Annotated in this window: 44 protein-coding genes and 1 pseudogene (1 of these 45 running past the window's edge); 31 read left to right on the top strand and 14 right to left on the bottom strand. The window is 65.3% G+C overall.

The window, feature by feature from the left end:
• The 13 genes and pseudogenes from G3N62_RS08185 to G3N62_RS08125 all read left to right on the top strand — a co-directional run.
• Nucleotides 1-1,403, top strand: partial view of an ABC-F family ATPase gene (locus tag G3N62_RS08185; protein WP_034186793.1) — the 3' portion only. Its footprint begins 190 nt before the window's first position; only the last 1,403 of its 1,593 coding nucleotides appear in the window; its start codon lies off the left edge, out of view; the stop codon is at nt 1,401-1,403.
• 791 nt (nt 1,404-2,194) lie between these two features.
• Nucleotides 2,195-11,242 (top strand): hemagglutinin repeat-containing protein, encoded by a 9,048-nt coding sequence (locus tag G3N62_RS08180; RefSeq protein ID WP_124671296.1) that lies wholly within the window; start codon nt 2,195-2,197, stop codon nt 11,240-11,242.
• Nucleotides 11,243-11,432: 190 nt separating this feature from the next.
• Nucleotides 11,433-13,193, top strand: coding sequence for a ShlB/FhaC/HecB family hemolysin secretion/activation protein (locus tag G3N62_RS08175; protein ID WP_206141222.1), 1,761 nt, complete (start codon nt 11,433-11,435; stop codon nt 13,191-13,193).
• 24 nt (nt 13,194-13,217) lie between these two features.
• Entirely contained in the window at nt 13,218-13,439 is a 222-nt protein-coding gene (locus G3N62_RS08170) for a hypothetical protein (protein WP_049036853.1), read from the top strand.
• 412 nt (nt 13,440-13,851) lie between these two features.
• Nucleotides 13,852-14,652: an HNH endonuclease gene (locus G3N62_RS08165; RefSeq protein ID WP_206141221.1), complete on the top strand. Its 801-nt coding sequence runs from the start codon at nt 13,852-13,854 to the stop codon at nt 14,650-14,652.
• A gap of 1 nt (nt 14,653) precedes the next feature.
• On the top strand, nt 14,654-15,154 hold the full coding sequence (locus G3N62_RS08160) for an SMI1/KNR4 family protein (RefSeq protein WP_185733031.1): 501 nt from the start codon (nt 14,654-14,656) through the stop codon (nt 15,152-15,154).
• An 88-nt stretch (nt 15,155-15,242) separates the two neighbouring features.
• A pseudogene (locus tag G3N62_RS08155) lies at nt 15,243-16,058 on the top strand (ShlB/FhaC/HecB family hemolysin secretion/activation protein); the annotation flags it as partial.
• Nucleotides 16,059-16,131: 73 nt separating this feature from the next.
• Nucleotides 16,132-16,767: a hypothetical protein gene (locus tag G3N62_RS08150; protein ID WP_124669006.1), complete on the top strand. Its 636-nt coding sequence runs from the start codon at nt 16,132-16,134 to the stop codon at nt 16,765-16,767.
• A gap of 330 nt (nt 16,768-17,097) precedes the next feature.
• Entirely contained in the window at nt 17,098-17,847 is a 750-nt protein-coding gene (locus tag G3N62_RS08145) for an FkbM family methyltransferase (protein WP_124669007.1), read from the top strand.
• A complete protein-coding gene (locus G3N62_RS08140; RefSeq protein WP_124669008.1) occupies nt 17,848-18,840 on the top strand; it encodes an aminoglycoside phosphotransferase in 993 nt (330 codons plus the stop codon).
• A gap of 1 nt (nt 18,841) precedes the next feature.
• The gene (locus G3N62_RS08135; protein ID WP_124669009.1) at nt 18,842-19,720 is read left to right on the top strand and encodes a 4Fe-4S cluster-binding domain-containing protein; all 879 of its coding nucleotides are present in this window, start codon (nt 18,842-18,844) and stop codon (nt 19,718-19,720) included.
• Nucleotides 19,717-20,784 (top strand): asparagine synthase-related protein, encoded by a 1,068-nt coding sequence (locus tag G3N62_RS08130; protein WP_124669010.1) that lies wholly within the window; start codon nt 19,717-19,719, stop codon nt 20,782-20,784. The genes G3N62_RS08135 and G3N62_RS08130 overlap by 4 nt, the downstream gene beginning before the upstream one ends.
• A 7-nt stretch (nt 20,785-20,791) precedes the next feature.
• Nucleotides 20,792-22,000 (top strand): glycosyltransferase, encoded by a 1,209-nt coding sequence (locus G3N62_RS08125; protein WP_034186799.1) that lies wholly within the window; start codon nt 20,792-20,794, stop codon nt 21,998-22,000.
• Here the strand turns inward: G3N62_RS08125 and G3N62_RS08120 are convergent.
• Nucleotides 21,957-22,646 (bottom strand): CmcI family methyltransferase, encoded by a 690-nt coding sequence (locus G3N62_RS08120; RefSeq protein WP_034186800.1) that lies wholly within the window; start codon nt 22,644-22,646, stop codon nt 21,957-21,959. The two genes, G3N62_RS08125 and G3N62_RS08120, sit on opposite strands and share 44 nt — an antisense overlap.
• Nucleotides 22,647-22,671: 25 nt before the next feature.
• Here G3N62_RS08120 and G3N62_RS08115 point away from each other — a divergent pair, with 25 nt between their 5' ends.
• Nucleotides 22,672-23,637 carry a phosphotransferase gene (locus G3N62_RS08115; RefSeq protein WP_124669178.1) on the top strand — a complete coding sequence of 322 codons (966 nt, stop codon included), beginning with the start codon at nt 22,672-22,674 and terminating at the stop codon, nt 23,635-23,637.
• A 12-nt stretch (nt 23,638-23,649) separates the two neighbouring features.
• Here the strand turns inward: G3N62_RS08115 and G3N62_RS08110 are convergent, their stop codons facing one another.
• Nucleotides 23,650-24,225, bottom strand: coding sequence for a polysaccharide deacetylase family protein (locus tag G3N62_RS08110; protein WP_034186802.1), 576 nt, complete (start codon nt 24,223-24,225; stop codon nt 23,650-23,652).
• A 58-nt stretch (nt 24,226-24,283) separates the two neighbouring features.
• On the bottom strand, nt 24,284-24,823 hold the full coding sequence (locus G3N62_RS08105) for a hypothetical protein (RefSeq protein ID WP_124669011.1): 540 nt from the start codon (nt 24,821-24,823) through the stop codon (nt 24,284-24,286).
• 280 nt (nt 24,824-25,103) lie between these two features.
• Between G3N62_RS08105 and G3N62_RS08100 the strand changes: the two genes are divergently transcribed.
• On the top strand, nt 25,104-25,583 hold the full coding sequence (locus G3N62_RS08100) for a DUF2501 domain-containing protein (RefSeq protein ID WP_034186804.1): 480 nt from the start codon (nt 25,104-25,106) through the stop codon (nt 25,581-25,583).
• A gap of 148 nt (nt 25,584-25,731) precedes the next feature.
• Here the strand turns inward: G3N62_RS08100 and G3N62_RS08095 are convergent, their stop codons facing one another.
• Nucleotides 25,732-26,097: a hypothetical protein gene (locus G3N62_RS08095; RefSeq protein WP_034186805.1), complete on the bottom strand. Its 366-nt coding sequence runs from the start codon at nt 26,095-26,097 to the stop codon at nt 25,732-25,734.
• A 421-nt stretch (nt 26,098-26,518) separates the two neighbouring features.
• Here G3N62_RS08095 and G3N62_RS08090 point away from each other — a divergent pair, with 421 nt between their 5' ends.
• From G3N62_RS08090 to G3N62_RS08080, 3 genes are all read left to right on the top strand, one after another.
• Nucleotides 26,519-27,955 carry an aldehyde dehydrogenase family protein gene (locus G3N62_RS08090; protein WP_034186806.1) on the top strand — a complete coding sequence of 479 codons (1,437 nt, stop codon included), beginning with the start codon at nt 26,519-26,521 and terminating at the stop codon, nt 27,953-27,955.
• A 123-nt stretch (nt 27,956-28,078) separates the two neighbouring features.
• Complete coding sequence (locus tag G3N62_RS08085) at nt 28,079-29,269, top strand: nitronate monooxygenase family protein (RefSeq protein ID WP_124669012.1); 1,191 nt, start codon at nt 28,079-28,081, stop codon at nt 29,267-29,269.
• 65 nt (nt 29,270-29,334) lie between these two features.
• Complete coding sequence (locus G3N62_RS08080; RefSeq protein WP_034186808.1) at nt 29,335-29,976, top strand: OmpW family outer membrane protein; 642 nt, start codon at nt 29,335-29,337, stop codon at nt 29,974-29,976.
• 74 nt (nt 29,977-30,050) lie between these two features.
• Here the strand turns inward: G3N62_RS08080 and G3N62_RS08075 are convergent, their stop codons facing one another.
• Nucleotides 30,051-30,254 (bottom strand): DUF1289 domain-containing protein, encoded by a 204-nt coding sequence (locus G3N62_RS08075; RefSeq protein ID WP_006493160.1) that lies wholly within the window; start codon nt 30,252-30,254, stop codon nt 30,051-30,053.
• Between the two features lie 394 nt (nt 30,255-30,648).
• Here G3N62_RS08075 and G3N62_RS08070 point away from each other — a divergent pair, with 394 nt between their 5' ends.
• The 4 genes from G3N62_RS08070 to G3N62_RS08055 all read left to right on the top strand — a co-directional run bounded on the left by G3N62_RS08070 (nt 30,649) and on the right by G3N62_RS08055 (nt 34,731).
• Entirely contained in the window at nt 30,649-31,743 is a 1,095-nt protein-coding gene (locus G3N62_RS08070; RefSeq protein ID WP_059557626.1) for a polyamine ABC transporter substrate-binding protein, read from the top strand.
• Between the two features lie 86 nt (nt 31,744-31,829).
• A complete protein-coding gene (gene potA, locus G3N62_RS08065) occupies nt 31,830-32,990 on the top strand; it encodes a polyamine ABC transporter ATP-binding protein (RefSeq protein WP_059557627.1) in 1,161 nt (386 codons plus the stop codon).
• Nucleotides 32,987-33,913, top strand: a complete 927-nt coding sequence (locus G3N62_RS08060; protein WP_059557628.1) for an ABC transporter permease subunit — start codon at nt 32,987-32,989, stop codon at nt 33,911-33,913. The genes potA and G3N62_RS08060 overlap by 4 nt, the downstream gene beginning before the upstream one ends.
• A complete protein-coding gene (locus G3N62_RS08055; protein ID WP_034186812.1) occupies nt 33,910-34,731 on the top strand; it encodes an ABC transporter permease subunit in 822 nt (273 codons plus the stop codon). The genes G3N62_RS08060 and G3N62_RS08055 overlap by 4 nt, the downstream gene beginning before the upstream one ends.
• A 96-nt stretch (nt 34,732-34,827) precedes the next feature.
• On the opposite strand, the gene G3N62_RS08050 is transcribed toward G3N62_RS08055, so the two are convergent.
• From G3N62_RS08050 to G3N62_RS08040, 3 genes are read right to left on the bottom strand one after another with little or no spacing between them, the layout of a single operon-like run.
• Nucleotides 34,828-35,634 (bottom strand): sulfite exporter TauE/SafE family protein, encoded by an 807-nt coding sequence (locus G3N62_RS08050; RefSeq protein WP_124669013.1) that lies wholly within the window; start codon nt 35,632-35,634, stop codon nt 34,828-34,830.
• A gap of 18 nt (nt 35,635-35,652) precedes the next feature.
• A complete protein-coding gene (locus G3N62_RS08045) occupies nt 35,653-37,326 on the bottom strand; it encodes a bifunctional protein tyrosine phosphatase family protein/NAD(P)/FAD-dependent oxidoreductase (RefSeq protein ID WP_124669014.1) in 1,674 nt (557 codons plus the stop codon).
• 32 nt (nt 37,327-37,358) lie between these two features.
• Nucleotides 37,359-38,243, bottom strand: a complete 885-nt coding sequence (locus G3N62_RS08040) for an MBL fold metallo-hydrolase (RefSeq protein ID WP_034186815.1) — start codon at nt 38,241-38,243, stop codon at nt 37,359-37,361.
• Between the two features lie 253 nt (nt 38,244-38,496).
• Here G3N62_RS08040 and G3N62_RS08035 point away from each other — a divergent pair, with 253 nt between their 5' ends.
• Together G3N62_RS08035 and G3N62_RS08030 are read left to right on the top strand one after the other, a co-directional pair.
• Entirely contained in the window at nt 38,497-39,879 is a 1,383-nt protein-coding gene (locus tag G3N62_RS08035; protein WP_034186816.1) for a sigma 54-interacting transcriptional regulator, read from the top strand.
• Nucleotides 39,880-39,956: 77 nt separating this feature from the next.
• Nucleotides 39,957-40,481, top strand: coding sequence for a DUF4124 domain-containing protein (locus tag G3N62_RS08030; protein WP_124669015.1), 525 nt, complete (start codon nt 39,957-39,959; stop codon nt 40,479-40,481).
• A gap of 72 nt (nt 40,482-40,553) precedes the next feature.
• Here the strand turns inward: G3N62_RS08030 and G3N62_RS08025 are convergent, their stop codons facing one another.
• The 4 genes from G3N62_RS08025 to G3N62_RS08010 form a co-directional block, all read right to left on the bottom strand.
• Complete coding sequence (locus tag G3N62_RS08025) at nt 40,554-41,582, bottom strand: MerR family transcriptional regulator (protein ID WP_124607904.1); 1,029 nt, start codon at nt 41,580-41,582, stop codon at nt 40,554-40,556.
• Nucleotides 41,583-41,709: 127 nt separating this feature from the next.
• Nucleotides 41,710-43,275, bottom strand: coding sequence for an efflux transporter outer membrane subunit (locus G3N62_RS08020; protein ID WP_059557633.1), 1,566 nt, complete (start codon nt 43,273-43,275; stop codon nt 41,710-41,712).
• A gap of 2 nt (nt 43,276-43,277) precedes the next feature.
• On the bottom strand, nt 43,278-46,427 hold the full coding sequence (locus G3N62_RS08015) for an efflux RND transporter permease subunit (RefSeq protein ID WP_034186820.1): 3,150 nt from the start codon (nt 46,425-46,427) through the stop codon (nt 43,278-43,280).
• Nucleotides 46,424-47,533: an efflux RND transporter periplasmic adaptor subunit gene (locus tag G3N62_RS08010; RefSeq protein ID WP_124669016.1), complete on the bottom strand. Its 1,110-nt coding sequence runs from the start codon at nt 47,531-47,533 to the stop codon at nt 46,424-46,426. The genes G3N62_RS08015 and G3N62_RS08010 overlap by 4 nt, the downstream gene beginning before the upstream one ends.
• A gap of 177 nt (nt 47,534-47,710) precedes the next feature.
• On the opposite strand from G3N62_RS08010, the gene G3N62_RS08005 reads away from it, so the two are divergent.
• A complete protein-coding gene (locus G3N62_RS08005) occupies nt 47,711-48,331 on the top strand; it encodes a TetR/AcrR family transcriptional regulator (RefSeq protein ID WP_034186822.1) in 621 nt (206 codons plus the stop codon).
• 27 nt (nt 48,332-48,358) lie between these two features.
• Here G3N62_RS08005 and G3N62_RS08000 read toward each other — a convergent pair whose 3' ends face one another.
• Both G3N62_RS08000 and G3N62_RS07995 read right to left on the bottom strand, forming a co-directional pair.
• Nucleotides 48,359-50,092: a ClcB-like voltage-gated chloride channel protein gene (locus G3N62_RS08000; protein WP_206141223.1), complete on the bottom strand. Its 1,734-nt coding sequence runs from the start codon at nt 50,090-50,092 to the stop codon at nt 48,359-48,361.
• A 103-nt stretch (nt 50,093-50,195) separates the two neighbouring features.
• Nucleotides 50,196-51,263, bottom strand: a complete 1,068-nt coding sequence (locus tag G3N62_RS07995; RefSeq protein WP_034186824.1) for a YeiH family protein — start codon at nt 51,261-51,263, stop codon at nt 50,196-50,198.
• Between the two features lie 112 nt (nt 51,264-51,375).
• Here G3N62_RS07995 and G3N62_RS07990 point away from each other — a divergent pair, with 112 nt between their 5' ends.
• The 6 genes from G3N62_RS07990 to G3N62_RS07965 all read left to right on the top strand — a co-directional run.
• Nucleotides 51,376-52,269, top strand: coding sequence for a LysR family transcriptional regulator (locus G3N62_RS07990; RefSeq protein ID WP_124669019.1), 894 nt, complete (start codon nt 51,376-51,378; stop codon nt 52,267-52,269).
• A 172-nt stretch (nt 52,270-52,441) separates the two neighbouring features.
• Nucleotides 52,442-53,206, top strand: a complete 765-nt coding sequence (locus G3N62_RS07985) for a sugar phosphate isomerase/epimerase (protein WP_124669020.1) — start codon at nt 52,442-52,444, stop codon at nt 53,204-53,206.
• 28 nt (nt 53,207-53,234) lie between these two features.
• A complete protein-coding gene (locus G3N62_RS07980) occupies nt 53,235-54,227 on the top strand; it encodes a sugar kinase (RefSeq protein WP_124669021.1) in 993 nt (330 codons plus the stop codon).
• 115 nt (nt 54,228-54,342) lie between these two features.
• Nucleotides 54,343-55,623 (top strand): MFS transporter, encoded by a 1,281-nt coding sequence (locus G3N62_RS07975; RefSeq protein ID WP_034186828.1) that lies wholly within the window; start codon nt 54,343-54,345, stop codon nt 55,621-55,623.
• 3 nt (nt 55,624-55,626) lie between these two features.
• Nucleotides 55,627-56,592 carry an NAD(P)-dependent oxidoreductase gene (locus tag G3N62_RS07970; RefSeq protein WP_059557636.1) on the top strand — a complete coding sequence of 322 codons (966 nt, stop codon included), beginning with the start codon at nt 55,627-55,629 and terminating at the stop codon, nt 56,590-56,592.
• 332 nt (nt 56,593-56,924) lie between these two features.
• On the top strand, nt 56,925-57,671 hold a 747-nt coding region (locus G3N62_RS07965), incomplete at its 3' end, for a LacI family DNA-binding transcriptional regulator (protein ID WP_206141220.1).

Below are 57,671 nucleotides of genomic sequence, written 5' to 3'. Positions count from 1 at the left end.
TCCGCCTGGGCAAGCTGCGCCAGGACCAGTTCGCGTATGAAGACGTGCGCGTGCTCGACGTCGTGATGATGGGCCACACCGAAATGTGGGCCGCCATGACCGAGCGTGACGCGATCTACGCGAACCCGGAAGCCACCGACGACGACTACATGCACGCGGCCGAACTCGAAGGCAAGTTCGCCGAATACGGCGGTTACGACGCCGAGGCGCGCGCGGGCGCGCTGCTGCTGGGCATCGGCATCGAGGAGAAATTCCACAACGGCACGATGGCCGACGTCGCGCCGGGCTGGAAGCTGCGCGTGCTGCTCGCGCAGGCGCTGTTCTCGAAGCCGGACGTGCTGCTGCTCGACGAACCGACCAACAACCTCGACATCAACTCGATCCGTTGGCTCGAGCACACGCTCAACGAGTACAACTCGACGATGATCATCATCTCGCACGATCGTCACTTCCTGAACTCGGTGTGCACGCACATGGCCGACATGGACTTCGGCACGCTGAAGGTCTGGCCGGGTAATTACGACGACTACATGCTCGCATCGGCACAGGCGCGCGAGCGCCAGGCCGCCGCGAACGCACGTGCGAAGGAGCGCGTGGCCGAACTGCAGGACTTCGTGCGCCGCTTCTCGGCGAACAAGTCGAAGGCCCGCCAGGCAACGAGCCGTGCGAAGCAGATCGACAAGATCAAGATCGAGGAATTCAAGCCGTCGTCGCGCCAGAACCCGTTCATCCGCTTCGAGTTCGAGAAGAAGCTGCACAACGTCGCGGTGGTCGCGGAAGACATCACGAAGAAGTACGAGCGCACGATCTTCCAGAACTTCAACCTGTCGGTGCAGCCGGGCGAACGCATCGCGATCATCGGCGAGAACGGCGCGGGCAAGACGACGCTGCTGCGCTCGCTGCTCGGCGCGCTCGAACTCGATCACGGCACGGTGAAGTGGTCCGAGAACGCGAATGTCGGCTACATGCCGCAGGACACGTACGAGGAATTCCCGAACGACATCACGCTGATGGACTGGATCGACCAGTACCGCAAGGACGGCGACGACGAAACGATGGTGCGCGGCACGCTGGGCCGCCTGCTGTTCTCGTCGGACGACATCAAGAAGTCGGTGAAGGTGCTGTCGGGCGGCGAGAAGGGCCGCATGATCTGGGGCAAGCTGATGCTCGGCCGCCACAACGTGCTGCTGATGGACGAGCCGACCAACCACATGGACATGGAGTCGATCGAGTCGCTGCAGATCGCGCTCGAGCAGTTCGAAGGCACGCTGATCTTCGTGTCGCACGACCGCGAGTTCGTGAGCGGGCTGGCGAACCGGATCATCGAAGTGCGTACGGACGGCACGCTGTTCGACTTCGGCGGGAATTATGAGGAATTCCTGACGAGTCAGGGGCAGGAGTAATTCTGCCGGGTTGTCCCAAGACCACCTTTCATGCGTCTCGGCTTGTCCCGCGGAATTGTCCCGTTGGGACGGCCGGCTTCCTGGTGCCCCTTCTTGGCGAGCGAACGCTAAAGCATCTCAGGGAAGTCTTGTAAAGCCTGAAGCCCGTACTGGCGGCATGCCTGTATGGGCTTTTTCATTTTGGGCGAGGCACTCGCCGTTGTTGCGGTATGTAGAAGCCGACCTTGTTGTACTCAACCCACCAATCAGCTTGGGATATTCATGATTCGAATCGTGATGGGTGTGACGAGGATAGGAGAGCGATGCCTTCGCTCGAAATTGACAGTGCTGGCATCGCGCTTTAGTTGCCGCTGCAAAAATGAGGAAAAAGAGGATGGGCGCCATCGACGTCAGGAAAAGGGCGCCGGCACGGCGTTTAAAACAACATCTCGCCTATCCCAATAAAGTCGGATCTTGCCTCGAATTGACAATCTGAAAGAATTATTAAAAATATTAAATCGAGCGTGTTTTTACAGAATACCCAAGTTTTAGAGCGGATGTAATCGATGCCCCCGTGCATCGCATTAATCATTCCTGACATTCAGCGGTGGTTGCTTCTGCTAGGATCGCTCAGTGGATAAGAGGGGACCAATTGCGAGCGCTGGCTCGCAATCGTGACAGCATGAGAGACGTTGTCGCGCTGACTATCCGTTGCAAGCACGTTCAAGACTAGACGACGAATTGCGTTTGGTCCTATCGGCGCTGAATTCAAACAAGATCGCAAGCAGGGACGCAGTTTGCGTCAACGAAGAATGAACAAGAAACGCTATCGGGTTGTGTTCAATCGCGCACGGGGCGCGATGATGGTCGTTCAGGAAAATGGCAGTTCGGCGCGCGCAGTAGGGAATTCACAAGGAGCGCGCGCACCATCGGGCTTGCCGGGGTTGCGAATCGTATGGCAGCCGATTGCGATGGCGGCCGCATTGTTGTTCGGTGTGCCGTTATTCAGCTTCGCGCAAATCGCGCCGACTCCTGGCACGAGCACACACGTGATCCAGACGCAGAACGGCATTCCGCAAGTGAATATCGCCGCGCCGTCTGGCGCAGGCGTCTCGGTGAACACGTACAACCAGTTCGATGTTCAAAAACCAGGCGCGATACTGAACAACTCGCCGACGATCGCGAACACGCAGCAGGCGGGGATGATCAATGGCAACCCGAATTTCGGTGTCGGCCAGTCCGCGCGGATCATCGTCAACCAGGTCAACAGCAATGCGCCTTCGCAACTCAGAGGTTACGTTGAGGTGGCGGGCAACCGTGCCGAAGTGATCTTGTCAAACAGTGCGGGTATTCAGGTCGACGGCGGCGGGTTTATCAATACGTCGCGAGCCGTCCTCACCACCGGTACGCCTTACTACGGCACCGACGGATCACTCGGTGGATTCAACGTATCGCGCGGCCTGATTTCCGTGAGCGGTGCTGGCCTGAACGCATCGAACGTCGATCAGGTTGACTTGATTTCGCGCGCGGTGCAGGCCAACGCAGCGATTTACGCCAAGAATCTGAACGTCGTCGCAGGTTCGAACCAAGTCAACCACGACACGCTCGCGGCGACACCGATCGCTGGCGATGGTGCGGCACCGGCGATCGCAATCGACGTGAGCCAACTCGGCGGCATGTACGCGAACAGGGTCTTTCTCGTATCGAACGAGTTTGGTGTCGGTGTCGCGAACGCCGGGACGATCGCGGCACAAGCAGGCGACCTGACGCTGCAATCCAACGGCCAGCTTGTACTAACGGGCAAGACGACTGCAAGCGGTAATCTTTCCGCAACGGCGAGCAGTATTCAAAACACCGGAACGACGTATGCGCAACAGAGCGCAAACGTTTCAGCAGCCGGTGTGTTGTCGAACAGCGGGACGCTCGCTGCGCAGCAAAATACGACGGTCGACGCAGGTAGCATCAACTCGACCGGAACGCTCGGTGCGGGCGTAAATAACGATGGCTCAGTCGGAAAAGGCGGCGACCTGAATCTGTCGAGCACGGGACAACTGACGGCGACCGGGCAGAACGTCGCGGGCGGGAGCGCGTCGATTTCCGGCGGCGGCGTCAATCTCGCAGGCAGCCAGACGGCCGCGAACGGCAATGTGTCGCTGAACGCGAACGCGGGCGACCTGAACCTTGCGAACGCGACGACGAGTGCGCAGGGGGCACTCAATGCGAAGGCAGCGGGTGCGTTGATCAACGATCAAGGCGCGCTGTCGAGCCAAGGCAACGCAACGTTGACCGCGGACAGCATTTCAAATCAAAGCGGCAAGATATCGGCGCAAGGTTCGTTGAACGTGCAATCGAACGGTGCGATCGCGAATCAGGGCGGTACGCTGGTTTCGGAAAATTCGGTACAGGTGCGCGGCGGTGCGATCGCAAACAACCAAGGTACGATCCAGAGCGCGGCCGGAATGAACATTTCGGGAAGCTCGTTGGACAACAGTGCCGGTCGCGTTACGTCTCTGAATTCGGATGGTTTGTCCATTACGACGACAGGGCAACTGACGAATGACGCCGGTACGACCGCACTTGGCGCACAAGGCGGTGTGATTGGCGGTAACGGCAGTGTGGCGATTCAATCGGGCAGCGTCGTGAACCACGGCACGGTCAGTGCACAAACGAATCTGAACGTCGGCACGCAATCACTCGACAATGGCAGCGGTGCGTTGTCAGCTGCGCAAAACGCGGTGATCGATGCAGGTGCGCGGTTGACGAATGGTTCGGGCAGTATCACCGCCGGACAATCTGCGACAGTGGATGCCGCGTCGCTGAATAATGATGCGGGTTCGGTACAGGCGGCACAGTTGTCGCTCGGGGCGACGAATTTGTCGAACCATGGCGGCACGATTACGCAAACCGGGACGGGCACAATGAATGTTGCCGTCTCGAACATCCTCGATAACTCAAGCAACGGCGTGATTCAGACCAACAGCACGGACCTGAACCTCACGCCCGCGACACTGATCAACGATCACGGAAAAATTGCTCATGCCGGGAGCGGTGCGCTGTCGATTTTTACTGGTGCATTGTCGAATCAAGGCGGCACGATCGCGACCAACGGGGCATTGAGCCTGAAAGCCTCAGCCGTATCGAATAGCGCAGGTACGCTGGCCGCGCAGCGTCACGCGGCGCTTGACGTGCAGTCGTTCGATAACCGTGCGGGCGGCTATGTCGGTGCGGACAGCATGACGCTGAAAGCTCAAGGCGGTGTCGATAACCGTACTGGCACGCTCGAAGCTAACAACGGCGTTTCAGTGACGGCTGACAGTCTCGCGAATGATGGAGGCTCACTTAAAAACGTGGGTGCAGACGCGCTGTCAGTCACGACAGTAAACGCGCTGACGAATACGGCGGGCGGCACCATCGGCGGCAACGGAGACGTTTCGGTATCAGCGGGCAGCATCGATAATTCCAGCGGCTCGCTGCTCGCGGGACAGGCGCTTTCAGTACAGTCGAACAGCACGATCACGAATGCTGCCGGTCTTGTCCAGGCGAATGGGAATCTGTCGCTGCGAGCACAAGGCGCGATCAACAACAGCGCAGGGCAAATCGAAGCGAACGGTACGAATGCGGCGCTCGCGCTGTCGGGGAGCAGTGTCGACAACAGCGACGGGCGCATCGTCAATATCGGTAGCGGAGCGACAACGATCGATGGCGGTACGTCGATCACAAACACGAACGCCTCCGGAAAAGCGGGGGCAGGCACGATTGGCGGAAACGGCGATGTTACGCTGACCGCGCAGACGCTCACGAATGCACAAGGTGGTCAGACGCTGTCCGGGCGAGATTTGACGCTGAATATTGCAAACGACGTAAGGAATGCGAGTGGCGTGCTGTCAGCCGCGAACAACCTCAAGTTGAGCGCGGTAAACGCAGCACTGTCGAATCAGGCTGGATCGATTCGTGCAAATGGCGCGCTGTCGCTCAACACTGCATCTATCGACAACGCGTTCGGAAAAATCGGCAACGACACTGGCACCGGCGGCAGTGTCTCAATTCAGACCGGCACGCTTACCAACCAGAATGGCGCGATCGGCAGCGATCAGGATCTGACGCTAACCGCGAGCACGTTGAGCGGTGATGGTTCGATTGTGGCGGGCCGAAACGGTGCGGTGGCACTCGGTAGCGATTACACGCAGACCACGGCGAACAAGTTGCACGCAAATGGGGACCTCACGTTTTCCACGTCGGGAAAACTGACGAACCAAGGCGTGCTGGATGCCAACGGCGCGCTGACCGTGAACGCTGCGAACGTGGAGAACCAAGCAGGCGCCGATCTGAATTCCAGTAAGACGACGGTCAACGCGAACGGCGGCGCGATCGATAACGCAGGTCGCATCGAAGGCGATACGGTTGCGACCAACAGCGCGACGCTGAACAACACCGCGACGATCATCGGCCGCGAAGTCAGCACCACTGCGAACACGATCAACAATACCGGTGCGGCAGCCGTGATTGCGGCAGCCGAACGGGTGAATTTGTTCGCGTCCAACCAGTTGTCGAACACGGGCGGCGCGAATATCTTCAGCGCGGGCGATATCAATATCGCCGCGAACGGTCAGCGCGACGCGAACGGGTTTCTCGCGAACCGTACGCAAAATGTCTTGAACGATCAGTCCACGATCGAAGCGCAAGGCAGCGTCGAACTCGCGGCTGGTACGTTCACGAACACACGTCCGGCTCCCGTAGTGACTACTGAAACCACGAGCACGACGAGCAAGCACGAAACCAAACGTCAGAAGTACATCGTGTGCGCGACGATGAATGCAGACCCGAACGGCGGGTGTTCGCAGGCGATGTGGGTCAACGGTTACAAGACGCCGCTCACTTCAACCTATAGTCCTTCGCAGGTTGTATCGGAAACGTCCGGACCAAACGCGACTGACAAGGTATTGGTCGTGAACGTGAACGGCAAGCAGCAGACGATTTATTACAACACGCTGACGACCAACGCGGACGGTACGGTTACGGTCAACTATTGGGATGCATACGATCCGCACGTCAACTACGTTCCGGATACGGAATACACGACGCGCAGCGATGGGCACAACGGCTATCAGCGTGTCGAAATCTGGCGCGACACGACAACCACGGTCCAGCAGGACAAGGTAACGAGCCAGGCGCAACAGGCGCAACTCGTGGCTGGCAACAACATCGTGATGAAGAACGTCGGGACGATCAACAACGAATACAGCTCAATTGCGGCGGGCGGGTCGATCAAAATAGGCGACTCGGATGTGTCCGGCAGTGCAGATTCAGGCAGCTACGGTGGCACGGTCGTGAACAACGTCGGGCGGACGCTGTATCAGTATCAGACCGACAGTATCGTATCGATGTACGCGTGGAACGAGGATACGACGCGGGATCGCGGAACGATCGTTCAGCCTTCGAAGGTCTATACACCCGTTGCCATCGGCGGCACGGGGGGCACGATTGTCGCCAACCAGTCGGTGATCATCGACGCGAAGGATGTCAACAACCAGAATGTCGCGGCGCAGAATTCTTCGACGGGCGCAACTGGCGGCACGCTTGGAAATAATTCGGCCAATGAGGGCGTGTCCGGTGGAAAGTTGACGCCGGTCGGTGCCGCAGGCGGGGCATCGACGCCTGTTGGTGCGCAGCAATCGGTGGCGAATGCGTCCGGCGCATTGCCGATCACGTTACCGACGAGCGGTCTTTATTCGATTCACGACGCGCCTGGCCAGCCGTATCTGATCGTCACCGATCCACGGTTGACGAGCTATACGAATTTCATTTCGAGCGACTACATGCTCGGCCAGTTGAACCTGAACCCGGCGAGCATCGAAAAGCGCTTGGGCGACGGGATGTATGAGCAGCAGATGGTGCGCAATCAGATTACGCAACTGACGGGGCGCACTTTCTTGCCGGGTTACGCGAGCGCCGAAGATGAGTATCGCGCGTTGATGACGAACGGTGCGAATTACGCGAAGAACTTCGGATTGGTGCCCGGCATGGCGCTGACCGCTGCGCAAATGGACGCGCTGACGAGCGATATCGTTTGGCTCGTTGATCAGACCGTGACGCTGCCCGACGGCAGCACGACGCACGTGTTGGCTCCGGTCGTCTACATGGCGCAAACGCATGCGAACGATCTGCAACCGACCGGTGCGCTGATTGCGGCGGACGACGTTGAGATTCACACGACGGGCAGCACGACCAACACGGGCGTCATCAAGGGCGGCACGAAGACGGTTCTCACCGCGACCGATATCCTGAATCGCGGCGGCACGATTTCGAGCAGCAGCGCGAACGGCACGACGGTCGTATCGGCCAGCAACGACGTGGTGAACTCGTCGGGGATGATCACTGGCAATCGCGTTGCCGTTTCGGCCGGTCGCGATATCGTCAACACGACGCTGGTTGATGCGGTGGGTGCGACCGGTGCATCGGGCGCAAGTAAGGCCAATACAAGCTTGATCGGCCAGCAAGGCACGATCGCAGCAACGGGCGACCTTTCCGTGCAGGCTGGTCGCGACCTGACGCTTCACGGTGCAAATCTGTCGGCCGGCGGCGATGCGCTGGTCACGGCGGGCCGCGATATCAACGTCGATACGGTTCAGTCCACGACGAACCAATCGATGTATCTGAACGATCAACATCATTGGGAAGAATCCACGACGAAGAACGTAACGAGCGGCATCACCGCAGGCGGCAGCGTGGGGATGCAAAGCGGCAACGATACGACGCTCAAAGGCGTGACGGTAACCGCCGGTAAGGATTTGTCGGTGCTTGCGGGCGGCAACCTGACGGCGACGACGGTCACGGATACCGCGAAGCTCGATAACGTTGCGGCGGACAGCAAGACGCGTAAAGAAGTCGATCACAACTACGACGAACACGCCGTCGGCACGCAGTTCACGGCAGGCGGCAATGCGTCGCTCGGGGCGGCGAGCACCGACGCGTCGAAAGGCAACGTGACGCTCACGGGTTCGTCCCTCACCGCTGGCATGACGAACGGCGTTGAGAATGCCACCGGTTCGGCGAACATCGTTGCAACGGGCAACATCACGGTGAACGAAGCCCGTGAGGAACACGACAAGTACCAATCGGTGCAGGTTCAACGCGGCAGCTTCGTCAGCAGCACCAAGACCGATGGCATGACGGACACGCATGCGAACGTCGGTGTCGGCAGTACGGTCTCGGGCAATACCGTCAACATTCAATCGGGCCACGACCTGACTGTCCAAGGCAGTACCGTCGTTGGTACGAACGATGTGAGTCTTGCGGCAACGCACAACGTCAATATCACGACCTCCAAGGATACGGTCACGCAGGACAGCTACTATCGCGAAACGCATTCGGGCATCGGTACAAGCGGCCTGAGCGTGAGTATCGGCACGCAGAAGAAGGCGGATACGGATCATGCTTCATCCGTCACGAACAACGCGAGCACGGTTGGTTCGATTAATGGCAACCTGACTGTCAAGGCCGGCGACACCCTGCACGTGACGGGTAGCGACCTGATTGCCGGAAAGAACCTGACGGGCAGCGCCGCGAACGTCGTGATCGATTCCGCAACGGATACGAGCAACAAGACCCATAGCGAGACGACCAGCAGCAGCGGGGTCACGCTCGGTCTGTCGGGCAGCATCGGCGACGCGATCAACGGTGCGTATCAACAGGCGCAGGCAGCAAAGAGCGGTGCCGGCGACAGCCGTGCAACGGCGCTGCACGCAATTGCTGCGGCCGGCAATGCCGCGATGGGCGTAGCTGGCTTGACCGGCGGCGCGCTGGCTGGCGGCGGTACGCCGAGCATCGGCGTTCAAGTCAGCGTGGGATCGAGCCATAGCAGACTCGACACGTCGGAAAACCAGACGACACAGCGTGGATCGAGCCTGTCGGCCGGCGGCACCACGTCGCTGATTGCGACCGGCAATGGCACGCCGGGCAGCGGCAACATCACGGTGGCGGGTTCGAACGTGTCTGGCAACGATGTGTTGCTCGCCGCGAAGAATCAGATTGATCTGCAGAACACGATGAACACCGATTCGACGCGCAGCTCGAATTCGTCGTCAAGCGCAAGCGTCGGCGTGTCGATCGGCACGAATGGCATCGGGGTGTCGGCCGCCATGTCGCGCGCGCACGGCGACGGCAACAGCGATGCCGTGATGCAGAACAATACGCACGTGACCGGTGCGAACAGCGTCACCATGATCAGCGGCGGCGATACGAACATCATTGGTTCGGACGTGGCGGGCCGTGCTGTGACGGCCGATGTCGGCGGCAACCTGAACGTGCAGAGCGTGCAGGACACGACGTACAGCACGGCACATCAAAGCAGCGCGGGCGGCGGTATTAGCGTCAGCACGATGGGCGGCGGAAGCGCGAGTTTCAGCGCGCAGAACGGCCATGCGGATGGCAGCTATGCGGGCGTGAACGAACAGGCCGGTATTCAAGCCAGCGACGGCGGTTTCAATATCAACGTCAAGGGCAATACCGACCTGAAGGGTGCATATATCGGCAGCACGGCCGATGCGTCGAAGAACACATTGACGACGGGTTCGTTGACTTACAGCGATATCGAAAATCACTCGCACTACGCGGCGGACAGCAATGGGTTTAGTGCTGGCGTAGGCGTGAGCAATACCGGCAAGGCTATCGGACCCGGTTCGGTAAGTGGTTCGGGCGGCGTGACGCCGATGATTTCGCAATCGGACAGCGGAAATGAGAACGCAACCACGCGTAGTGATGTTAGCGCCGGCACGATCAATGTCACGAATCCGGCAGGCCAGACACAGGACCTGGCTAACCTGAATCGCGACACGTCGAACCTGAACGGAACGGTGTCGAAGACGCCGGACGTGCAGAATCTGCTGGATAAGCAGGCCGACACGATGAATGCCGCGCAAGCGGCCGGCCAGGTGGTATCGCAAGGTATCGGCGCTTACGCAGATGCCAAGCGCGACGAAGCCCAGCGCGCAGCCGATACGGCCGGGCTCGCAGGTGACAAGACGGCACAAGCCGCCTATCAAGCCGAAGCTAACTCGTGGGATGAAGGAGGCTCAAATCGCGCTGCACTGCACGTTGCGGGTGGTGCGCTTATCGGTGGCTTAGGCGGCGGCGCATTCGGTGCGATCGGTGGTGCTGCTGGTGCGGGGTTGTCGTCTGCGATGGCTGGCGAACTTGAAAGCATTTCAAAGGGCGTAGCATCGACAACGGGTTCCGAACTACTTGGCAACATCTCTGCGAACATTGTCGCGGGGCTTGGCGGTGCCATTGTAGGGGGCGCAGCGGGAGCTGCAACTGCATCCGGCGTACAGTTGTATAACCAAGGTAACGATCTGCGGAAGTACAGCATGCTCTCGAAGGTGTGTAATGCTTCTGCACCGTGCAACCCGTCTCTGGTTGTTGCGGCAATCAACGCTGACTCAGCAAATGCTGATGCGTCACCGATAAATGCCATTGGCCCCAACTACGCGACTGTAGGATCTGGCTCTCTTTCTGCTAGCGGGGGTATTGCAATGAACCTGTATGACGGCACAACATACGTATCTGGAGGGGTCACCCAAGCTAATCCTCGTTCGATTACGACGATGCCTGGTATTGTCGGGACGTTGGGATGGATATGGGGCGCCCATGACGCTACCTCAACTAATTCGTTTATGACCGGCGACGCAACTCAGGCATATTTGTCCGTACCGACGCCGTTTGATGTGAATGCATTTATTGCGATAACACATTCCTATGGCGGAAGCACTGCGCTTGAGCTTGGAATCGCGTCGCCGGGGAAAATCTCCTTTGGCGTCTCGCCATTTAGTCATGCCGTCCCTTTGAATAACCCGAAGAAATAGGAATTTATATGGTCGCGCCAGGTGGTCCGGACGAAGAGACATGGTCCAAAATGAGCAAGAGTTCCCGTAGAAATTACTGGATTGTTGTGGCTGCATTTTGGATGATTTTCGCTGGATTGTTGATTAAGAAATATATATTTGACTGATCGGCAATCAAGATTGCCGATCAAATATAAGTGATTTAATAACAATGACAATTGTTAAGCGGCTGACGGTGTTACAGATCACGGCCTTGTTATCGCTCGGGGTTCACGCACAGCAGGCACCCACCGCAGAAGATCGAGCTGCCGCCGCACGTGTGAACGCGGAACAGGATCGACAGGCGCAGCAGCAACGCGACGCGCAGCAGCGCGACGCCGCGCTTCGTGTCCGTTCCGTGCGCTCGGAAGTGCCGCGCGTCGAAACTTATCCGACGTTGCCGAGCGAACAGCCGTGTTTCCGTATTGACCGCTTTGCGCTCGACGTGCCGGATTCGTTGCCGGCCTTTGCGAAGTCAGCCGGCGCATCCGCGCTGCCGATGGATCGCTTCGCCTTTGCGCGCGAATGGCTCGCCCACTACGCGGGCGAATGCGTCGGTAAACAAGGCGTCGATACGATCGTCAAGGGGCTGTCGCGTGCGATCTTGGCGCGGGGCTACATCACGACGCGTGTCCTACTGTCGGAACAGGATTTGTCGTCCGGTACGTTGAAAGTCTCGCTAATTCCCGGCGTGATCCGACACGTTCGCTTTGCCGACGAAAAGTTGCGCGGCACGTGGAAAACCGCGTTCCCGACCGGCGACGGTGAAGTGCTGAACCTGCGCGACCTTGAGCAAGGTCTGGAGCAAATGAAGCGCGTCACCAGTCAGGACGTTTCGATGCAGATTGTCCCCGCTGACCAGCCCGGCGAAAGCGATATTGTGTTGGACGTGAAGCGTGGCAAGCCGTGGACCGTCGTCGCATCGATCGACAATTCGGGCACGCGCGCAACGGGCAAGCTACAGGGCAACCTGTCGATCGGCATCGATAACCCGCTCGGCTTGAACGACGTGTTCAACGTCGGCGTCAGTCAAGACCTTGAATTCGGCGACAAGCGCCTTGGGTCACACGGCTGGAACGGCTTCTATTCGATTCCGTGGGGCTACTGGACCGCTACGGTTGCGGCCTATACGAACACCTACTATCAACAGATTGCCGGTGTGAACCAGACGTTCGTCGCGAGCGGCAATTCGAAGACGATCGATTTCAAGCTTGCCCGAGTGCTTGCCCGCAGTCAGAACGACGTGTTCAGCGGCTATGTCCGCTTGTCCCGTCGCTTCGGTCAGAGCTTCATCGAAGATACGGAAATCCCGCAGCAGCGTCGAAACAACACGTTCTTTGAATTCGGTCTGACCGACCGTCACTATTTCGACGGGGCGCAGTTCGACGGTACGCTTGCGTACCGACAGGGCGTCGGGGGCTTGGGTGCGCAGGACGACATTCTTGCTGCCGGTGGTGGTCCGACTTACCGCTTCAAGATGGCGGTACTCGACGCGAACCTCTCGGTGCCGTTCGCGATCGCGAAGCAGCCGTTCCGGTACGTGACGAGCATCCACGGCCAATATACCGGGAACTCGCTGTACTACATCGATGACTTGACGATCGGCAGTCGCTACACAGTTCGCGGTTTCGACGGCGAAACGATGCTGGCGGCGGCGCGCGGCTTCTACTGGCGCAACGAACTGCAGATGCCGATCGGACAGACCGGACAGGCGATTTATGCGGGACTGGATTACGGTCGCGTTTGGGGGCCGCAACCGGTTGCGTTGGTCGGTACGCAACTGGCCGGTGCCGTAATCGGCATCAAGGGCAGCGTCGCGACGCGCTTCGGTGGCTACGGCTATGACCTGTTCGCCGGTACGCCGGTCTACAAGCCATCCGGATTTCCGACAGCACGTGTGACGGTCGGATTTCAGGTGACGGCGCAATTCTAGAGCATCGATACAAGGACGGACACGATGGCACAGACCTACGGGAGCCAGATATTTGGACCGCTTTACGACGTGGTGGGTTGGGTCGCGGCGGTAGGCATTTTTTTCTACTTCGCCCTTGGCGCTCAGGGACTGAGTATCGCGCAACGTGAGCGGGTGCCGCGTTGGCTGCTCAACAAGAAAATTTGTTTTTCGTTGGCTTTGTTCAGTGGAGTGATGGCCGTAGCGAAATTCGCTCGCTGGATTTGACGAGTGTTGACGAGAGGCCGTCCGGATTTCCGACAGCACGTTGGACGGTCGGATTTCAGGTCACGGTGCAGATTTGAGCGGTCGCTGCGAGCAATGCAATTTGTATGTTGACAAAGAAGAACTCTCGGCAACATTCAACGCAGGAAGATCGTGAACTGACCGCATTTCTGCAGCGGCATATCGATGCGTTGGTGTCGTCAAATTCGGAGCCGCGTCCGCCGTGTTTCCATTGCGGCTCTGTACGTGTCGGCGTTCAAGGATATCGGAACGCGCTGAGTGGTCATCGAATTCCGCGCTTCTTGTGCGGGACGTGCAATCGCGAATTCACGCGGCTGCACGGTACGCCGTTGTACGGGCGTCATGCACAGAAGATGGAGGTGTTGATCCCGCTTCTATCCAGACCGCACGCTCGTTGGCGAAAATCAGTTGTTCGACGGCAGCCGATCCGTCGGTGTGTAACCAGAAGGTCAAGCAGCAGTATGGCAAGCTCTGGGAAGCGAACGAAGCCAAGGTAAAGGACTGCGCCAGTGCCGATGCATGTAAGGCCGTGCTTACCGATCTTCGGCAGCAGCAAGTCGAATACGGTGCTCGCGAAAACGAACTGCAACAGAAGCTTCGGAATACCGGGAGCCTGTCTGCCGCCGAGATGGACGAGCTGCTGAATCTCAAGTCGTCCGACACGAATTTAATGTCGCTCCGTACAGCAGCGCTTCAGAGCTACACGCGCTATGCTGGCATGGATGCGCTCAAGTCGTTGCAGGGGGCGGAGCTGATTGCGGAGCTTGGAATCGGAGCATCACCGGGTGCCGGCTTCGGCGTGGCGGCAGCCATAACTGGCGTTGGACGCGATGGGTTACCCCTGGTTAACGGGCGCTACCCAATTAACAGCAAATACGCCGATCAGCAGTTTCCGATGGACAAGCTGTCGCCTGAGATTCAGCAGAAGTATCCCCAAGGAATTAAATTTAATTCGCAGGGGTTCCCTGATTTCTTGCCCTACGCGAAGGCTAAAACAGACATCAGCAACTTGACTGGCAACTATCGAACTGATGAAGCTCTTGCCAATAAGAAGGTCGGACTATCGGAAACTCCCGAAGGCTGTGTTTGGCACCACGTCGAAAATGGTCAGACTATGCTTTTGATACCGCAAGACCTTCATAATGCGGTGCGCCACACAGGTGGGTCCGCTGTCCTTCAACCGCCGGGAGATTGACGTGAAAATTGAGGCTCGCAAAGCATTGCCGGCGCCATCGTCGGATGCAATCAAAAATCTTGAAGCAACCATAAAGGTGAGTTTACCTCAAGAATATATTGACCTGCTTGGGACAATGAATGGTGCTTACATCCAAGAGAATATATTTGATATTCCTGGGGGCAACAACGCGGGGGTAAGTCAATTTATTCCTTTTGATAAAATCATCTATTGCAAATCGCTCATTGAAAAAACCGGGCCGAAGAAATTTCTACCATTTGCTTACGCGTCTGGAGGGAATTATGTTTGCTTGTCGATCAAGGAACGCGAATTTGGGGTGGTGTATTTCTTTGACCATGAAGTGCCGGGAGTGAAGGCTCTTACAAAGATCGCCCCCTCTTTATCCAAATTTCTTGACGTACTTCGCCCATTCTCTGTGGGCGACGTTGAGCTTGATCCAAATGATGTTGGTGAGGTCTGGATTGATCCTGACTTCCTTAAGCAAATAAGAGGCGAGCGTTAATTGAGAGGTATTGATATTTTTCGTTGAAAACGATTGCCGATGAGATAGCAGGATCGAGGGTTAGGTGAAGATGAAATCAACGAAACGATTATCGGCCTACACAAACACGTACTACCAGCAAATCGCTGGCGTTAATCAAACATTCGTTGCAAGCGGCAATTCAAAAACAATCGATTTTAAGCTTGCCCGAGTGCTTGCTCGAAGCCAGAACGACGTATTCGGCGGCTATGTCCGCTTGTCCCGTCGCTTCGGCCAGAGCTTCATCGAAGACACGGAAATCCCGCAGCAGCGTCGCAACAACACGTTCGTTGAATTCGGCCTGACCGATCGTCACTACTTCGACGGGGCGCAGTTCGACGGCACGCTGGCGTACCGACAGGGCGTCGGGGGCTTGGGTGCGCAGGACGACATTCTTGCTGCCGGTGGCGGTCCGACTTACCGTTTCAAGATGGCGGTACTCGATGCGAACCTGTCGGTGCCGTTTGCGATCGCGAAGCAGCCGTTCCGATACGTGACGAGCATCCACGGCCAATATACCGGGAACTCGCTGTACTACATCGATGACTTGACGATCGGCAGTCGCTACACAGTTCGCGGTTTCGACGGCGAAACGATGCTGGCGGCGGCGCGCGGCTTCTACTGGCGCAACGAACTGCAGATGCCGATCGGACAGACCGGACAGGCGATTTATGCGGGACTGGATTACGGTCGCGTTTGGGGGCCGCAACCGGTTGCGTTGGTCGGTACGCAGTTGGCCGGTGCCGTAATCGGGATCAAGGGCAGCGTCGCGACGCGCTTCGGCGGCTACGGTTACGACCTGTTCGCCGGTACGCCGGTCTACAAGCCGTCTGGATTTCCGACCGCGCGCGTCACGCTCGGGTTTCAAGTGACGGCTCAATTCTGACCATTTTTCCCGACCGCGATGACATGAAGTCTAGCGTGCAGATTTTCAGTGCAGTACAAAAGGGGACAAAACCTTGAAATCGATAAAACAAAATTCTGCGCTGATTCTCATGGCAGCATCGGCGACACTTGCCGGCTGTGCTTCGAACATGGCGGACATCCCGCGCGAGCAAAAACTCGCACCGGTTGTTGTGTACGTCGAGTCGTGCGGCAATTACCAGCTTGACGGCACGCTATCGAAATACGTTTGGGATACGGTTGAAATCAAGTATGAGAACCGTCGTCGGAGGATGAATCAGTTGCTCAATATGTGCAACAAATTCAACGCGTCGATTGCGTCGGCGATCTCTGCGGAAGGCATCAATGCAAGGATCGTGTCCGTGACGACCGAAGAGCCGCCGACGCAGGAAGTTCGCGACCGGGATGCCGTCGCCTTGGGGGCAACGTATGCGCTCTACGTTGGAAAGCCGATCTTCAAATCGATTCTTCAATCATCAGGACAACGGCCGCTTACGATTGTCGCCTACGACCTGAACCTTTACCGGGTAGGAAGAAACAAGCCGATCGGGACGGGGGAAGCGAACGATTCGGAGGCGAGCATCGCCGCAAATCGTGTTGCGCATACGCTTGTTGAGCGCTGTAACCCGAGTTTCGTATATGGCTGCGCCAATGACCCAAGTTACGGGATTACTGGAACAGTTGGCGGTTGAACTTCGAGCAGCCCGTGGATAGAAGACTTACAAGGCATGTCCGGCGAACCGGATCATCGAAGTGCGCACGGATGGCACGCTGTTTGACTTCGGCGGGAATTACGAGGAATTCCTGACGAGTCAGGGGCAGGAGTAAGTGTCCTGAATCGTACCTGATCCGTTGCACCCAAGAGGGCCGCCGAGTTGTACTTGGCGGCCCTTTTTGTTTCCGCCGGTTGCGACGCCCGCTGGCGTCGCCCATTCCGGTTTCCTCTGCTCAATCGACTTCGGGTAAATTACACTCCAAACGCACGTCGCCATTCCCCATTCCGACCCGGAGCCCGTTTCTCGATGCAGGACCATTCTCTCCCGCTCGACCTGTCCGGCCTTGCGCCAAGCCTGTACGCGCAGGGCACCGAGGAGGGCATCCTGTTGCGCATGATGGAGCGAATCGCGCCAGTCAATCGCTTCTGCGTCGATATCGGCGCGAGCGACGGCCTGCGCAACAGCAACACCGCGCGGCTGCTGCGTGAGGAAGATTGGGCCGGCGTACTGGTGGAGGGCAGCGCGTACCGGTTCGGCAAGCTTGCCGCTCACTACGCGGGTGCAGAGCGCGTCCGGCTGCATCACGACCGCGTCCAGCCGGACACGGTCGACCACCTGCTCGCCGATGCGGACACGCCTGAGGACTTCGACCTGCTGTCGATCGACATCGACGGCAACGACTACTGGGTCTGGCGTGGGCTGCAAGCGTTCAAGCCGCGCATCGTCGTGATCGAGTACAACCCGTACTACACGCCGCCCGAGCGCTGGGTCATGTGCTTCAACCCGGATCACGAATGGGACGGCTCGACCTATTACGGCGCAAGCCTCGAATCGCTCGTTCATCTCGGCAGGCAAAAGGGCTATGAACTCGTCTGCTGCGACGACATGGGCAACAACGCGTTCTTCGTGCGGCAGGACCTGTATCCGCTGCTGGGCATCGCGAACAACGATCCTTCGGTGCTGTTCCGGCCGGCGATGTACAAGCTGCGCTACGTCGGGCACAACACGTTCCTGACCGGTCATCCGTATCGGCACGGGCCGGCCGAGCATATCTGAATGGGGCCGCTCGCCGCCACCTTCGACGAGATTCGAGAGGCCTACGCGCTCGGCCGCGGTCCCGCGCCGCGCCGGGTCAGTGAACGCGTGTGGCATCTGCCGGCCGACGGCGGCGATATGGCCGTCAAGCTTTACGCGTCCGAGCACCATGCACGCGCGGCAAAGGAGGCTGCCATCCTCGCGCACCTCGAAACTCACGGCGATACCCGGTTCCATGTACAGACGCTGAAGCGCACGACGGACGGCGATCCGCTGTGGACGGGGCAACACTCGCACGCGATGCTGACGCGCTGGGAGGCCGCGCAGTTCAGGACCTACGACACGTTTTCACCGGCCGAATGGGATGCGCTCGGCGCGAGTCTGGCTGCGTTGCACCTGGGCCTCGAACGGCTTCATCTGCCGTCACTTGATACGATTCGCGCGCGCTTGGCTGCAATCGACGCGGATGCGGTGCGCCGCAGCCTGCTGGATGCATTGAATCGCTCGCGCTCGAACGGCAACGCCGCGAACTTGCGCCGTTACGTCGATCTCGCGCTGCGCATGCTCGATCGCTACTATCCCGGCAGTCTCGACGCGTTTCCCGCCGACGACCCGCAGTACCCGATCCACAACGACTACAACCAGTTCAACTATCTGTTCACGGGCCGGCTGCCGCCGCTGATCCTCGATTGGGAAGCGTCGATCGGCGCGCCGCGCGAATACGAACTGGTACGCTGCCTGAATCATCTGCCGCTGGAAGCGCCGCAACGGGCGGAAGCGTTCGTGCGTGCCTACCAGCGGGTGCGGCCGGTGAATCCGGCGCGTATCGCCTGGGCGGTCGATGCGGCGTGTCTGCAGCACGCACTCAAGCTGTGGATCGTGCAAGGCTGGCTGGACGATCCGTCGCGCTTCGCGTCGCACCTGAGCGGCGCGGTGACGATGGCATCCGCGATGGTGGACGCACGCGGCCATCTGGTCGATTTCTTTTCCCGTTGCGTGGAAGCAGGAAGCTGACGTGAGTGTGAATCCGAACGAGATCCCGAATCCGCCGCCGTCCGGCGAGCGCCAGCATGTGTTTCCGCCGCCGCTGGATCGCGATTACCGGGTCGAAAACGGCCGCATCCGGACGCGGTCGCTGGAAGCGCATATCGTCGACCACTGCAACCTGACCTGCGCGGAATGCTGCTCGCTGTCGCCGCTCCTGCCGGCGTGGCACGCGAGCCCCGATTCGATCGAGGCCGATCTGCGCATGGCCGCGAAGGTATTGAGCCCGCGCATGTTCAAGCTGGTCGGCGGCGAGCCGCTGTTGCATCCGGCGCTCGTCGAAATCGTCGAACGCGTGCGCGGCACGGGTATCGCGCCCGTGATCTCGGTCACGACCAACGGCCTGAAACTCGGCGAGATGCCGGACGCGTTCTGGCAAGCGGTCGATGCGCTGACGATCTCGCGCTATCCGAGGCCGGCGCTTTCGCCCGAACTGATCGCGCACGTCGAGCGCCAGGCCGCGCGTTTCGGCGTACGCCTGAACTGGAAGGTGCAGGACGTGTTCACGACGATGAATCGCGCCCAGCCCGGCACGGACCGCGACGAAGCGCAGCGTCTCTATCACGATTGCTGGATTCGCGAGCGCTGCCACATGATTCGCGACGGCATGTTCTACACGTGCACGCGTCCCGCGCATTTCCATACGCTTTACCGGGGCGAGAAGGATTTCCAGGCCGACGGCCTGCCGTTGCGCGACGATGAGGACATGCTCGACGCAATGCTCGCCTATCTGCAGCGCGACGCGCCGCTCGAAGCGTGCCTGCATTGCCAGGGCGGCAGCGCGCCGGTGGCGCCGCATCGCATTCTGAAACGCATTGAAGTGGACATCCTGAAGGCTCGTTATCCATGATCGTCGGCACGCGCGACCCGTTCGGGTTCGATCGTCTTCACTACCATCCGCGCAGCGGCGTGTCGGCGTCCGGCATCCGCGCCGTCCTGCGCGCGTCGGCGCAGCCGGCCGGCGCGCCGGACGCGGCCGCGATCGAGGGTTACCTGAGCGGCGAGCGGCTCGTCGGCCGCACCGTGCTGCGCGACGTGCTCGCGGTGCCGCCGGGGCATGCGCTGATCCGTTCGCCGCAAGGATTGACGGTGCAGCCGTCGCCCGAGCGGCCGCGGCATGCCGATCTGGACACCGTGCTGCGCGCGTCGCTGCAACGCGCGCTCGACAGCGGCAAGCGCGTTGCACTGGCGCTGAGCGGCGGCCTCGATTCGGCGCTGCTGCTCGCGTTGTTGCGTGAACTCGGCGCGCTGCCGCACGTGACGGCCTACGTGCTCGCGACCGAGATGCCCGACTATTGCGAGCTCGACGCGGCGCTTGAACTCGCGACGCAGATGCAGGCGAACGTGAAGATCGTGCGGGCGAATGAAGCCGATTTCGTCGCGGCGCTGCCGAGAACGACCCATGCGGTCGAGGAGCCGATGTTCAATCTGCATCCGGTCGCGAAGCGGTTGCTGGCCGAGGCCATGGCGGCGGACGGCATCGAGGTTGCAATTACCGGCGACGGCGCGGATCAGGTGTTGCGCCGCGACCGGTCGGCCAATTACCTGCCGCTGTGCCACGCGTTGTTCGATGCGGCGGCGGTTGACCTGCATCCGCCGTTCGTCGATGCGGAGGTCGTCGCGCATCTGACGAGCATCGCGCCGGACCCGAACAAGCAATGCCTGCGCGATCTCGGTGCGCGCCTGAACCTGCCGGACCGTCTGGTGCACGGCCCCAAGCGCGGACGACTCGCGCCGGCGATGGACCTCGGCGCGCTGCTCGATCGCGAGCGCACGCATGCGCTGGCCGGTACGCTCGGCCTTGCCGCGCCCGCGCTGCGGGCCGATACCGAGCGCGTGCTGTGGGCGACGCTGACCCTGATCCTCGATCATCTCGAGCACCTTCATCTCGATGCCGCGCATCGTCCAACCTGAACCGCTCATGACACGCATCCTGTTCTGCGTCGTGCCCGAGAAGGGCCACGTCAATCCGTGCATCGGCCCGGCCCAGCATCTGCGCGCGGCCGGCTGCGACGTCGCGTTCTATGCGCCGGCCGATATCAGCGAACAGCTCGACGGCGCCGGCGACTTCGCGTTCGTCGGGCCGCGCGAGACGCCCGAGCGCCACGACCTGTCGCGCGGCGCGAGCTTCGCCGCGAACATCCGCGACGCCGACTGGCTGCGGCACTGGATCCGCACGCTGCTGATCGACCTGGCGCCGTCGCAGGTGGACGGCATCCGTGCGGTGCTGCGCGACTGGCGGCCCGATGTGGTCGTGATCGATCCGCTGCTTTACGCGGCCGCGATCGCCGCCGAGCTGGAAGGGCTGCCGTGGGTGTCGATGTCGAATTCGCTGAATCCGGTGCTGCCGGACGATCTCGATTCGGAACTGCTGCGCACGGTGCGATGGCTCGCGCCGGAACGTGCCGGGCTGTTTGCGCGCTACGGGCTCGATGCGCGTTTTCGCGGGTGCGATGTCCTGTCGCCGCACCTGACGCTCGCGTTCACGACCGACGCGCTGGTCGGTGCGCCGCCGCCGGGTGTCGAGCTGGTCGGCCCCGCGATGCCGTCGGGGCCGCGCGGCGACGAGACGGCGTTTCCGTGGGCGCGTATCGACGCCGGTCGCCCGCTCGTCTACATGTCGCTCGGCAGCCAGCTTTACTACCATCCGGACCTGTTCTCGAAGGTGATCGACGCGACGCGCGCGACGTCGGCGCAACTGGTGCTGTCGGTAGGCGAACTGGTCGATTCGGATCTGCTGCCGGCCGGTGACGAGCGCGTGATCGCGGTGCGCTATGCGCCGCAGCTGGCGCTGCTGCGGCGCACGCATGCGTTCGTCAGCCATGGCGGCGCCAATTCGGTGATGGAATCGCTCGCGTGCGGTGTGCCGATGCTGCTGTCGCCGTTCTGCAACGACCAGTTTCATTCGGCGCACTTCGTCGAGCGGGCCGGCGCGGCGTGCGTGCTCGATCTGCAGCGTGCCGGCGTCGCGGAGATTGCCGCTGCGCTCGAGCGCCTGTTGCGTCCGGGCCCGCTGCGCGAGCATGCGGCACGGATTCGCGACAGCTACGCCGCGCGCGACGGCTCCGCGCAAGCCGCTCGCCTGATCAGCGCACTCGCTTCAGGAAACCGCCTGGCGACAGCGTCATGAGCACGCGGTCCTCGATGTCGTGGTCGGCCTCGAAACGGTCGTCGCGGGCGAGAAATTCACGCGCGGCCGTGGCCGGGTTGTTGCCGCGGCCGTACGGCTTGCCGTCGAACATCGATGCGGGCAGATACTCCATGATGGTATCCATCACGATCGCATAGCTGCCGGGCGTCACGAGCGGCGCATAGCATTCGAGTTCGCGCAGCACGTGCGCATGGGTATGCGTGAGATCGAGGATCGCCATCACGCGCGCGCCGTCGCGGAGCTGCGCGTGCACCGCCGCGAGCGTGTCGGCCGCGCACGATTCGCCTTCGATCAGCACCATGCGATGGGCCAGCCGGTGCGATTGCAGGCGTTGCCTGACCTCGTCGCGCAGCCGCGGTTCGACCGCGACGACGCGGCCGTGCCCGCCGGCCAGTTCCAGCATCGACGCGGAGAACACGACACCGCCGCCCGCCGCGATGCCGGTCTGCACGATACAGTCGGGGCGTTCGCGCCAGATCAGTTCCTGAAGCGCGAGCATGTCGCCGGGCAGATGGAAGAAGCGCTCGCCGAGCCAGCGCGTCTGGAACAGATGGTCGAATTCGGCGGCGCGCGTCAGCCATTCGATATTGAGGTCCCGCATGCGGGCCGAAGGACGCTCTGACATGGTCAATGCAACGAGTAGGAGTGACGTGAAAACGCTGGAATCGTGGCTGCGCCGGTACTGGAACATCGTGCCGGCACGCGTGCAGGCGATGGCATCGGGCCATACTAACAAAACGTATCTCGTCGAGTATGACGCGGGGCGCGCGGTGCTGCGCGTGTCGTGGCCCGGCAAGCCGGCCGAGCAGGTGGGTCGCGAGGCGTCGATACTCGGTCATCTCGGCGAGACGCGTACGGTGCCGGCATTACCCGCGCTGCCGCGGCTGAGGCCGACCGTCGATGCGCAATCCGGCGTGCTCATCGACGATGGAAGCTGGCTGCACCTGTTCGAACCTGTCGACGGCGATCCCGGCCTGCCGCATGACGCGCAAGCGGGGGCGATCGATGCGATGCGCGCGCTCGCGCATCTGCATGCGGCACTGGCCGCGATACCCGTGAGCGAATCGGCGCCGCTGGCGTGGCTGTCGGCCCGTCTTGCGCGCGTGTCGGCGCGCGCGATGCCGTCGCTGCCGGCCGGTTTGAGCGGCGATTACGATGCGGTGATCCGGCGGATCGGCGCGCATCTCGACGCCGCCGCGCACTGGCTGGCGGGGCCGGTGCATTGGCTGCACGGCGACTATCACGCGGGCAACCTGCTGTATGTCGGCCACACGGTGAACGGCGTGCTGGATTTCGACGATGCCGGGCAGGGCGCGCAGTGGCTCGAGGCGGCCTTCGCACTGTTCGCGCTGTCGCGCGACGCGGGCAGGGACGATCGTTTCGTGTTCGATGCGCGGCGCTGGGAGGCCGGCTTGCACGCCTATGCGGCGACGCGGCGCGACGGTGTACCGGACTGGATGCGTGCCGAGCGCGATGCGTTGATGACGCTGTTCTGCGTGGACCAGACGCTGATCCATCTGGAGGCGGCACAGCGCGGCTTGTGGATGCCGGGGCCCGGCATCGGCTTTCTCGGCGGCTGGCGGCAGTTGCTGGACAGTGCAGCGCCGGGAAACTGACCGGCCGTTGCTTCAGCTTCGCCGATTCAGGAACAGGCGGACGGCTTCGACCGTGTTGGGCCGCGCGTCGCCATGTCGCGAGCCGTCGTGCATGCAGAACAGCACGTCGCGACGCTGCGTCGCGCGGGCGTCGGCATGCGCGCACATCGCGTCGAACAGCGCCTGCGGCGATGGCGCCGGCCGCTGCCAGTCGTCCAGTATCGCGGTCCAGCCCGTGTGTTCGCGCCGCAGGCGCGCCAGCACGCCGGCGCGATCGTCCCGCGGCATCAGCCCGTACGGCAGACGCAACGGGATCGCGTCCGGCGCGGCAATACCGGCCCGGCAATAGGCGTCGCGGATCAGTGCGTCGGTCGCCTCGATCTCGCCGATCAGCGCGTCGTCCGCCAGCGCGCCCGGTCTGGCATGCGAATGGGTGTGATTGCCGAGGCGATGGCCTTCGCGCGCCATTCTCGCGGCGACGTCGAGTGCGCCCGCCAGATGTTTACCGAGCAGGAAGAAGGTCGCCTGGCACGAGGCGTCGCGCAGGACGTCGAGCAGCGAAGGGGTCGACGGACCGGGGCCGTCGTCGAAGCTGAGGTGAATGGACATCGCGGGCGGGCGTGCCGTCTAGGGTGTACCGGACGAACGATAGCGCAATTCGCGCCGGCTACTGAATCGGCTCGACGTGCAGCGGACAGGTGCCGATCGGGCGCAAGCGCTTGCCGGTCCACGTATAGAAGAACCGGGCGGCCTTCGCGTGGTTGTCGTCGCAATCGCCGTTGAAGCAGCCGGCGACGATCAGCAGCGTACTGCCGGCACGGAAGTCGACGCGCTCGTCGTCGTTGCCCATCACGCCCGAAATGGCGGTGACGCCCGGCATCGTGTATGTCGCGCCCGTGTACTTGTCGACGATCGCGAAATTCCGGCAATCCGTGCCGCAACCCCAGATCGCGACGCGATAGTGACCGGCAAAATTGGCCGGTTGCGTGAATGCGTCGCGGATCACGGTGCGGTACAGGCGTGCTTCCTTGCCGGCCAAGCGGGGCGATGCGGCCGGCTGGCGCGGCGCGCGCGCGGCCGGTGCCGGATAGCGGTCGAACGACGGTGACGGGCATGCCGCCGCGGGCGCCGCACGGGCAGTGCCTGAACCGGTGATCAGCGCAGCCGCTGTGCCGGTGATCAGCAGCATTCGATGGGCGAGCGCCACGCGAGCATCCTTCAGGTTCGAGGTTGAAGGCCGGCCGGCGGCGACGATTCCACGACGTTTCATGCGCGCCGGCGAGACGGAATGCGATCGTCGGTACGCGCCTTCGGTCGCATGTCGAGCTTGCAGTGCCGGCCGGCACGCCGTCAAGCATTGTCAAATCGCCGCGATATCACGATGCCTGACGTTTCGGACCCGGCATGAAGGCTGTCATGCAGGGGGGGATTGAGTATGCTTGGATTCGATTCGCGGTACTCACGCCGTGACAACCGGGAGGCTTCACATGAATGCACGTCTATACCGCGCGACCATTGCCGGCGCGCTGATCGGATTGCTCGCGCCGTTTTCGGTGGCCCATGCGCAGCTGGGCGATGTCCTGAAACAGGTCGGCGGCGGCGATTCGGGCGGTAGCGCGGGTGGTGCGCTCGGCAACCTCGGCGGCCTCGGCGGCGCGCTGACGGGCGGCGGCGGGGCGTCGCTGACGCCGGGCAGCACCGGCAACGTCGCGGGCCTGCTGCAGTTCTGCATCCAGAACAACTATCTCGGCGGCGCGTCCGGCAGTGGCGCGTCGTCGGTGAAGGACGCGCTGCTGAGCAAGCTCGGCGGCAATGCGTCGTCGGACAGCGGTTATACGAGCGGCGCGAGCGGGATCCTCGACGCCGGCAACGGCGGCAAGCTCGACCTGAGCGGCGGCGGCCTGAAACAGCAGGTGACCAGGCAGATCTGCGACAAGGTACTGACGCAGGCGAAATCGCTGCTGTAAGCACCACAGCGGCACGCACGGCGCGTGCCGGCATCGAAGGGGGGGCGGTGCTCGTGCACCGTTCACCGTCAGCCATTCAGGCCGTTACTTCCGCAGCGGCGACAAGACCGTCGCGCCGGGCGACGCCGCGGCCCGCGCGCACCACGGCTCAGTCGGCCAGCCGCTTGTCCGCGAGGGCCTTGCAGCAGTCTTCGTACACCCATTGCACGAGTTTCGCGCGGTAATCGAGATCGTCGGTGTCGACGATTTCCTCGACCGCGTCGCGCGCCCACGACGCGTCGACGAACCCCGCATGCCGCTTCGCGATGTCCTGCGCGAGCGCCGCGAGCTTCGCGACCGCGAGCCAGTCGGCCTGACGGTGATGGCGGTCGAGCCAGCGGTGCGCGGCCTGGACCTGGAACGTGGCGTCCGGCCACGATTCGTTGAGGTAAAACGCGCCGAGGTTGCCGCAGGTGAGCCAGCAGAGCAGCTCAAGGCGGTCTTGCGAGCCGAGGGTATGGGATGCGTCGGTCATGGCAGCGCTCAAGAAATGCGTCGATTCCGGGCGGCGCCGGATGCAATGAGCCGGTGCCGATATTAAAAACATAGCACGATGCGGGCCTGCCCGCGCACCCGGGCCGATGCTGATGTGGCGGCGGTCGCGCACACGCCGCCGGCGGCATGCGCGGCCGGCGAGCGCTACGCGGCGCGACGGCTCCCCGATTCTTTCGAATAACTGTCAATCGTCATGCCGGCCGACCGAAACGCTCGCTAGAATGTCGGCTTTCCCGCGACGCATGGGACCGGAGCAAGCGCTGAAGCGCCAACTCGGGTCGACCGCGCAAGGGCATGGGACCAGAGTAAGCGCTGAAGCGCCAACTCTGGTCGACCGCACAAGGGCATGGGACCAGAGTAAGCGCTAAAGCGCCAACTCTGGTCGACAGGAGACGGAAGCGATGAAAATCTACGACCAGTTCTACATCGACGGCGCATGGCGCAAACCGGCCGGAACCGGCACGATCGACGTGATCGACTCGGCCACCGAGGCCGTGATCGGCCGGATTCCCGAAGGCGTCGCATCCGACGCGCAGGACGCGATCCGCGCGGCGCGCGCGGCCTTCGACGCATGGGCGGCCACGCCGGCCGCGACGCGCGCGGGCTACCTGCGCAAGATCGTCGAGCATCTGCAGGCGCGCAGCGAGGAACTCGCGCAATCGATCACCGGCGAAGTCGGGATGCCGATCAAGCTGTCGCGCGCGATCCAGGTCGGCGGCCCGATCTACAACTGGAAGGCGTACGCGAAGCTCGCCGAGTCGTTCGAATTCGAGGCGCAGGTCGGCAACTCGCTCGTGGTGCGCGAGCCGGTCGGCGTCGTCGCGGCGATCACGCCGTGGAACTACCCGCTGAACCAGGTCACGCTGAAGGTCGCGCCGGCGCTCGCGGCCGGCTGCACGGTCGTCCTGAAGCCGTCCGAAGTCGCACCGCTCAACGCGTTCATGCTCGCCGAAGCGATTCACGAAGCCGGGCTGCCGGCCGGCGTGTTCAACCTCGTGTGCGGTTATGGCCCGGTCGTCGGCGAGGTGCTGGCCACCGATCCGGACGTCGACATGGTGTCGTTTACGGGCTCGACGCGCGCGGGCAAGCGCGTGGCCGAGCTGGCGGCCGCGGGCGTCAAGCGCGTCGCGCTGGAGCTGGGCGGCAAGTCGGCATCGGTGATTCTCGACGACGCCGATTTCGCGACGGCCGTGAAGGGCACGGTGAACGCGTGCTACCTGAACGCGGGACAGACCTGCTCGGCGCACACGCGCATGCTGGTGCCGGAAGCGCGCTACGACGAAGCGCGCGCGCTGGCGAAGGCCGCGGCCGAAGCGTACGTCGCGGGCGACCCGCGGCAGGATACGACGCGCCTCGGCGCGCTGGCGTCGGCCGTGCAGCAGCAGCGCGTGCAGGCGTACATCCAGCGCGGCATCGACGAAGGCGCGGAACTCGTGACGGGCGGCACGGGCCTGCCGGACGGCCTCGCGAAGGGCTTCTTCGTGAAGCCGACGGTGTTCGGCCGCGTCGATCCGAAATCGACGATCGCGCAGGAAGAGATCTTCGGGCCGGTGCTGTCGATCATCACGTATCGCGATGAAGAGGAAGCCGTGCGCATCGCGAACGATTCGCCGTACGGGCTCGGCGGCGCGGTGTGGGCCGGCAGCGACGAACGCGCGATGCGCGTTGCGCGCCGCCTCCGTACGGGGCAGGTCGACATCAACGGCGGCATGTGGAACGCCGCCGCGCCGTTCGGCGGCTACAAGCAGTCGGGGCACGGCCGCGAGAACGGCGTGTACGGGCTCGAGGAGTATCTCGAGTACAAGTCGATGCAGCTGAAGCCGGCGAAGCCTGCCTGAGCGCCGCGCGCCGCATGGAACGGAAACGGCACGCTCGCGTGCCGTTTTTTTATTGACGGCCGTCAAGGTGCGCGTCGGTGGATCGTCGATCATCGCGGTTCCGATGTTCCGACGAGGTTTCAGATGACCGTACGCAGTTCCTTTCCGCCGCTGACGATTCGCGGCCGCACCTTGTTGCCCGTCGTGCAGGGCGGCATGGGCGTCGGCATCTCCGCACACCGGCTGGCCGGCAGCGTCGCGCGCGAAGGCGCGGTCGGCACGATCGCGAGCATCGACCTGCGCCACCATCATGCGGACCTGCTCGCACGCTGCCGCGCGCAACCCGATCGCGCGACGCTCGAGGCCGCGAACCGCGAGGCGCTCGCGCGCGAGATCCGTCTCGCTAAGACGTACAGCGAAGGGCGCGGGATGATCGCGGTCAACGTGATGAAGGCGGTGAGCGCGCACGCGGACTACGTGCGCGTCGCGTGCAACGAGGGCGCGGACGCGATCGTGATGGGCGCGGGCCTGCCGCTCGACCTGCCCGATCTCACGCAAGGGCACGACATCGCGCTGATCCCGATCCTGTCGGACAGCCGCGGGATCGCGCTGGTGCTGAAGAAGTGGATGAAGAAGGGACGCCTGCCCGATGCGATCGTGATCGAGCATCCGGCGCACGCGGGCGGCCACCTCGGCGTCACGCAGATCGACGACATGCACGACGCGCGTTTCGATTTCGCGCGGGTGCTCGACGAGACCGCGCAGGTGATGGCGTCGCTCGGTCTCGAACGCGAAACGATTCCGCTGATCGTGGCGGGCGGCGTAAACAGTCACGACACGGTGCGCGCGGCGTTCGCGGCCGGCGCGAATGGCGTGCAGGTCGGAACGCCGTTCGCGGTGACGGAAGAAGGGGATGCGCATCCGCACTTCAAGCGCGTGCTTGCCGATGCGACGCCCGACGACATCGTCGAATTCGTCAGCGTGACGGGGCTGCCCGCCCGCGCGGTGAAGACGCCGTGGCTCGATCGTTACCTGCGCAACGAGACGCGCATTCGCAACAAGCTCGGCGCGTTCAAGCAGCGTTGCCCGACCGCGCTCGAATGCCTGAGCGTATGCGGGCTGCGCGACGGCATCGAGAAATTCGGCCACTTCTGCATCGACACGCGGCTTGCGGCCGCGCTGCGCGGCGACGTCGCGAACGGGCTGTTCTTCCGCGGCCGCGAAGCGTTGCCGTTCGGCCGCGCGATCCGCAGCGTGCGCGATCTGCTCGACCTGCTGCTGACGGGCAGTGCGACCGAGCCTGCGGCAAACCGTCCCACGTTTACGCTGGCTTGACCAATATCAAGATGACGAAAAGACCCTACATGGAGAATGGAAACCATTCTTTGGGGGTCCGTACCATGCATAAAACGATTCGAACTTGTGTCACCGCAGCCGCCGTCGCGGCCACCTTCGTCGCGATGCCGTCGCTGTCGCACGCGGCGTCGCCCGGTGACGGCATCAACCAGGGTGACGTACTGGTCCGGCTTCGCGCGATCAGCATCCAGCCGAACGAGCGCGCGAGCGATACGCTCGGCGCGATCAACACGGGCGTGAACAACGCGATCGTGCCGGAGCTCGACTTCACGTACATGATCCGCGACTACCTCGGCGTCGAGCTGATCCTCGGCACGTCGCGGCACCAGATGACGTCGAGCCTCGGCAATCTCGGCGGCGTGGGCGTGCTGCCGCCGACGCTGCTGCTGCAGTATCACTTCAACCACGCGGGCAAGGTGCGGCCGTACGTCGGCGCCGGGTTGAACTACACGTACTTCTACAACAACGGGCTCAACGTCGGCGGGGAGGGCGTGTCGATCAACAAGAGCAGCTTCGGCCCCGCACTGCAGTTCGGCGTGGACGTGCAACTGACGAAGAAGGTGTTCATGAACGTCGACGTGAAGAAGATCTGGATGAGCACCGATGCGACGCTGGGCGACAAGGGCATCGGCACGCTGCACATCGATCCGCTGATCGTCGGCGTGGGCGTCGGGATGAAGTTCTGACGCGGCAGGAAAAGAACAGAGTTGGGGTTGGCGGCATGGCGGTCGGCATGCCGCTCTTTTTTTGTGCGGCGAATTTACAGCTTGTCGTACTGGAAGCGCATCGCGGTGCCTTCGCGCGTGATGCGCTCCCACACCGCGCGCTTTTCGTCGTCGCTCAGGAACACCCAGTTCGACACTTCGGCGGCCGTGCGGCCGCAACCCTTGCAGACTTCGTCGAAGAGGGTCGAGCACACGCCGATGCAGGGGCTGTCGGGCAGGTCGTGGAGATTGGAGGCCATCGGAAGGGTTCGCGCGGTTGAATCGTGAACCGCCATTTTAATGCATCGCGGCCGCCGGGTCGGCCGGCGCCGGCCGGCATGCGATCCCGGTGCGCCGGCGCGACCGTCCGGCCGCGCGCCCGGTATGCAACCGCGGTTTCGCCCCTGACCGTTTTTCCCGGTGGACAGATGCCGATTACCCGATAGAATTCCCCCGGAACGCCCCGCCGCGCGGGCAGCCTGGCTGGCTGGCGGCGGGAATCTGTTCCGTTTGCGCGACACCGGCATGTTTTTTTTGTGACGGCGCGCGAATGATGGTAGTTTTCGGGGTTTTCGAGGGGTGGCGCGCCAGAATGCGCCGCCATGACGAGGCAGACGACAGCCGGGCAACGTGTCCGGCCGGAGGGAGAACGGGATGAAAGCAAAGGTAGTGGGCCGGTTCGCAGCGCTCGCGCTGTGCGTGGGGGCGTCGGCGGCAGCGGCGAAGGATACGCAGCTCAATGTCTATAACTGGTCGGACTACATTGCGAAGGACACGATCCCGAACTTCGAGAAGCAGACGGGTGTCAAGGTCCGCTACGACAACTACGACAGCGACGACACGCTGCAGGCGAAGCTGCTGACCGGCAGCTCGGGCTACGACATCGTCGTGCCGACCAGCAACTACGCGGGCAAGCAGATCGCCGCCGGCATCTTCGCGCCGCTCGACAAGTCGAAGCTGCCGAACCTCAAGTACCTCGATCCGCAACTGATGGCGCTCGTCGCCGGCGCGGACCCGGGCAACAAGTACTCGGTGCCCTGGGCGTACGGCACGACCGGTCTCGCGTACAACCTGACGAAGGCGCAGCAGGCGCTCGGCAAGGTGCCGCTCGACAACTGGGACATCCTGTTCAAGCCGGAAAACCTGTCGAAGCTGAAGACCTGCGGCGTGTCGGTGCTCGACGCGCCCGATCAGATGTTCGCGGCGACGCTGCACTACATCGGCAAGGATCCGATGAGCACGAACCCGGCCGACTACAAGGCCGCGATGGACGTGCTGAAGAAGATCCGCCCGTACATCACGCAATTCAACTCGTCGGGCTACATCAACGACCTGGTCGGCGGCGACATCTGCTTCGCGTTCGGCTGGTCGGGCGACGTCGTGATCGCGAAGCATCGCGCGATCGAGGCGAAGAAGCCGTACAAGGTCGAGTACTACATTCCGAAGGGCGGTGCGCCGGTGTGGTTCGACGTGATGGCGATCCCGAAGGACGCGAAGAACAAGGAAGCGGCCCTCGCGTGGATCAACTACATCGAGGACCCGAAGGTACACGCGGCGATCACGAACGCGGTGTACTACCCGAGCGCCAACGCCGAGGCCCGCAAGTACGTGCGGCCCGACGTCGCGAACGACCCGGCCGTCTACCCGCCGGCCGACGTCGTGAAGACGCTGTTCCTGCTCAAGCCGCTGCCGCCTGAAATCCAGCGTCTGCAGACGCGTTTGTGGACCGAGCTGAAGTCGGGCCGCTGACGCGAGCCGAAGTGAACCCGCAGTCATGAAGCCCCTGGTGCCCCCGGGGGCTTTGTTCGTCTAACGCAGGAGAGAAGCAGCACATCATGAATAGCCAGTCGGGTGCGCCGGTCGCGGGCGCGCCGTTCTCCGTTTCCTCCTCCGGCGCCGATGCGCGCGCCGAGAACTTTGTCCAGATCGTCGACGTCGTCAAGAAATTCGGCGACACCGAGGCCGTGCGCAGCGTCAACCTGACCGTGCGCCAGGGCGAGCTGTTCGCGCTGCTCGGCAGCTCGGGCTGCGGCAAGTCGACGTTGCTGCGGATGCTCGCGGGCCTCGAGACGGTCACGTCGGGCAAGATCCTGATCGACGGCGAGGACCTCGCGCAGATGCCGCCGTACAAGCGGCCCGTGAACATGATGTTCCAGTCGTATGCGCTGTTCCCGCACATGTCGGTCGAGTCGAACGTCGCGTTCGGACTGAAGCAGGAAGGCACGCCGAAGGCCGAGCTGAAGGAACGCGTCGCGTCCGCGCTCGAACTCGTGCAGATGAGCAAGTACGCGAAGCGCAAGCCGCACCAGCTGTCCGGCGGCCAGCAGCAGCGCGTCGCGCTGGCCCGTTCGCTGGTCAAGCGCCCGAAGCTGCTGCTGCTCGACGAGCCGATGTCCGCGCTCGACAAGCAGATCCGCCAGCGCACGCAGATCGAGCTCGTCAACATCCTGAACAAGGTCGGCGTCACCTGCATCATGGTCACGCACGACCAGGAAGAAGCGATGACGATGGCGAACCGCCTCGCGGTGATGAGCGAAGGCCAGATCGTGCAGATCGGCTCGCCGAACGAAGTCTACGAATACCCGAACAGCCGCTTCTCGGCCGAATTCATCGGCTCGACGAACCTGTTCGACGGCGTGACCGTCGAGGACGAACCCGACCACGTGTACATCGAATCGCCGGAGCTGCCGAGCCGGCTGTACGTGAGCCACGGGATCTCGGGCCCGCTCGGGATGCCGGTCACGGTGTCGGTGCGCCCCGAGCGGATCGCGCTCACGCGCAAGCCGCCCGAAGGCGCGTTCAACTGGGCGCGCGGCCGCATCAGCAACGTCGCGTACATGGGCGGCTATTCGCTGTATCACGTGAAGCTCGACGCGGGCAAGACGGTGATCGCGAACGTGTCGAGCCTCGCGATTTCCGAGCTCGACACACCGGGGCTCGGCGACGAGATCTACGTGCGCTGGAGCGCGACGGCCGGCGTGGTGCTGACGTCATGAGCGCGTTCAAGTCCCTGCTCGAGTGGCCGGTGCGGCGCTTCAACCTGACGGGCGCGTCGGCGGTCGTCGCCGGGCCGTTCACGTGGCTCGTGCTGTTCTTCCTGGTGCCGTTCGTGCTGGTCGTCAAGATCAGCTTCGCGGAGCTGCAGCTCGGCATCCCGCCGTACACGGAACTCGCGTCGTATACCGACGGCGTCGTGCACATCGCGCTGAACCTGTCGCACTACGCGTTCCTGTTCACGGACAGCCTGTATTTCGCGACCTACGTGAACTCGGTGTGGGTGGCCGCGATCACGACGCTGCTGTGCCTGCTGGTCGGCTATCCGATGGCGTACTACATCGCGCGCTCGAATCCGGCGACCCGCAACCTGCTGATGATGGGCGTGATGCTGCCGTTCTGGACGTCGTTCCTGATTCGCGTGTACGCGTGGATCGGCATCCTGAAGAACAACGGGCTGCTGAACAACTTCCTGATGTGGATCGGCCTCACGCACACGCCGATCGAGCTGTACCGCACGAACTACGCGGTGTACATCGGGATGGTGTACTCGTACCTGCCGTTCCTCGTGATGCCGCTCTACGCGCACCTCGTGAAGATGGACCTGCGCCTGCTCGAGGCCGCGTACGACCTCGGCGCGAAGCCGTGGAAGGCGTTCGTGCAGATCACGCTGCCGCTGTCGAAGAACGGGATCATCGCGGGCTGCCTGCTGGTGTTCATCCCGGCGGTCGGCGAGTACGTGATTCCGGAGCTGCTCGGCGGCGCGAACACGCTGATGATCGGCCGCGTGATGTGGAACGAGTTCTTCAACAACGCGGACTGGCCGATGGCGTCGGCGGTGACCTGCGCGATGGTGCTGCTGCTGCTCGTGCCGATGGCGATGTTCCAGCACTTCCAGGCGAAGGAACAGGGAGGCCGTCGATGAAGCCGAACCGTTATTTGCAGTTCGCGGCGCTGTTTGCCGGCTTCGCGTTCCTGTACATCCCGATCCTCAGCCTGATCGTCTATTCGTTCAACGAGTCGAAGCTCGTCACCGTGTGGTCGGGCTTCTCGTTTCGCTGGTATGCGGCGCTCGTGCAGGACGACGAGCTGCTGACGGCCGCGTGGCTGTCTCTGAAGATCGGCGTGCTGACCGCGTTCGCGTCGGTGTTCATCGGCACGTGGGCCGGCTTCGTGCTCGCGCGGATGGGGCGCTTTCGCGGCTTCGCGCTGTTCAGCGGGATGATCAACGCGCCGCTCGTGATCCCCGAAGTCATTCAGGGGATCTCGCTGCTGCTGCTGTTCATCGAACTGGCGAAGTGGATCGGCTGGCCGGCCGAGCGCGGCGTGTTCACGATCTGGCTCGGCCACGTGATGCTGTGCATCTCGTACGTCGCGATCATCGTGCAGTCGCGCGTGCGCGAGCTGAACCCGTCGCTGGAAGAGGCCGCGCTCGATCTCGGCGCGACGCCGCTGAAGGTGTTCTTCACGATCACGTTGCCGCTGATCTCGCAGGCGCTGATCGCGGGCTGGCTGCTGTCGTTCACGCTGTCGATCGACGACCTCGTGCTGTCGGCGTTCCTGTCGGGCCCCGGCTCGACGACGCTGCCGCTCGTCGTGTTCTCGCGCGTGCGTCTCGGCCTGAATCCGGAGATGAACGCGCTCGCGACGCTGTTCATCGTCGCGGTGACGGCCGGTGTCGTGATCGCGAACTTCGTGATGCTGCGTCAGGAACGCAAGCGGATGGCGGGTTACGCGGGCTGACGGACAGGCCGCGGCCGCGATGAAAAACGCCCGGTGCCGACGACGAGTCGGGCCGGGCGTTTCGTTTGGCGGCGCGTGCGCGGCACCGCCGGTGGCTCATGCGCCGAACGCGGCTTTCGCCAGCAACCCGAGCGCAACGCACACGAGCACGGCCGCGAAGCCGGCCTGCACGTGCCGCGCGGCGAGGCGGCGCGACGCGCCGCGGCCGGCGGCCATGCCGAACGCGGTTGCGACGGTGAACCACAGCGTCACGTCGAGCGGCGCACGCGTGCCCGACACGAGCGTCGCGAGCACGCCGCCCGTGCCGACCAGCGCGATCACCATCAGCGACGTCGCGACCACGCCGTGCATCGATACATTCGTGAACTTGCGCAGCATCGGTACGATCACGAAGCCGCCGCCGACGCCGAGCAACCCCGTCATCAGTCCCGTCATCGCGCCGGTCGACGCCAGCGCCACGACGACCGGCCAGGACCACACCAGCCGGCCCGTATCGGGATTCACGCGGCCGACGCACAGCGGCGACGCGTCGGCGTCGCCGGCCGCCTGCCGCAGCGCCTGCCGCAACAGGCGGCCGGCGACGACCAGCATCGTCAGTGCGAACAGCGTGAGCAGCAGGCGCTGCGGCAACATGTGCGCGAGCCGTACGCCGAGCGTGGTCAGCGGCACGCCGGCCACGGCCATCAGCAGCGCCGCGCGATAGCGCACGAGCCCGCGGCGGAAGCCTTCGAGCGCACCGAGCGCGGCACTGCCTGCTACCGCGACGAGCGCGACGGGCGTGGCCTGCTGCATCGGCCAGCTCATTCCGACGACGAGCGCGGGCACCGCGAGAATGCCGCCGCCGGCGCCGGTCAGCCCGAGCACGGCGCCGACGAAGCCGCCCAGTACGAGGGAAATCAGCATGACGTCATCGCGCTCCGGTCAACGTGCGACGGCGGGCTTCGCGAGCCATTCGCGGCCCTTGAGCATCGCCTTCCAGTAGAGCGGCGGCAGCACGCGTTCCTTGAGCAGCCACGCGAGCCGCGACGGGCGCTTGCCGTCGATCAGCCACGCGGGGAAGGTCGGCGCGACCTTGCCGCCGTACAGGAATTCGGCGAGCACGATCTTGCCGCGCTCGACGGTGAGCGGGCATGAGCCGTAGCCGTCGTACGCGGCATCGCCGTGCGCGCGGCCGAGCGACGCGAGCAGGTTGTGCGCGACGACGGGCGCCTGCTTGCGGGCGGCGGCGGCCGTTTTCGCATTGGTCGTGTTGGTGACGTCGCCGAGCGCGTAGACGTCCGGAAACTGCCGGTGCCGCAGCGTCGCCGGATCGACGTCGATCCAGCCGGCCGCGTCGGCGAGCGGGCTCGAACGCACGAAGTCGGGCGCCTTTTGCGGCGGCACGACGTGGATCATGTCGAACCCACGCACGACGGTTTCCTTGCCGCCGTCCGGCAGCGTGCGCGCGAACGTCGCCTGGCGTGCCGGGCCGTCGATCGCGACGAGGTTGTGGCCGAACGACAGCGCGATGTCGTAGCTTTTCACGTATTCCATCAGCGCCGGTACGTAGTCGGCGACGCCGAACAGCGCCGCGCCCGCATTCAGGAATTCGACGTTCGCGGCGTCGAGCCGGCCCGCGCGCCGCCAGTGGTCGCACGACAGGTACATCGCCTTCTGCGGCGCGCCCGCGCACTTGATCGGCATCGGCGGCTGCGTGAACAGCGCATGGCCGCCGCGGAACGCGCGCACGAGTTCCCACGTGTACGGCGCGAGATCGTAGCGGTAGTTCGACGTGACGCCGTTGCGGCCGAGCGTGTCGGCGAGGCCGTCGATCGCGTGCCAGTCGAGCTTGAGTCCCGGGCACACGACGAGCTTGCGGTAGCCGATGCGGCGGCAGCCGTCGAGCACGACCGTGTGCGCGTCGGGCTCGAAGCCCGCGACGGCGGCCTGGATCCGGTGCACGCCGCGCGGCAGCACGTCGGTCATCCGGCGTGCGGTGGTTTCCGGCTGGAACACGCCCGCGCCGACCATCGTCCAGCCCGGCTGGTAGTAGTGGACGTCGGCCGGATCGATCACCGCGATGTCGAGCGATGCGTCGCGCGCGAGCAGGCTCGACGCGACCGCGATGCCGGCCGCGCCCGCGCCGACGATCACGATGTCGTGCCGTGCGTCGACGACGGGTGGCGCGGCTTGCCGCCCGCCCGGTGCGATGCGCGACGCGATTCCGCCCAGGTCGTAGCCGGCCGCGCCGGCCGTCGCGATGATGTCGTTCAGCGGCCGCAGACCCGCCTGCGACAGCGCCCACAGCGTGGCCGAACGCGTGCCGCTGCGGCAGTAGGCGAGCACCGGGCCGTCGAGCGACGCGAGCAGCGCGCCGAACTGCGCGGCCTGGTCGTCGGTGACCTTGCCGGTATCGACCGGCAGGTAAAGCACGTCGATGCCGAGCGGCGCGGCCGCCGCGCGGATTTCGGTGACGGTCGGCTGGTCGGCGCCTTCGCCGTCCGGCCGGTTGCAGACGATCGCGCGGATACCGGCCGCGTGAAGCGCGGGCAGGTCGGCCGTGGTGATTTGCGGCGAGACCGACAGCGTGTCGGTCAGCTTGCGGATGGAGGTCATGTCGGGGTCTCGGTTGGGGCAGCGCGTGCGGCTCAGATCGCGTCGAGCGGGATCTTCAGGTAGCGCACGCCATTGTTCTCGGGCTCGGGCAGGTGGCCGGCACGCATGTTGACCTGCACGGACGGCAGCATCAGCACGGGCATGTCGAGCGTCGCGTCGCGTGCGGTGCGCATCGCGACGAAATCGTCCTCGGTCACGCCGTCCTTCACGTGCACGTTCGCGCGGCGCTGCTCGGCCACCGTCGTCACGAACTGCACGTCGCGGCCGCCCGGCTGGTAATCGTGGCACAGGTACAGGCGCGTGTCGGGCGGCAGCGCGAGCACGCGCGCGATCGAGCGGTACAGCGTGCGTGCGTCGCCGCCGGGGAAGTCGCAGCGGGCCGTGCCGTAGTCGGGCATGAACAGCGTGTCGCCGACGAATGCCGCGCGCTGCGTCGCGTCGTCGACGCAGTAGGTCATGCACGCGGGCGTGTGGCCCGGCGTGTGCAGCGCGCGGATCGTTAGCGCGCCGAGCGCGAGCGTGTCGCCGTCGTCGACGAGCCGGTCGAACTGGCGGCCGTCTTCCGCGAAGCCGGGACCGGCGTTGAACAGCGTGCCGAACACGTGCTGCACGCGGCGCACGTGCGAACCGATCGCGATCCGGCCGCCGACCCGCGCTTTCAGGTACGGCGCGGCCGACAGGTGGTCGGCGTGCACGTGCGTTTCCAGCAGCCACTCGACGGTTGCGCCGAGTTCGGCGACGCGGGCGATCAGCCGGTCGGCGCTGGCCGTGCGCGTGCGGCCGGATGTCGGATCGTAGTCGAGCACGCTGTCGATCAGCGCGCACGCGCGGCTGTCGGTATCGAGCAGGAGATAGCTGACGGTGTGGGTCGCCGGGTCGAAAAAGCCTTCGACCGACAGGGCGGGGGCGTTGCTCACGGGGTGTCCTCGATCGGGTTCTGCATCTGCAATCGCGATCTTTACTTCAAGAAGCGTGCCAGCCAGCGGTGCGGCATCGGCCGATCAGGCAGGGGCTTGATTCGGCTCGGGTTTTCGGTGCGTCGGCGGCCTCGTGATGGTGGCAGCGACACCCGGTGGCGGACGAAGACTGCCACAACTGGCAGTGTCGTGGCAGAATTGGCAGTCCGCCTGGCAGTCCGCCCGGGCGCCTCTGCACCGAGCGAGCCTCCGCATGCATCCGCACGACACCATTCCGATCGTTCCCGCGCCGCGTCGCGACGCGCTGCCGGACGTGCGCGCGCTCGTCGCTTATCTCGAGCAGGACCCGCAGCCGATGATCGTGGTCGATCCCGACTACCGCATCCTCGCGGCGAACGAGGCGTACCGGCGCCAGTTCGGTGTAGCCGGCGTCGAGCACGTGGGCCGGCACTGTTTCCAGGTTTCGCATCACTACGACGTGCCGTGCGACCAGGCCGGCGAGCATTGCCCGATGAAGCAGGCGCTCGAATCGCGCGGGCTGAACCGCGTGCTGCACATCCATCACACGCCGCGCGGCCCCGAGCATGTCGACGTCGAGCTGCGGCCGATCTTCGATGCGGACGGCAACGTGATCGCCTATGTCGAGCGGCTGACGACGGTACGCAGCGCATCCGCGCAACCGAGCGCGGAGGGGCTCGTCGGCGGCTCCGACGCCTTCAATGCGGCGCTCGGCGCGCTGCAGCGCGTTGCGCCGTCGACGCTGCCGGTGCTGCTGCTCGGCGAATCGGGCACCGGCAAGGAACTGTTCGCCCGCGCCTTGCACGAGGCGAGCGATCGCGCGATGGGGCCGTTCGTCGTCGTCGATTGCTCGGGGATCGCCGAGACGCTGTTCGAGAGCGAACTGTTCGGTTACGAGAAAGGCGCGTTTACGGGCGCGAACCAGCGCAAGCCGGGCCTCGTCGAAACCGCGCAGGGCGGCACGCTGTTTCTCGACGAGATCGGCGACGTGCCGCTGCCGATGCAGGTGAAGCTGCTGCGGCTGATCGAGTCGGGCACGTTCCGGCGCGTCGGCGGCGTCGAGGCGCTGCGCGCCGATTTCCGGCTCGTCGCGGCCACGCACAAGCCGCTGCGCGAGATGATCGACGACGGCCGGTTCCGGCAGGATCTCTACTACCGGATCAACGCGTTTCCGATTCCGCTGCCGGCGTTGCGCGAACGGCAGGGCGACGTCGCGCTGCTGGCCGAGTCGATCCTGCGACGGATCGCGAATGCGCGCGGCAAGGCAGGCGACGCGAATGCGCGGCCGTACAGGCTGACCGAACACGCACGCGCGTGCCTCGACGCGTATGCGTGGCCCGGCAACATCCGCGAGTTGCGCAACGTGCTCGAACGCGCGTGCCTGTTCGCGGACGACGGGACGATCCGGGTCGAGCATCTGCCGGCCGAACTGGTCGCGGCAGCGGCGGCGCCGCAAGATCCCGCGGCGGACGCGCGCGACGTGCCGGACGCGGAACTCGTGCGTATCGCGCGTACGTTCGGCGGCACGCGCAAGGCGCTTGCCGAGCGGCTCGGGATGAGCGAGCGGACGCTGTACCGGCGGATGAAGGCGCTCGGCGTAGGTTCGCGCGAGCGTTGAACGCGCATGTCGCGCGCGGCTGGCAACGGTACGCGGGTTTGCCGATAATGACGTATTCCCGTTCCGCCCCTTCGCCGATGAACCGACGCTTCCTTTCGCCTTGCCTGTTTCTTGCGGCCGCCGTCTCGTGCAACCCGGCCCAGGCCGCCGACTATACGTGGACCGATGCGGCCGGCGCGCACGCGGTGACGCTGGCCAGGACCGAGTCCGGCGACGATGTCGAGCTGAAGGTGGCGGCGACGCTCGACGGCCGTCCTGACTGGACGGTGCGCGACTACGTGAAGGCCTGTCCGGTCGACGTGATCCTCGACGTCGTACCGAAGTCGATCGAAATGCGCGACCTGCTCGGCAACGGCCGCAAGCAGTTCCTGTTCGCGTACAAGATCGGCTGCCGCGGCGACGTCAGTGCCGATCAGGTCAAGTATTTCCTGGTGGACGCCGGCACGAAATACGTGCTGCGCGGCGAGGAAACCGTGACGGTCAACGGCAAGTTCGTCGACGGCGGCGCGGCGCCCGTGCCGAACGCGGACCTGAAGGCGCAGCCCGTGCTTCTGCGTTACATGACGAAGCGCTGGCGCGGGATCAGCGCACGCAACGACTAGACCGGCGGCCGATGCGTGCAGGGTGAGCGGGCGGCACACCGCGGCCCGTCCGCCGCCCGCCTCGTCATGCGCTCAGCGTACGGGCGCCAGTTGCGCCATCGCTTCGCGCACGAAACCGAGCAGCGTCTCGTCGGTCCACGAATCCTTCGTCAGCGCCGGCTCGTTCATCAGCGCCGCGCGGAATTTCGCGTGCGTGGCCGGATCGTGGCCCGCGTAGCTGCGGAACAGTTCGAGCCAGCGCTGCGCGAGCGCGCGGCCTTGCGGCGAATCGGGCCGCGTGCCCGCGTCGATCGCGTCGCGCACGTCGGCCATCAGTTGCGGCCATTCCATCGCACGTTCGGCGTAGTGCGCGCGCATGAAGCGGATCTCGTCCGGCGCGAGGTACTTCTCGAAGAGCCGCATCTTCGTTTCCGACGATGCGCGCAGCACGTAGTCGCGCAGCGCGGTCGAGATGCCGATCTTCGACTGCATCGCCGGTTCGTGCTCGTGCATCCGGTTGAGCTTCGCGAGCAACCGCGGATCGTTGTTCGTGTCGCGCACGAGCAGCGCCATCCAGCGTGCGGCGAGCGCACGCACGCGCTCGTCCTCGGCGGGCACGCCCGCGTCATACAGCGCACGGACCTCGTCGACGAGCGCGATCCATTCCGCGTCGCCCGTCTGGCTCTTCCGGTACATCGGCATGCGCGCGAGTTCTTCCTCGGAGAAATATTTGTCGTACACGGTCATCAACTCCAGTGTGGTGAGCCAATCGGCCAGTTCCGGCTCCGTGCCCGCCGCGAGCTGCGCATGCAGGTTCACGAGCCGCTCGCGCAGCTGCGCGGTCTGCGCCAGCTGACGGTCGAGCAGCGCGATCTGCTTCGCGACGAGCTCGACGAGCGGGGTGCCGGGCTGGTTCAGGTGATCGCCGATTTCGGCGAGCGACAGGCCGAAGCGACGCAGCGCCTGGATCTGGTGGAGCCGGGCGATGTCGTGGCGGTCGTACAGCCGGTAGCCGTTGTCGGCGCGCGCCGAAGGCGTCAGCAAACCGATTGCGTGATAGTGATGAAGCGTGCGGACGGTCAGCCCGCTGCGTTTCGCCAGTTCTCCCACTTTCAGCCGCATTCGTTCCTCCGTTCGGTGCGCACACTGGAGTCTCGAACGTTACGCTACGTGAGGGTCAAGCGGAAGATCGGCATTCGGTGGCCGGACGCGTGCGGGGTCGCCGCACGCGTCCGGCCGAAGGAGCCGGTCATGGCGTCGAAGGGGCGGTGTCGGGCGCGGCGGCGTGGGCCTGCTGACCGGTTGCGGCATCGCCGGCCGTGCTGCCGGTCTTGGCGGATGTGTCGCCGTTGCCGGCCGGCGGCGTGCCCATCGCCTGGTACAGCCGCGCGGTATCCGCGAACCGCGCGCCGGTCGCGCGGATCTCGTCGAGCCGCGCGTTGCGGTACTGCAGCTCGCTCGCGCGCGCGGCCGACGGCGGCAGCGCGCCGAGCCGCACGCGGGCCGCCGCGTCGTCGTATGCGCCGCGCGCTGAAAGGGCGGCACGCGACGACGCATCGAGCGCTTCCGCATCGTGTTCGAGCGCCGCCAGTGAATCGGCGACGTTCTGGAACGCGCCGAGCACGGCCTGCTTGTACTGGTCGACCGCGGCCTCGTAGGTCGCCTTCGCCGCACGGCGCTGCGCGAGCAGCGCGCCGCCGTGGAAGATCGGCTGGCTCAGCGACGCGCCGACGTTCCAGATCGCGCCGGCGCCCGACAGCATCGTCGGCCAGCTGAAGCCGCCTCGTCCCATCGCGGCCGACAGCGACAGCTGCGGGAACATCTGCGCGGTCGCGAGGCCCACTTCGGCCGCGGCTGCCTTCAGCCCCGCATCGGCCGCCTGGATGTCCGGGCGGCTTTTCAGGAGGTCCGACGGCACGACGACGGGCACCTGCTCGGGCAGATGCAGATCGGCGAGCGCGAGATCGGCCGGCGGCCGGTCGGGCGTGCGGCCGACCAGCACCGCGAGCGCATGCCGCGCCGAGTCGCGCTGCTGGCGCAGCGCGGGCAGGCTCGCCGCGAACGTGTCGGCGCTTTGCCGCGCGTTCAGCGCGTCGCTGCGCGACGCCGAGCCGAGCGCATAGCGGCGTTCGGCGTCGTGCGCCTGGTCGTTCGCGAGCGCGACGAGCCGCTCGGTCGTGCCGATCTGCGCGTTGAGCACCGACACGGTGATCGACGCGGTGACGATGTTCGCGGCCAGCGCGCGCCGCGCGGATTCGAGCTGGAACGCGCTGACGTCGACGCGTTTCGCGAGCGCGCGGTTCGCGAAGCGCGACACGCCGAACAGGTCGATCGTATAGCTGGCCTGCAGTTGCCCGACGAACGTGTCGTACAGCAGCGTCGGCGCGCCGAGCGCGGGAATCGGCACGCCGAGCGCGCGCTGGCGTGTCGCCTGGGCGCCTGCGTCGATCGACGGCAGCATCGAGCTGCCGATCTGCCCGCGCAGCTGTTCGCGCGCGGCGTCCAGCGAATGCGACGCCGCGCCGAGCGTCGGGCTGTTGCGCAGCCCTTCGTCGACGAGCGCGTTCAGCGCGTCGGAGCGGTACTGCTTCCACCAGTCGGGCACCGGCTGCGCGCCGACTTCGAACTGTTGTGCGACGCCTTGCGCGGATACGGTCTGCTGTACTTGCGGTACGGTGCCGTAGTGCGCGGGCGACGGCATCGCGGGCGGCTCGCCGCTCGGCGCGAACCACGCGCAGCCCGCGAGCGGGCCGGCGAGGCTCGCCACCGCGAGCGCCCGCACGGCTTTTGTTTTCAGGTTCATCGATTCATCCATGGTCAGGCTCCCGACGGCGCGGCCGACGCGCTGCCGCCTGGCGGCGGGCCGTCCTGCGGGTCGCGTTCGTCGCGCTTCACGCGGAACCACGTCGCGTACAGCGCGGGCAGGTAGAACAGCGTCAGCACGGTCGCGCTCGTGATGCCGCCCATCAGCGCGGTCGCCATCGGCCCGAAGAAGTTCGAGCGCAGCAGCGGGATCAGCGCGAGCACGGCGGCCGCGGCCGTCAGCGTGATCGGGCGGAACCGCCGCACGGTCGCGCCGATGATCGCGTCGATGCGGCCGTGGCCCACCGCGATGTCCTGCTCGATCTGGTCGACGAGGATCACCGAGTTGCGCATGATGATCCCGAACATCGCGATCACGCCGAGCATCGCGACGAAGCCGAACGGCTGGCCGAACAGCAGCAGCGTCGCGACCACGCCGATCAGCCCGAGCGGCGCGGTCAGCACCACCATCAGCACGCGCGAGAAGCTCTGCAGCTGGATCATCAGCAGCGTGAACACCGCGATCGCCATCAGCGGCATCTGCGCGTTGATCGACGCCTGCGCCTTCGCGCTTTCCTCGACCGAGCCGCCGATGTTGATCTGATAGCCGACCGGCAACTGCGCGCGCAGCGCGTTCAGCTTCGCGTCGACCGCATGCGTGACGTCGATGCCCTGGGCACCGGCGCGCACGTCCGACTGCACGGTGAGGGTCGGCTGGCGGTCGCGTTCCCACACGACGCCGTATTCGAGCGTCGGCGTGAAGCGGCCGAGCGAGCCAAGCGGCACGGGGCCGTTCGGTGTCGGCAGCGCGAGGCCCGCGAGCTTCGCCGGATCGACGCGATCGGCCTTCGGCGCGCGCAGGTCGACCGCGATCAGCTTGTCGCGCTCGCGATACTGCGTGACGGTCGTGCCGGACAGCGTCATCGCGAGGAAGCTCGATACGTCCTGCGACGTGACGTTCAGCTCGCGCGCCTTCTTCTGGTCGATCTCGAAGCGCACCGAGCGCTCGGCCGGCTCGTCCCAGTCGAACTGCACGTTGACCGTGCGCGCGTCGCCGCGCATCGTCGCCGCGACCTTCTCGGCGATCGAGCGCACCGTCGCGATGCTGTCGCCGCTCACGCGGAACTGCACCGGATAGCCGACCGGCGGGCCGTTCTCGAGCCGCGACAGGCGCCAGCGCACGGCCGGGAAGCGGTCGCGCAGCGTGGTTTCGAGCCAGGTCGCGAGTTTTTCGCGATCCTCGACCGATTTCGCGGTGATCACGAACTGCGCGAAGTTCGGCAGTTGCAGCTGCTGGTCGAGCGGCAGGTAGAAACGCGGCGCGCCGCTGCCGACGAAGTTCACCGAATGGTCGATCTCGGGGCGCTTGTCGATCGCCTTCTCGAGGCGTTCGGTTTCGCGCAGCGTCGCCGCGAACGACGCGCCTTCGGGCAACCGCAGGTCGACCAGCAGCTCGGGCCGGTCGGAGCTCGGGAAGAACTGCTGCGGCACCAGCGAGAAGCCCATCAGCGACACGACGAACAGCGCGCCGGTGATCAGCAGCACGACGAAGCGCCGTTCGATGCACCACGCGATCCAGCCGCGCAGCCGGCGGTAGAAGCGCGTGTCGTAGATGTCGTGTTCGTGATCGTCGGGCAGGTGCGCCTCGTGCGCCTGGCGCTTGCGCTCGGGCAGCAGGTGGTAACCGAGCAGCGGGATCAGCACGACGGCGGCGAACCACGACGCGATCAGCGCGATCGCGGACACCTCGAAGATCGAGCGCGTGTATTCGCCGGTGCTCGATTTCGCGAGCGCGATCGGCAGGAAGCCCGACACGGTCACGAGCGTGCCCGTCAGCATCGGGAACGCGGTGCTCGTGTACGCGAACGCGGCGGCGCGTGCGCGGCTGTAGCCCTGTTCGAGCTTCACGGCCATCATTTCGACCGCGATGATCGCGTCGTCGACGAGCAGCCCGAGCGCGAGCACGAGCGTGCCGAGCGACACCTTGTGCAGCCCGATGTCGAACAGGTACATGAAGAGGGCGGTGACCGCGAGCACGACCGGAATCGAGATCACGACGACCATCCCCGTGCGCAGGCCGAGCGACACGAGACTCACGACCAGCACGATCGCGACGGCTTCGGCGACGGCTTCGAGGAAGTCGTCGACCGAATGCGACACCGCGTGCGGCATGCTCGACACTTCGGTCAGCTTCAGGCCGGCCGGCAGTTGCGCCTGGAGGTCCTTCGATTCCGCGTCGAGCGCCTTGCCGAGCCGGATCACGTCGCCGCCCGGCTGCATCGTCACGCCGATGCCGAGCACGGCCTTGCCGTTCGCGCGCATCTGCGTGACGGCCGGGTCGTCGTAGCCGCGCTTCACCGTCGCGAGATCGCCGAGCCGGAACGTGCGGCCGTTGATGCGGATCACCGTATCGGCGATCGCGTCGACGTTGTCGAACTGGCCGCTCGGCCGCACGAACACGCGATCGTCGGCGGTGGTCAGCACGCCGGTCGACGAGATGTCGTTCTGCGCGTTGATGGCCTGCCCGAGCTGCTGCGGCGAGATGCCGAGGCGCGTGAGCTGCGCGTTGTTCACCTCGATGAAGATCCGCTGGTCGGGATCGCCGAAATAGTCGACCTTGCCGACGCCCGGCACGCGCAGCAGCACGGTGCGCAGCTGATCCGCATAGTCGTGCAGTTGCGCGGGCGTGAAGCCGTCGCCCTCGAGCGTCCAGATGTTGGTGTAGACGTCGCCGAACTCGTCGTTGAAGAACGGGCCCTGCACGCCGGGCGGCAGCGTATAGCCGATGTCGCCCACTTTCTTGCGGATCTGGTACCAGGTCTCGGGCACGTCCTTCACGGGCGCCGAATCCTTCATCGTGAAGAAGATCAGCGATTCGCCGGGGCGCGAATAGCTGCGCAGGAAGTCGATGGCCGGCGTCTCCTGCAGCTTGCGGCCGATCCGGTCGGTCACCTGTTCCTGCACCTGCCGCGCACTCGCGCCGGGCCAGAACGTGCGGATCACCATCACGCGGAACGTGAACGGCGGGTCTTCGGATTGCGCGAGGCGCGTGTAGGCGAGGATGCCCGCGAGCGTCGCGAGCGCGATCAGGTAGACGACGAGCGCCTGGTGGCGCAATGCCCACGCCGACAGGTTGAAGCGGCCTTCTTCGTGCGGGGTGCTCACGATGCGAAGTCCTCCGGATGCAGCGGGGCGACCGGGCGCACCTTCTCGCCCGCGCTGACCGTATGCACGCCCTGCAGCACGACGCGCTCGCCCGGCTGCAGCCCGTGCGATACCGTCACCGTGCGCTCGTTGAAGCGCGCGACGTCGACGCGGCGCAATTCGAGCGTGTCGTCCTTCGCGCGCACGACCCAGACGGCCGGCTGCGCGCCGTCGTGGAACAGCGCGGTCGCGGGCAGCGTGACCGGCTGCGCGTCGCCGGCGGCCGGCGCGCCGTCGAGTGTGACGTTCGCGGTCATGCCGAGCCGGATCGCCGGGTCGGGTGCGGCGAGCGTGAGCCTTACGCGATAGGTGCGGCTTTGCGGATCGGCGGCCGGCGCGATTTCGCGCACCTTCGCGGCGAACTGGCGCCCCGGCAGCGACGGCAGCGTGACGGTCGCCGCATGGCCGGGCGCGAGCGACGCGAGCGCGGCCTCGGGCACGTCGCTGACGACGTCGACGTCGCCCGACCACGCGAGCTGGTAGACGGGCTGGCCGGCCGACACGTTCTGGCCGGTATCGGCCTGTTCGGCGGTGATGTAGCCCGCATGATCGGCGACGAGCGTCGCATACCGAAGCTGGTTCTTCGCGAGCGCGAGCTGCTGCTGCGCCTGGTCGCGCTGCGCGAGCGCCGACGTGTAGCTGTTCTGGGTCTGTTCGAGCTGCGCGGTCGCGATCAGGTGTTCCTGCGCCTGCGCGCGATCGCGGTCGAGCTGCTGCTTCGCGAACGCGAGGCTGTGCGTCGCGGCGTCGAGTTGCGCCTGTGCGCTCGCGGCGTTTTTCTCGACATCGGACGGATCGAGCAGCGCGACGACCTGGCCGACCTTGACCGTGTCGCCGAGGCGCACCTTGCGCTCGATGATCTTGCCGGCGATGCGGAACGACAGCGGGGTCGCGTAGCGCGGCTGGATGTCGCCGGGCAGCGAGCGGGCCGCCGCCGCGGTGTCGGCCCGCGCGGGCAGCGCGACGACGGGGCGCGGGGCGGGCGGCGCGGATTCTTTCGGATGACAGGCGGCAAGGACAAGCGCGGCGCCGATCAGCAGCGTGGCGCGGGAACCGGAGCGATTCACGAAACCCCCAGGTGAGGTAGAGCGGAACGAAGCCGGCAAGCGCGCGGGCGCTTGCCCCAAACGGCGCCGGCACGGGCGCGCGGACAGCACTTTCGAAAACTGTGGCGAATTCTAATACACACCTGTATCTGAATGCAAAGATGAATCTGAAAGGGGAATGGTGCTAGACTGCGCGCCATGAAACCACAGCGCTTAACTCGCGAGCAGAGCAGGGACCAGACGCGCGAACGTCTGCTGAAAGCCGCGCATCGCATTTTTCTGAAGAAAGGTTATGTGGCCGCGAGCGTCGAGGACGTCGCGGCGGCGGCCGGCTATACGCGCGGCGCGTTCTATTCGAACTTCCGCAGCAAGTCCGACCTGCTGCTGGAATTGCTGGAGCGCAACCACGCGGAGGTGCGGGCCGATTTCGAGGCGATTTTCGAAGGCGGCGGATCGCGCGAGCAGATGGAATCGATGTCGCTCGCGTATTACCGCACGCTGTTTCGCGACGACGAGTATTCGCTGCTGTGGGGCGAGGCGAAGCTGCAGGCCGCGCGCGACGCGAAGTTCCGCGTGCGCTTCAACCAGTTCCTGCACGGCAAGCGCGTGCAGATGGCCGAGTTCATCGAGCGCTTCGCCGAACGGTCCGGCACGCCGCTGCTGCTGCCGGCGGACACGCTCGCGTTCGGGTTGATGTGCCTGTGCGACGGCGTGCAGTCGTACTACACGGCCGATCCGCAGCACGTGTCGGCCGACGTGGCCGAATCGGTGCTGGCGGGGTTCTTCGCGCGGGTCGTGCTGGGGCGCACGCCGGACTGACCGACGCGGGCGGGCCGGCTGCGCGCGTCAGCGCTCGCCGGTCATCCGGCGGTAGGCGTCGAGCAGCGAGGTCTTGTAGACGACCCCCGCGAGCGTCGGTTCGGCTTCGCTTTCGATGACCGGCAGCCGTTCGCCCTGGAACGCCATGAAGCGTTCGAGCGCGGTCGCGAGCGGCATGTCGGGCGTGAGCAGCGGAAACGGCGTGTGCGCGTAGTGCGCGGCCGTCTTGTCGGCCGTGTCGCGCTTGTCGAGCAGGTCCGACGTGATGTCCTTCAGCGCGACCGCGCCGCGAAAGCGTCCCGCGTCGTCGGTCACGTACAGGTACTTCACCGGGTATTCGAGAAACACGCGCGTCATGTCGGCGACGCTCGCGGTGAGCGGCACGACCGTCTGCGCGGGCTGGATCAGCTCGCGCATCTGCGTGGTGCGCAGCCGCTGCCGCTCCTGTGCATCCTGGTAGTGGTGCTGCGTGATCTCGTACATCGACGTCGTGCCTGTCGCGCGTGCGACGAAGTACGCGAACACGCACGACACCAGCAGCGGCAGCACGACCTGGTAGCTCAGCGTCATCTCGAAGATCATCAGGATCGCCATCAGCGGCGCCTGCGTGGCGCCCGCCATGAACGCCCCCATCCCGACGATCGCGTACGCGAAATAGGCCGACGTATGGCCGGGCCACAGCGCGTCCATCGCGAGCCCGAACAGCGAGCCGAACACCGCGCCGACGAACAGCGTCGGCGTGAACACGCCGCCGATCGCGCCCGAGCCGGCCGTCGCGGCCGTCGCGATCACCTTGAACACGAGCACCGCGACGAGCGCCTGCCAGGTCCACGGCGAATGGAGGATGTGGTTCACGACGCTGTAGCCGTTGCCCCAGACGTCCGGAATCCACACCGAGATCACGCCGACGACGAGGCCGCCGAGCGCGAGCCGCACGGGCAGCGGCACGGGCAGCCGCTTGAACTGGTGCTTCGATGCGTCGAGCAGGTGCAGGAACTGCGGCGCGAGCACGCCGCACAGCGCGCCGAGCACGACGAACGGCAGGACCTCGGGGCCCGTGACGGCCGGAAACACCGGCATCTCGTACGGCGGCCGGTAACCGGCGAATTCGCGCATCACGATGTTCGCGACGACCGACGCGACCACCATCGGTCCGAAGCTCTCCATCGCGATCGTGCCGAGCACGATTTCCGACACGAAGAACGCGCCCGCGATCGGCGCGTTGTAGGCGGACGTGATGCCGGCGGCGGCCCCGCAGGCGACCAGCAGGCGCAGGCGCGGCGGGTCGAAGTGCGCGAAGCGGCCGACGAGCGACGCGGCGAGCGCCGCGAGCTGCACCATCGGGCCCTCGCGGCCGATCGAGCCGCCGGTGCCGATCGTCAGCAGCGACGACACGCTGCGCCACAGGCTCTGCCGTACCGGCACGACGCCGTTGCCGAGCGCGACGGATTCCATGTAGTCGGTCTTGGCGGCTTGCCTGTCACCGCGCGTCGCGAGCAGCAGCACGCAGCCGGCGAGGAAGCCGCCCGCCGCCGGCATCCAGAACCGGACGTACCACGGCAGGCTCTTGGCCATCAGCACGAAGCTGCCGCTGTGCCCCGAGATCAGGCGCTGCATCAGGTCGATGCCTTCGCGGAACGCCATCGTGGCGAAGGCGCCGCCGACGCCGACGATGGCCGACCAGATCAGCATCGTGTGGGCGTCCGACAGGCGGAACAGCTTTTGGGCGCGAGTACGCAGCTTCAGCAGGAACGAGAGCACGGCTGAAAGAGGGCGATGGAAAACGACGCGAAGCATAGCACCGCGCCGCGCCGGCGGGACGGTCCCGTCGGGCGCGGCGCGCGAAGTGTCGCGGGCGGGCAATTCAGCCAAGCCAGTGCTGCACGGCCCAGGTGATCCCGTAGCCGCCGACGAGCAGCCACACGTACAGGATCAGGCCGGTCATCAGCGCACGCGGGCCGGCGGCGCGGATCTGCGCGACGCGGGTCTCGATGCCGAGCGCGGTCATCGCCATCGTCAGCGCGAAGGTGTCGAGCACGTTCAGCGTATGCGTGACGTCGGTCGGCAGCACGTTCAGCGAATTGACGATCACGAAGCCGAGGAAGCCGAGCGCGAACCAGGGTACCGCCACCTTGCGCTTGCCGTGCGCGCCGCCGGCCGTTGCCCGCGCCGAGCGGGCGAGCCACCAGCCGAGCACCAGCAGCACGGGGACCAGCAGCATCACGCGCGTCATCTTCACGATCGTCGCGACGTGTGCGACCTCCGGGCTGATGTCGCTGGCCGCCCCGACCACCTGCGCGACTTCGTGGATCGTGCCGCCGAAGAACAGGCCGAGGCCGGCCGGATCGAGGTTCAGCAGCCCGGCGTGATACGCGACCGGGTACAGGAACATCGACAGCGTGCCGAACAGCACGACGCTGCCCACGGCCATCGCGCTCTGGTGCGGCTTCGACTGCAGCGTCGATTCGAACGCGAGCACGGCGGCCGCGCCGCAGATCGCGCTGCCGGCGGCGGTCAGCAGCGCGGCGTCGCGGTCGAGCTTCATCAGCTTCATGCCGGCCCAGGTGCCGATCGCGAGCGTGCTGACGACGACCAGCACCGATACCGCGAGGCCCGGCAGGCCGACCTGCGCGATTTCCTGCAGGCTCACGCGCAACCCGAAGAACGCGACCGCGATGCGCAGCAGCTTGCGCGCGGAGAAGTTCACGCCGGCGGCCCAGCTGGCCGGCATGCCGTCGCGCAGCGCATTGCCGTACAGCGCGCCGGCGACGATGCCGACGATCAGCGGCGACAGGCCGAGCCCCGCGATCGCGGGAAGCTCGGACAGGCTCGTGACGGCGGCGGCGAACAGCGCGACGAACAGCACGCCGTTCAACTGGCCGCGCATCGACGGCGCGGCATGGCTGAGAGGGGGAGTCGGAGCAGTGGACATGAGAGCACCGTGATGGAGCGTGTGGCGATGCTGTAATCCTAATTTTGTTATATCGATATGAAAAATTGTGATTTGTGACGTAAACTATCCGGAAAGCCGATAATTCGTCCCCATGACCCCGGATCAACTGATAACGTTCGCCGCCGTCGCCGAACACCTGAACATCAGCCGCGCCGCCGTGGCGCTGCATCTGTCGCAGCCGGCCGTGTCGGGCCAGTTGCGGCTGCTGCAGGACGAATTCGGCGAGCCGCTGTACCAGCGCGACGGCCGTGGCATTCGCCTCACGCCGGTCGGCGAGCAGCTCGCGCAGTACGCGAAGGCGCAGCGCGACACGTTCGCGCAGGCGCGTGCGTTTCGCAACGCGGTGCGCGGGCTCGAGGCCGGCACGCTGCGCATCGGCGCGAGCACGACGCCCGCGAGCTACCTGCTGCCGTACCTGATCGCGGCGTTCCAGCCGCTTGCGCCGCGCGTGACCATCCAGACGATGAGCGGCAATACGGCCGACGTCGTCGCCGCGCTGCCGTCGCTCGACATCGCGCTGATCGAGGGGCCGCCCGGCGAGGCGCTGCCGCCCGGTACGGCCGTCCATGCGTGGCACGAGGACGAGATCGTCGCGATCGTGCCGGCCGGCCATCCGCTGGCCGCGTCACGCTACGACGCGGGGGTGACGCTCGATGCGCTCGCCGCGCACCCGCTCGTGTTGCGCGAGGAAGGGTCGGCCGTGCGGCAACTCGTCGAGCGCGCGTTCGCGCACGGCGGCGCGCCGATGCGCGTCGCGTTCGAGATCGCCGGGGTCGAGGCCGTGAAGGAGGCCGTGCGCGCGGGGATGGGCGTCGGCTTCGTGTCCGCGATGTCGCTGCGTCACCCGGATGCGGCGCTCGTGCTGCGCTCGCTCGCGCCGGCGCCGCTCACCCGGCATTTCTCCATTCTCGTGCCGCACGGCGGCGCGCCGTCGCGCGTGGCCGCGCAATTCCTCGACATGAGCCTCGCGCAGGACCTCGCCTGAGGCGCCGAAACCGCTTGCCGGGCCCGCGCGGGAACACGCGTTGCGCGCCGGCGGGCAGGCGTTTGCGTCCCGTCCGGCCTTAGGGATTTCCTCTATGGCGTGGCTCCGGCGCGAGGCGCACCATCCGTCTCAAGCAAATGGAACCGGTTCCATTCCGGTAAAAAAAGGCAAAATGGCAGACATCGTGATCGTGGCGAGCGCATTCGGGATGGACCGGGTGCGCCAGGAGGGCCACAGTGCATTCATCGCGACCGTCGCGGCATCCGGCGCGACCGGCTTCGAGGTGCGGCGCGAACTGTTCTCGTCGGACGACGATGCGACGCCCGGCGCGCTGACCGCGCTCGGCGCGCGGATCGCCGGCCACGGGCTGTGGTCGGTGTACTCGACGCCGGCCACGCTGTACACGGAAACGGGTGCGCTCGACGCCGATGCGTTGCACGACGCGCTCGCGGAAGCCGACGCGCTCGGCGCGCGCTTCGTGAAATTCCAGCTCGGCGGTTTCGCCGGCGACGCGCACGCGGCCGACATCGTCGCGCTGTCGCGCGGCGCCAAGGCGCGTGTGGTGGTCGAGAACGGCCAGCTTCCGGTCGGCGGGGCGCTCATGCAGTTCCGCGGGCTGTTCGACGCGCTGGCCGCGGCTGGCGTGCGCGATGCGCTCGGGATGACGTTCGACATCGGCAACTGGCAGTGGCCGGGCGAAGCGCCGCTCGATTGCGCGCAGGTGCTCGCGCCGCATGTCGAATACATTCACTGCAAGGCCGTCGAAGGCGAGGGCGCGCGCCGTTTCGCGGTCGCGCCGGCACCGGACGACGCGCTCGTGACCGGCGTGCTCGCGGCGCTGCCGCCGCACGCGCCGCGCGGCATCGAGTTTCCGTTCGACGCGGCCGATCCGGCGGGCGATGCATGTCGCCGGGTCGCATGGCTCGCGGCCGCGTGACCGCACCCGCATCCCGAGGAGTTCATTCATGAAAGCAGCACTCGATGTCGTGACCTACGGCGAAGCGATGGCGATGTTCGTCGCGGCCGAGCCCGGCCATCTCGCGCAGGCGGGGCAATTCACGAAGCGGATCGCGGGCGCCGACCTGAACGTCGCGATCGGCCTGTCGCGGCTCGGTTTCCGGGTCGGCTGGATGAGCCGCGTGGGCCGCGATTCGTTCGGCGGCTACGTGCTCGACACGCTGGCGCGCGAAGGCATCGACGCGTCGTGCGTGACGGTCGATCCGCGTTACCCGACCGGTTTCCAGCTGAAGTCGCGCAACGACGACGGCAGCGATCCGACCGTCGAATATTTCCGCAAGGGCTCGGCCGCGAGCCATCTGTCGTGCGACGACTACGTGGCCGACTACGTGCTCGGCGCGCGCCACCTGCACCTGACGGGCGTCGCGCCGGCGATCTCCGCGACCTCGTGCGAGCTGGCGTTCCAGCTGGCGCGCGAAATGCGCGCGGCCGGCAAGACGATCTCGTTCGACCCGAACCTGCGCCCGACGCTGTGGCCGTCCGCCGACGTGATGGCGAAAACGCTGAATGCGCTCGCGACGCTCGCCGACTGGGTGCTGCCGGGCCTCGCCGAAGGGCAGCAGCTCACCGGGCACGACACGCCGGCCGACATCGCGGGCTTCTATCTCGCGCAGGGTGCGCGCGGCGTCGTGATCAAGCTCGGCGCCGAAGGCGCGTATTTCCGCACGGCCGACGGCCGCGAGGGCACGGTCGTGGGCGAGTGCGTCGAACGGGTGGTCGACACGGTCGGCGCCGGCGACGGTTTCGCGGTCGGCGTGGTCAGCGCGTTGCTGGAAGGCCGCAGCGTCGAGCAGGCCGTCGCGCGCGGCAACCGGATCGGCGCGCTCGCCATCCAGGTGATCGGCGATTCGGAAGGGTTGCCGACGCGTGAAGCCCTCGACCGGCTCGAAAATGTCAGCAATCGCACCGATCGCTTAGAGGAAACCGTCACCGCGCAATGAGAGGCCGGACACGGCACAATCCGCGGATCCATTTCGTGTGCGACGCACACGCAGTTTTGTTCCAGGCCGACGGGTGCCCAGGCACCCAGTCCGGTCGACATACGGAGACACGCTCATGGCAGCCAATCTTGCAACCCGACGCTGGTGGACGATCATGCCGATCGTGTTCATCACGTACAGCCTCGCTTACCTCGACCGCGCGAACTACGGGTTCGCGGCGGCGGCCGGCATCAACCAGGACCTCGGGGTGAGCAAGGGCCTGTCGTCGCTGATCGGCGCGCTGTTCTTCCTCGGCTACTTCTTCTTCCAGATCCCCGGCGCGATCTATGCGGAGCGCCGCAGCGTGAAGAAGCTCGTGTTCGTCAGCCTGATCCTGTGGGGCGCCTGCGCGGCGCTCACGGGCGTGGTCAGCAACATCCCGTCGCTGATGGCGATCCGCTTCGTGCTCGGTGTCGTCGAAGCGGCCGTGATGCCGGCGATGCTGATCTACATCAGCAACTGGTTCACGAAGAACGAGCGCTCGCGCGCGAACACGTTCCTGATCCTCGGCAACCCGGTCACGGTGCTGTGGATGTCGATCGTGTCGGGTTATCTCGTGCATGAATTCGGCTGGCGCCACATGTTCATCGCCGAAGGCGTGCCGGCCGTCATCTGGGCCGTGTGCTGGTGGTTCCTCGTGCAGGACAAGCCGGCCGATTCGCCGTGGCTCTCGGCACAGGAAAAGCGTGACCTCGACGCCGCGCTCGCGGCCGAGCAGGCGGCGATCAAGCCCGTGCGCAACTACGGCGAGGCATTCCGCTCGCCGGCCGTGATCAAGCTGTGCGCACAGTATTTCTGCTGGAGCATCGGCGTGTACGGCTTCGTGCTGTGGCTGCCGTCGATCGTCAAGAACGGTTCGGAGCTCGGGATGGTCGCGACCGGCTGGCTGTCCGCGCTGCCGTATCTGGCGGCGACGATCGCGATGCTCGCCGCCTCGTGGGCCTCCGACAAGGTCGGCTCGCGCCGCGGCTTCGTGTGGCCGTTCCTGCTGATCGGCGCGGCCGCGTTCGCCGCGTCGTACGCGCTCGGCTCGTCGCATTTCTGGATCTCGTATGCGCTCCTGGTCGTCGCGGGCGCGGCGATGTATGCGCCGTACGGCCCGTTCTTCGCGATCGTGCCGGAACTGCTGCCGAAGAACGTCGCTGGCGGCGCGATGGCGCTGATCAACAGCATGGGCGCGCTCGGCTCGTTCGTCGGCTCGTACTTCGTCGGCTACCTGAACGGTGCGACCGGGTCGCCCGTCGCATCGTATGCGTTCATGAGCGCCGCGCTCGTCGCCGCGGTGATCCTCACGCTGTCCGTCAAACCCCAGGCGCGCGATGCGCATCCGCTCGCCGCGCCGCTGCAAGGAAAATGAAACATGAAGCCCCGTATCGTCGCGTACAAGCCGCTGCCCGATGACGTCCTCGCGTACCTGCGCGAGCATGCGGACGTCGTGCAGGCCGATGGCGCCGATGCGCTTGCCGCCGCACTTGGCGACGCGGACGGCGCGATCGGCGCGAGCCTGAAGGTCACGCCGCAGATGCTCGATCGCGCCCCGCGGCTGAAGGCGTGGTCGACGATCTCGGTCGGCTACGACAACTTCGACGTCGCCGATCTCACGCGCCGCGGCATCGTGCTTGCGCATACGCCCGACGTGCTGACCGAGTCGACCGCCGATACGGTGTTCTCGCTGATCTTGGCGTCCGCGCGGCGCGTGGTCGAACTGGCCGAGTGGGTCAAGGCCGGGCATTGGCATCGCAGCATCGGCCCCGACCTGTACGGGACCGACGTGCAGGGCAAGACGCTCGGCATCGTCGGGCTCGGGCGGATCGGCGGCGCGGTCGCGCGCCGCGCGGCGCTCGGCTTCCGGATGCAGGTGCTGTACGCGAACCGCTCCGCGCATGCGGAAGCCGAGACGCAGTACGGCGCACGGCGCGTGACGCTCGACGCGTTGCTCGCCCAGTCGGATTTCGTGTGCGTGCAGGTGCCGCTGTCGCCGGAGACGCGCCACCTGATCGGCGCACCCGAATTCGCGAAGATGAAGCGCGGCGCGATCCTGATCAACGCGTCGCGCGGGCCCGTCGTCGACGAGGCCGCGCTGATCGACGCGCTGCGCGCGGGCACGATCCGCGGGGCGGGGCTCGACGTGTTCGAGCAGGAGCCGCTGCCGGCGGATTCGCCGCTGCTGCGGATGAAGAACGTCGTCGCGCTGCCGCATATCGGCTCGGCGACGCACGAGACGCGCCACGCGATGGCGCGCTGCGCTGCGGAAAACCTGGTCGGCGCGCTGGCCGGCACGCTGCGCACGAATCTCGTCAATCCGGACGCGCTCGCGCACGCCTGAGCCGCCGCCGGCACCCGGCCGGGACGGCGCGGGCACGGTTAGAGTCGAGGGTCTTGGTGCGGGCGGGCCGGCTGCGTTATGATCGCCCGCTCTCGTTGCATCGACGCGCCGGCTACACTGCCGGTGGCGTCGCGCGGCGGGGATCCGCGCCAGGTCCGGGCGGCCGATTGCCGATGCACGCGACTGGCGGGCGCTGGTCGACCGCGAAACACGGGGCCGGCGCAGGCGCAGAAGCGCTCAGACAGGGGAGTCCGCCGGGTGGCTTACGTTTCCAACAACAAAGGTCCGTCTGCTCACGAAGCGGCGCGGATCGTACGTCGCGAGGCACGACAGTGACCGATTCGCAACCTTCCACGACGCGTCCGGCGACGATCAGCGACGTCGCGCGCGAGGCCGGCACGGGCAAGACCAGCGTGTCGCGCTACCTGAACGGCGAAACCCACGTGCTGTCCGTCGATCTGCGCCAGCGGATCGAGTCGGCGATCGCGCGGCTCAACTACCGGCCGAACCAGATGGCGCGCGGGCTCAAGCGCGGCCGCAACCGGCTGCTCGGCATGCTCGCGGCCGACCTGACCAATCCCTACACCGTCGAAGTGCTGCAGGGCGTCGAGGCCGCGTGCCATGCGCTCGGCTACATGCCGCTCATCTGTCACGCGGCGAACGAGGTCGAGATGGAGCGGCGCTTCCTGCAGCTGCTCACGACCTACCGGGTCGAAGGGCTGATCGTCAACGCGCTCGGCGCGGAGGAGGACGTGCTGCGCCCGTTGCGCGGCGCGGGGATCCCGGCCGTGCTCGTCGACCGGACGGTCGAGGGCTTCGAGGCCGACCTGATCGGCCTCGACAACGCCGACGCGATCGAGATGGCGCTCGCGCACCTGGTCGAACACGGCTTCGACGCGATCCATTTCGTCGTGCAGCCGTTCGAGCGCGTCAGCTCGCGGCGCGTGCGCGAGGCGGCATTCCGCGCGGCGCTCGACGCGCGCGGGCTGCCGGTGCCGCCGACGGTCGTGCTCGACCTGAACGCGCCCGACGCGGCCGCCGCGGCGCTGGCCGACATCGACACCCGCATCGACGCCGCC

The organism is Burkholderia sp. Tr-20355, assembly GCF_017104685.1.
Lineage (GTDB): Bacteria > Pseudomonadota > Gammaproteobacteria > Burkholderiales > Burkholderiaceae > Burkholderia > Burkholderia seminalis.
This window is presented reverse-complemented; position numbering and strand designations above follow the sequence as displayed.

Coding starts and splice junctions, on each gene's coding strand:
- G3N62_RS08180 (WP_124671296.1), top strand. CDS start 2,195: ATGAACAAGAAACGCTATCGGGTTGTGTTCAATCGCGCACGGGGCGCG.
- G3N62_RS08175 (WP_206141222.1), top strand. CDS start 11,433: ATGACAATTGTTAAGCGGCTGACGGTGTTACAGATCACGGCCTTGTTA.
- G3N62_RS08170 (WP_049036853.1), top strand. CDS start 13,218: ATGGCACAGACCTACGGGAGCCAGATATTTGGACCGCTTTACGACGTG.
- G3N62_RS08145 (WP_124669007.1), top strand. CDS start 17,098: ATGCAGGACCATTCTCTCCCGCTCGACCTGTCCGGCCTTGCGCCAAGC.
- G3N62_RS08140 (WP_124669008.1), top strand. CDS start 17,848: ATGGGGCCGCTCGCCGCCACCTTCGACGAGATTCGAGAGGCCTACGCG.
- G3N62_RS08130 (WP_124669010.1), top strand. CDS start 19,717: ATGATCGTCGGCACGCGCGACCCGTTCGGGTTCGATCGTCTTCACTAC.
- G3N62_RS08125 (WP_034186799.1), top strand. CDS start 20,792: ATGACACGCATCCTGTTCTGCGTCGTGCCCGAGAAGGGCCACGTCAAT.
- G3N62_RS08120 (WP_034186800.1), bottom strand. CDS start 22,646: ATGTCAGAGCGTCCTTCGGCCCGCATGCGGGACCTCAATATCGAATGG.
- G3N62_RS08110 (WP_034186802.1), bottom strand. CDS start 24,225: ATGTCCATTCACCTCAGCTTCGACGACGGCCCCGGTCCGTCGACCCCT.
- G3N62_RS08100 (WP_034186804.1), top strand. CDS start 25,104: ATGAATGCACGTCTATACCGCGCGACCATTGCCGGCGCGCTGATCGGA.
- G3N62_RS08095 (WP_034186805.1), bottom strand. CDS start 26,097: ATGACCGACGCATCCCATACCCTCGGCTCGCAAGACCGCCTTGAGCTG.
- G3N62_RS08090 (WP_034186806.1), top strand. CDS start 26,519: ATGAAAATCTACGACCAGTTCTACATCGACGGCGCATGGCGCAAACCG.
- G3N62_RS08085 (WP_124669012.1), top strand. CDS start 28,079: ATGACCGTACGCAGTTCCTTTCCGCCGCTGACGATTCGCGGCCGCACC.
- G3N62_RS08080 (WP_034186808.1), top strand. CDS start 29,335: ATGCATAAAACGATTCGAACTTGTGTCACCGCAGCCGCCGTCGCGGCC.
- G3N62_RS08075 (WP_006493160.1), bottom strand. CDS start 30,254: ATGGCCTCCAATCTCCACGACCTGCCCGACAGCCCCTGCATCGGCGTG.
- G3N62_RS08070 (WP_059557626.1), top strand. CDS start 30,649: ATGAAAGCAAAGGTAGTGGGCCGGTTCGCAGCGCTCGCGCTGTGCGTG.
- potA (WP_059557627.1), top strand. CDS start 31,830: ATGAATAGCCAGTCGGGTGCGCCGGTCGCGGGCGCGCCGTTCTCCGTT.
- G3N62_RS08060 (WP_059557628.1), top strand. CDS start 32,987: ATGAGCGCGTTCAAGTCCCTGCTCGAGTGGCCGGTGCGGCGCTTCAAC.
- G3N62_RS08055 (WP_034186812.1), top strand. CDS start 33,910: ATGAAGCCGAACCGTTATTTGCAGTTCGCGGCGCTGTTTGCCGGCTTC.
- G3N62_RS08050 (WP_124669013.1), bottom strand. CDS start 35,634: ATGCTGATTTCCCTCGTACTGGGCGGCTTCGTCGGCGCCGTGCTCGGG.
- G3N62_RS08045 (WP_124669014.1), bottom strand. CDS start 37,326: ATGACCTCCATCCGCAAGCTGACCGACACGCTGTCGGTCTCGCCGCAA.
- G3N62_RS08035 (WP_034186816.1), top strand. CDS start 38,497: ATGCATCCGCACGACACCATTCCGATCGTTCCCGCGCCGCGTCGCGAC.
- G3N62_RS08030 (WP_124669015.1), top strand. CDS start 39,957: ATGAACCGACGCTTCCTTTCGCCTTGCCTGTTTCTTGCGGCCGCCGTC.
- G3N62_RS08025 (WP_124607904.1), bottom strand. CDS start 41,582: ATGCGGCTGAAAGTGGGAGAACTGGCGAAACGCAGCGGGCTGACCGTC.
- G3N62_RS08020 (WP_059557633.1), bottom strand. CDS start 43,275: ATGGATGAATCGATGAACCTGAAAACAAAAGCCGTGCGGGCGCTCGCG.
- G3N62_RS08005 (WP_034186822.1), top strand. CDS start 47,711: ATGAAACCACAGCGCTTAACTCGCGAGCAGAGCAGGGACCAGACGCGC.
- G3N62_RS07995 (WP_034186824.1), bottom strand. CDS start 51,263: ATGTCCACTGCTCCGACTCCCCCTCTCAGCCATGCCGCGCCGTCGATG.
- G3N62_RS07990 (WP_124669019.1), top strand. CDS start 51,376: ATGACCCCGGATCAACTGATAACGTTCGCCGCCGTCGCCGAACACCTG.
- G3N62_RS07985 (WP_124669020.1), top strand. CDS start 52,442: ATGGCAGACATCGTGATCGTGGCGAGCGCATTCGGGATGGACCGGGTG.
- G3N62_RS07980 (WP_124669021.1), top strand. CDS start 53,235: ATGAAAGCAGCACTCGATGTCGTGACCTACGGCGAAGCGATGGCGATG.
- G3N62_RS07975 (WP_034186828.1), top strand. CDS start 54,343: ATGGCAGCCAATCTTGCAACCCGACGCTGGTGGACGATCATGCCGATC.
- G3N62_RS07970 (WP_059557636.1), top strand. CDS start 55,627: ATGAAGCCCCGTATCGTCGCGTACAAGCCGCTGCCCGATGACGTCCTC.